General features: G+C 54.3%; 77 protein-coding genes, 3 tRNA genes and 1 pseudogene (2 of these 81 cut by a window edge). 26 read left to right on the forward strand and 55 right to left on the reverse strand.

Annotated elements, in window-relative coordinates:
* The 46 genes from ABR39_RS03990 to ABR39_RS04200 all read right to left on the reverse strand — a co-directional run.
* Positions 1–2,439: the 5' portion of a tail protein (tape measure) gene (locus ABR39_RS03990; protein ID WP_047345866.1), read on the reverse strand. It extends 495 nt beyond the left edge of the window; the window shows 2,439 of its 2,934 coding nt (coding positions 1–2,439); the start codon lies at positions 2,437–2,439; its stop codon lies off the left edge, out of view.
* A 12-nt stretch (positions 2,440–2,451) separates the two neighbouring features.
* Positions 2,452–3,123, reverse strand: a complete 672-nt coding sequence (locus ABR39_RS03995) for a DUF6246 family protein (RefSeq protein ID WP_047345867.1) — start codon at positions 3,121–3,123, stop codon at positions 2,452–2,454.
* Between the two features lie 57 nt (positions 3,124–3,180).
* A complete protein-coding gene (locus tag ABR39_RS04000; RefSeq protein WP_047345868.1) occupies positions 3,181–3,924 on the reverse strand; it encodes a phage tail tube protein in 744 nt (247 codons plus the stop codon).
* Positions 3,925–3,986: 62 nt separating this feature from the next.
* Complete coding sequence (locus ABR39_RS04005) at positions 3,987–4,370, reverse strand: phage tail termination protein (RefSeq protein ID WP_032608745.1); 384 nt, start codon at positions 4,368–4,370, stop codon at positions 3,987–3,989.
* Positions 4,367–4,807 carry a hypothetical protein gene (locus ABR39_RS04010; protein WP_047345869.1) on the reverse strand — a complete coding sequence of 147 codons (441 nt, stop codon included), beginning with the start codon at positions 4,805–4,807 and terminating at the stop codon, positions 4,367–4,369. The genes ABR39_RS04005 and ABR39_RS04010 overlap by 4 nt, the downstream gene beginning before the upstream one ends.
* A gap of 2 nt (positions 4,808–4,809) precedes the next feature.
* A complete protein-coding gene (locus ABR39_RS04015) occupies positions 4,810–5,160 on the reverse strand; it encodes a hypothetical protein (protein WP_046619673.1) in 351 nt (116 codons plus the stop codon).
* A gap of 10 nt (positions 5,161–5,170) precedes the next feature.
* Positions 5,171–5,548, reverse strand: a complete 378-nt coding sequence (locus tag ABR39_RS04020; RefSeq protein WP_240477053.1) for a DUF6527 family protein — start codon at positions 5,546–5,548, stop codon at positions 5,171–5,173.
* 151 nt (positions 5,549–5,699) lie between these two features.
* Complete coding sequence (locus ABR39_RS24645; RefSeq protein ID WP_047345871.1) at positions 5,700–6,191, reverse strand: HNH endonuclease; 492 nt, start codon at positions 6,189–6,191, stop codon at positions 5,700–5,702.
* Between the two features lie 109 nt (positions 6,192–6,300).
* Complete coding sequence (locus ABR39_RS04030) at positions 6,301–6,699, reverse strand: DUF7370 family protein (protein WP_047345872.1); 399 nt, start codon at positions 6,697–6,699, stop codon at positions 6,301–6,303.
* A gap of 62 nt (positions 6,700–6,761) precedes the next feature.
* Entirely contained in the window at positions 6,762–7,055 is a 294-nt protein-coding gene (locus ABR39_RS04035; RefSeq protein ID WP_045408437.1) for a hypothetical protein, read from the reverse strand.
* A gap of 9 nt (positions 7,056–7,064) precedes the next feature.
* On the reverse strand, positions 7,065–8,141 hold the full coding sequence (locus ABR39_RS04040; RefSeq protein ID WP_047345873.1) for a major capsid protein: 1,077 nt from the start codon (positions 8,139–8,141) through the stop codon (positions 7,065–7,067).
* A gap of 17 nt (positions 8,142–8,158) precedes the next feature.
* Entirely contained in the window at positions 8,159–8,608 is a 450-nt protein-coding gene (locus ABR39_RS04045) for a phage cement protein (protein ID WP_047345874.1), read from the reverse strand.
* Positions 8,609–8,620: 12 nt separating this feature from the next.
* Positions 8,621–9,886, reverse strand: coding sequence for a hypothetical protein (locus tag ABR39_RS04050; RefSeq protein ID WP_047345875.1), 1,266 nt, complete (start codon positions 9,884–9,886; stop codon positions 8,621–8,623).
* A gap of 2 nt (positions 9,887–9,888) precedes the next feature.
* On the reverse strand, positions 9,889–10,812 hold the full coding sequence (locus ABR39_RS04055) for a phage minor head protein (protein ID WP_047345876.1): 924 nt from the start codon (positions 10,810–10,812) through the stop codon (positions 9,889–9,891).
* Positions 10,775–12,121: an anti-CBASS protein Acb1 family protein gene (locus ABR39_RS04060; RefSeq protein ID WP_047345877.1), complete on the reverse strand. Its 1,347-nt coding sequence runs from the start codon at positions 12,119–12,121 to the stop codon at positions 10,775–10,777. The genes ABR39_RS04055 and ABR39_RS04060 overlap by 38 nt, the downstream gene beginning before the upstream one ends.
* 62 nt (positions 12,122–12,183) lie before the next feature.
* Positions 12,184–12,310: transfer RNA gene (locus ABR39_RS25980), tRNA-OTHER, on the reverse strand.
* Between the two features lie 8 nt (positions 12,311–12,318).
* Complete coding sequence (locus ABR39_RS04065; RefSeq protein ID WP_047345878.1) at positions 12,319–13,572, reverse strand: PBSX family phage terminase large subunit; 1,254 nt, start codon at positions 13,570–13,572, stop codon at positions 12,319–12,321.
* Positions 13,569–14,024 carry a DUF2280 domain-containing protein gene (locus ABR39_RS04070; RefSeq protein WP_045343422.1) on the reverse strand — a complete coding sequence of 152 codons (456 nt, stop codon included), beginning with the start codon at positions 14,022–14,024 and terminating at the stop codon, positions 13,569–13,571. The genes ABR39_RS04065 and ABR39_RS04070 overlap by 4 nt, the downstream gene beginning before the upstream one ends.
* 31 nt (positions 14,025–14,055) lie before the next feature.
* A complete protein-coding gene (locus ABR39_RS04075) occupies positions 14,056–14,694 on the reverse strand; it encodes a putative metallopeptidase (protein ID WP_047345879.1) in 639 nt (212 codons plus the stop codon).
* A gap of 3 nt (positions 14,695–14,697) precedes the next feature.
* Positions 14,698–14,904, reverse strand: a complete 207-nt coding sequence (locus ABR39_RS04080; protein ID WP_047345880.1) for a hypothetical protein — start codon at positions 14,902–14,904, stop codon at positions 14,698–14,700.
* Entirely contained in the window at positions 14,901–15,119 is a 219-nt protein-coding gene (locus ABR39_RS04085; RefSeq protein ID WP_047345881.1) for a hypothetical protein, read from the reverse strand. The genes ABR39_RS04080 and ABR39_RS04085 overlap by 4 nt, the downstream gene beginning before the upstream one ends.
* Positions 15,120–15,213: 94 nt before the next feature.
* Positions 15,214–15,414 (reverse strand): Rz1-like lysis system protein LysC, encoded by a 201-nt coding sequence (lysC, locus tag ABR39_RS26365; RefSeq protein WP_430748965.1) that lies wholly within the window; start codon positions 15,412–15,414, stop codon positions 15,214–15,216.
* Complete coding sequence (locus ABR39_RS04095; protein ID WP_047345883.1) at positions 15,383–15,760, reverse strand: DUF2570 domain-containing protein; 378 nt, start codon at positions 15,758–15,760, stop codon at positions 15,383–15,385. The genes lysC and ABR39_RS04095 overlap by 32 nt, the downstream gene beginning before the upstream one ends.
* Positions 15,757–16,059 carry a hypothetical protein gene (locus ABR39_RS04100; RefSeq protein ID WP_047345884.1) on the reverse strand — a complete coding sequence of 101 codons (303 nt, stop codon included), beginning with the start codon at positions 16,057–16,059 and terminating at the stop codon, positions 15,757–15,759. The genes ABR39_RS04095 and ABR39_RS04100 overlap by 4 nt, the downstream gene beginning before the upstream one ends.
* Positions 16,056–16,550 (reverse strand): lysozyme, encoded by a 495-nt coding sequence (locus ABR39_RS04105; RefSeq protein WP_047345885.1) that lies wholly within the window; start codon positions 16,548–16,550, stop codon positions 16,056–16,058. Before ABR39_RS04105 ends, ABR39_RS04100 begins: the two co-directional genes overlap by 4 nt.
* Positions 16,528–16,752, reverse strand: coding sequence for a class II holin family protein (locus tag ABR39_RS04110; protein WP_047345886.1), 225 nt, complete (start codon positions 16,750–16,752; stop codon positions 16,528–16,530). Before ABR39_RS04110 ends, ABR39_RS04105 begins: the two co-directional genes overlap by 23 nt.
* Before the next feature lie 182 nt (positions 16,753–16,934).
* Positions 16,935–17,009, reverse strand: a tRNA-Thr gene (locus tag ABR39_RS04115).
* A gap of 5 nt (positions 17,010–17,014) precedes the next feature.
* Positions 17,015–17,089, reverse strand: a tRNA-Asn gene (locus tag ABR39_RS04120).
* 118 nt (positions 17,090–17,207) lie between these two features.
* The gene (locus ABR39_RS04125; protein ID WP_047345887.1) at positions 17,208–17,897 is read right to left on the reverse strand and encodes a bacteriophage antitermination protein Q; all 690 of its coding nucleotides are present in this window, start codon (positions 17,895–17,897) and stop codon (positions 17,208–17,210) included.
* Positions 17,894–18,010 carry a hypothetical protein gene (locus tag ABR39_RS26165; protein ID WP_123156768.1) on the reverse strand — a complete coding sequence of 39 codons (117 nt, stop codon included), beginning with the start codon at positions 18,008–18,010 and terminating at the stop codon, positions 17,894–17,896. The genes ABR39_RS04125 and ABR39_RS26165 overlap by 4 nt, the downstream gene beginning before the upstream one ends.
* Entirely contained in the window at positions 18,007–18,639 is a 633-nt protein-coding gene (locus ABR39_RS04130) for a recombination protein NinG (protein WP_047345888.1), read from the reverse strand. The genes ABR39_RS26165 and ABR39_RS04130 overlap by 4 nt, the downstream gene beginning before the upstream one ends.
* Positions 18,632–18,802, reverse strand: coding sequence for a NinE family protein (locus ABR39_RS04135; protein WP_047345889.1), 171 nt, complete (start codon positions 18,800–18,802; stop codon positions 18,632–18,634). The genes ABR39_RS04130 and ABR39_RS04135 overlap by 8 nt, the downstream gene beginning before the upstream one ends.
* Complete coding sequence (locus ABR39_RS04140; protein ID WP_047345890.1) at positions 18,795–19,250, reverse strand: recombination protein NinB; 456 nt, start codon at positions 19,248–19,250, stop codon at positions 18,795–18,797. The genes ABR39_RS04135 and ABR39_RS04140 overlap by 8 nt, the downstream gene beginning before the upstream one ends.
* A gap of 175 nt (positions 19,251–19,425) precedes the next feature.
* Entirely contained in the window at positions 19,426–19,614 is a 189-nt protein-coding gene (locus ABR39_RS24655) for a flagellar FlbD family protein (protein WP_072059211.1), read from the reverse strand.
* Positions 19,615–19,712: 98 nt separating this feature from the next.
* Positions 19,713–19,952, reverse strand: coding sequence for a hypothetical protein (locus ABR39_RS04145; protein ID WP_131701700.1), 240 nt, complete (start codon positions 19,950–19,952; stop codon positions 19,713–19,715).
* On the reverse strand, positions 19,949–20,599 hold the full coding sequence (locus ABR39_RS25530; RefSeq protein WP_047345892.1) for a DUF551 domain-containing protein: 651 nt from the start codon (positions 20,597–20,599) through the stop codon (positions 19,949–19,951). Before ABR39_RS25530 ends, ABR39_RS04145 begins: the two co-directional genes overlap by 4 nt.
* Positions 20,596–20,868 carry a hypothetical protein gene (locus tag ABR39_RS04155; protein ID WP_047345893.1) on the reverse strand — a complete coding sequence of 91 codons (273 nt, stop codon included), beginning with the start codon at positions 20,866–20,868 and terminating at the stop codon, positions 20,596–20,598. The genes ABR39_RS25530 and ABR39_RS04155 overlap by 4 nt, the downstream gene beginning before the upstream one ends.
* 2 nt (positions 20,869–20,870) lie before the next feature.
* On the reverse strand, positions 20,871–21,347 hold the full coding sequence (locus ABR39_RS04160) for a hypothetical protein (protein WP_047345894.1): 477 nt from the start codon (positions 21,345–21,347) through the stop codon (positions 20,871–20,873).
* A complete protein-coding gene (locus ABR39_RS04165) occupies positions 21,344–21,547 on the reverse strand; it encodes a hypothetical protein (RefSeq protein ID WP_047345895.1) in 204 nt (67 codons plus the stop codon). The genes ABR39_RS04160 and ABR39_RS04165 overlap by 4 nt, the downstream gene beginning before the upstream one ends.
* Entirely contained in the window at positions 21,544–22,080 is a 537-nt protein-coding gene (locus ABR39_RS24315) for a hypothetical protein (protein ID WP_052952183.1), read from the reverse strand. The genes ABR39_RS04165 and ABR39_RS24315 overlap by 4 nt, the downstream gene beginning before the upstream one ends.
* Positions 22,077–22,376 carry a hypothetical protein gene (locus ABR39_RS04175; RefSeq protein ID WP_047345896.1) on the reverse strand — a complete coding sequence of 100 codons (300 nt, stop codon included), beginning with the start codon at positions 22,374–22,376 and terminating at the stop codon, positions 22,077–22,079. Before ABR39_RS04175 ends, ABR39_RS24315 begins: the two co-directional genes overlap by 4 nt.
* Position 22,377: 1 nt before the next feature.
* Complete coding sequence (locus tag ABR39_RS04180) at positions 22,378–23,067, reverse strand: replication protein P (protein WP_047345897.1); 690 nt, start codon at positions 23,065–23,067, stop codon at positions 22,378–22,380.
* Entirely contained in the window at positions 23,064–23,927 is an 864-nt protein-coding gene (locus ABR39_RS04185) for a hypothetical protein (protein ID WP_047345898.1), read from the reverse strand. The genes ABR39_RS04180 and ABR39_RS04185 overlap by 4 nt, the downstream gene beginning before the upstream one ends.
* The gene (locus tag ABR39_RS24320) at positions 23,927–24,619 is read right to left on the reverse strand and encodes a GIY-YIG nuclease family protein (protein ID WP_052952184.1); all 693 of its coding nucleotides are present in this window, start codon (positions 24,617–24,619) and stop codon (positions 23,927–23,929) included. Before ABR39_RS24320 ends, ABR39_RS04185 begins: the two co-directional genes overlap by 1 nt.
* An 85-nt stretch (positions 24,620–24,704) precedes the next feature.
* Positions 24,705–25,250: a toxin YdaT family protein gene (locus tag ABR39_RS04195; RefSeq protein WP_047345899.1), complete on the reverse strand. Its 546-nt coding sequence runs from the start codon at positions 25,248–25,250 to the stop codon at positions 24,705–24,707.
* A 30-nt stretch (positions 25,251–25,280) separates the two neighbouring features.
* On the reverse strand, positions 25,281–25,508 hold the full coding sequence (locus ABR39_RS04200) for a helix-turn-helix domain-containing protein (protein ID WP_025913385.1): 228 nt from the start codon (positions 25,506–25,508) through the stop codon (positions 25,281–25,283).
* Between the two features lie 111 nt (positions 25,509–25,619).
* On the opposite strand from ABR39_RS04200, the gene ABR39_RS04205 reads away from it, so the two are divergent.
* Together ABR39_RS04205 and ABR39_RS04210 are read left to right on the forward strand one after the other, a co-directional pair.
* Positions 25,620–26,324 (forward strand): XRE family transcriptional regulator, encoded by a 705-nt coding sequence (locus ABR39_RS04205; protein ID WP_047345900.1) that lies wholly within the window; start codon positions 25,620–25,622, stop codon positions 26,322–26,324.
* Between the two features lie 48 nt (positions 26,325–26,372).
* Entirely contained in the window at positions 26,373–26,753 is a 381-nt protein-coding gene (locus tag ABR39_RS04210; protein WP_047345901.1) for a lipoprotein, read from the forward strand.
* A gap of 40 nt (positions 26,754–26,793) precedes the next feature.
* Here ABR39_RS04210 and ABR39_RS04215 read toward each other — a convergent pair whose 3' ends face one another.
* Entirely contained in the window at positions 26,794–27,003 is a 210-nt protein-coding gene (locus ABR39_RS04215) for a hypothetical protein (RefSeq protein WP_045342035.1), read from the reverse strand.
* A 683-nt stretch (positions 27,004–27,686) separates the two neighbouring features.
* On the opposite strand from ABR39_RS04215, the gene ABR39_RS04225 reads away from it, so the two are divergent.
* The 18 genes and pseudogenes from ABR39_RS04225 to ABR39_RS04310 all read left to right on the forward strand — a co-directional run bounded on the left by ABR39_RS04225 (position 27,687) and on the right by ABR39_RS04310 (position 37,635).
* A complete protein-coding gene (locus tag ABR39_RS04225; protein ID WP_047345903.1) occupies positions 27,687–28,355 on the forward strand; it encodes an Nmad5 family putative nucleotide modification protein in 669 nt (222 codons plus the stop codon).
* Positions 28,356–28,823: 468 nt separating this feature from the next.
* Positions 28,824–29,030, forward strand: a complete 207-nt coding sequence (locus ABR39_RS04230) for a cell division protein FtsZ (protein WP_047345904.1) — start codon at positions 28,824–28,826, stop codon at positions 29,028–29,030.
* Between the two features lie 76 nt (positions 29,031–29,106).
* Positions 29,107–30,111, forward strand: a complete 1,005-nt coding sequence (locus tag ABR39_RS04235; RefSeq protein ID WP_047345905.1) for a hypothetical protein — start codon at positions 29,107–29,109, stop codon at positions 30,109–30,111.
* A gap of 7 nt (positions 30,112–30,118) precedes the next feature.
* Positions 30,119–30,403: a host nuclease inhibitor GamL gene (gene gamL, locus ABR39_RS04240; RefSeq protein WP_047345906.1), complete on the forward strand. Its 285-nt coding sequence runs from the start codon at positions 30,119–30,121 to the stop codon at positions 30,401–30,403.
* An 18-nt stretch (positions 30,404–30,421) separates the two neighbouring features.
* On the forward strand, positions 30,422–31,168 hold the full coding sequence (bet, locus tag ABR39_RS04245; protein ID WP_047345907.1) for a phage recombination protein Bet: 747 nt from the start codon (positions 30,422–30,424) through the stop codon (positions 31,166–31,168).
* A complete protein-coding gene (locus ABR39_RS04250; protein ID WP_047345908.1) occupies positions 31,165–31,788 on the forward strand; it encodes a lambda exonuclease family protein in 624 nt (207 codons plus the stop codon). Before bet ends, ABR39_RS04250 begins: the two co-directional genes overlap by 4 nt.
* Entirely contained in the window at positions 31,785–32,249 is a 465-nt protein-coding gene (locus ABR39_RS26170) for a hypothetical protein (RefSeq protein ID WP_065365743.1), read from the forward strand. Before ABR39_RS04250 ends, ABR39_RS26170 begins: the two co-directional genes overlap by 4 nt.
* Positions 32,246–33,376 carry a DNA-methyltransferase gene (locus tag ABR39_RS04260; protein WP_047345909.1) on the forward strand — a complete coding sequence of 377 codons (1,131 nt, stop codon included), beginning with the start codon at positions 32,246–32,248 and terminating at the stop codon, positions 33,374–33,376. Before ABR39_RS26170 ends, ABR39_RS04260 begins: the two co-directional genes overlap by 4 nt.
* Positions 33,373–33,591 carry a hypothetical protein gene (locus ABR39_RS04265; RefSeq protein WP_047345910.1) on the forward strand — a complete coding sequence of 73 codons (219 nt, stop codon included), beginning with the start codon at positions 33,373–33,375 and terminating at the stop codon, positions 33,589–33,591. Before ABR39_RS04260 ends, ABR39_RS04265 begins: the two co-directional genes overlap by 4 nt.
* Positions 33,588–34,199 (forward strand): hypothetical protein, encoded by a 612-nt coding sequence (locus ABR39_RS04270; protein WP_047345911.1) that lies wholly within the window; start codon positions 33,588–33,590, stop codon positions 34,197–34,199. Before ABR39_RS04265 ends, ABR39_RS04270 begins: the two co-directional genes overlap by 4 nt.
* Before the next feature lie 88 nt (positions 34,200–34,287).
* A complete protein-coding gene (locus ABR39_RS25985) occupies positions 34,288–34,434 on the forward strand; it encodes a hypothetical protein (RefSeq protein ID WP_006176202.1) in 147 nt (48 codons plus the stop codon).
* A gap of 3 nt (positions 34,435–34,437) precedes the next feature.
* The gene (locus ABR39_RS04275; protein ID WP_047345912.1) at positions 34,438–34,653 is read left to right on the forward strand and encodes a TraR/DksA family transcriptional regulator; all 216 of its coding nucleotides are present in this window, start codon (positions 34,438–34,440) and stop codon (positions 34,651–34,653) included.
* Complete coding sequence (locus ABR39_RS04280) at positions 34,653–35,165, forward strand: class I SAM-dependent methyltransferase (RefSeq protein ID WP_047345913.1); 513 nt, start codon at positions 34,653–34,655, stop codon at positions 35,163–35,165. Before ABR39_RS04275 ends, ABR39_RS04280 begins: the two co-directional genes overlap by 1 nt.
* Positions 35,128–35,358, forward strand: a pseudogene (locus tag ABR39_RS04285) (DUF4222 domain-containing protein); the annotation flags it as partial. The gene ABR39_RS04280 and the pseudogene ABR39_RS04285, both read left to right, overlap by 38 nt.
* 73 nt (positions 35,359–35,431) lie before the next feature.
* On the forward strand, positions 35,432–35,701 hold the full coding sequence (locus ABR39_RS04290; RefSeq protein ID WP_240477054.1) for a DUF7694 domain-containing protein: 270 nt from the start codon (positions 35,432–35,434) through the stop codon (positions 35,699–35,701).
* Between the two features lie 40 nt (positions 35,702–35,741).
* Entirely contained in the window at positions 35,742–36,014 is a 273-nt protein-coding gene (locus ABR39_RS04295; RefSeq protein ID WP_047345915.1) for a hypothetical protein, read from the forward strand.
* Between the two features lie 294 nt (positions 36,015–36,308).
* On the forward strand, positions 36,309–36,581 hold the full coding sequence (locus ABR39_RS04305; protein ID WP_023300430.1) for an excisionase: 273 nt from the start codon (positions 36,309–36,311) through the stop codon (positions 36,579–36,581).
* On the forward strand, positions 36,550–37,635 hold the full coding sequence (locus ABR39_RS04310; protein ID WP_047345917.1) for a tyrosine-type recombinase/integrase: 1,086 nt from the start codon (positions 36,550–36,552) through the stop codon (positions 37,633–37,635). The genes ABR39_RS04305 and ABR39_RS04310 overlap by 32 nt, the downstream gene beginning before the upstream one ends.
* 319 nt (positions 37,636–37,954) lie before the next feature.
* Here ABR39_RS04310 and ABR39_RS04315 read toward each other — a convergent pair whose 3' ends face one another.
* From ABR39_RS04315 to yobA, 3 genes are read right to left on the reverse strand one after another with little or no spacing between them, the layout of a single operon-like run.
* Positions 37,955–38,293 (reverse strand): YebY family protein, encoded by a 339-nt coding sequence (locus ABR39_RS04315; protein WP_047345918.1) that lies wholly within the window; start codon positions 38,291–38,293, stop codon positions 37,955–37,957.
* A 16-nt stretch (positions 38,294–38,309) separates the two neighbouring features.
* Positions 38,310–39,179 carry a copper homeostasis membrane protein CopD gene (gene copD / locus ABR39_RS04320; RefSeq protein WP_047345919.1) on the reverse strand — a complete coding sequence of 290 codons (870 nt, stop codon included), beginning with the start codon at positions 39,177–39,179 and terminating at the stop codon, positions 38,310–38,312.
* Between the two features lies 1 nt (position 39,180).
* A complete protein-coding gene (gene yobA / locus ABR39_RS04325) occupies positions 39,181–39,552 on the reverse strand; it encodes a CopC domain-containing protein YobA (protein WP_047345920.1) in 372 nt (123 codons plus the stop codon).
* A 137-nt stretch (positions 39,553–39,689) separates the two neighbouring features.
* On the opposite strand from yobA, the gene ABR39_RS04330 reads away from it, so the two are divergent.
* From ABR39_RS04330 to exoX, 3 genes are all read left to right on the forward strand, one after another.
* Positions 39,690–39,920, forward strand: coding sequence for a DNA polymerase III subunit theta (locus tag ABR39_RS04330; protein WP_013096102.1), 231 nt, complete (start codon positions 39,690–39,692; stop codon positions 39,918–39,920).
* Between the two features lie 110 nt (positions 39,921–40,030).
* A complete protein-coding gene (locus ABR39_RS04335) occupies positions 40,031–40,681 on the forward strand; it encodes a carbon-nitrogen hydrolase family protein (RefSeq protein WP_047345921.1) in 651 nt (216 codons plus the stop codon).
* A 24-nt stretch (positions 40,682–40,705) separates the two neighbouring features.
* Positions 40,706–41,368: an exodeoxyribonuclease X gene (gene exoX, locus ABR39_RS04340; protein ID WP_047345922.1), complete on the forward strand. Its 663-nt coding sequence runs from the start codon at positions 40,706–40,708 to the stop codon at positions 41,366–41,368.
* Here the strand turns inward: exoX and ptrB are convergent.
* Together ptrB and ABR39_RS04350 are read right to left on the reverse strand one after the other, a co-directional pair.
* Positions 41,365–43,425, reverse strand: coding sequence for an oligopeptidase B (gene ptrB, locus ABR39_RS04345; protein WP_047345923.1), 2,061 nt, complete (start codon positions 43,423–43,425; stop codon positions 41,365–41,367). The genes exoX and ptrB overlap by 4 nt on opposite strands.
* Positions 43,426–43,510: 85 nt before the next feature.
* Entirely contained in the window at positions 43,511–44,161 is a 651-nt protein-coding gene (locus ABR39_RS04350) for a tellurite resistance TerB family protein (protein ID WP_047345924.1), read from the reverse strand.
* A gap of 170 nt (positions 44,162–44,331) precedes the next feature.
* Here ABR39_RS04350 and purT point away from each other — a divergent pair, with 170 nt between their 5' ends.
* Entirely contained in the window at positions 44,332–45,510 is a 1,179-nt protein-coding gene (gene purT, locus ABR39_RS04355; RefSeq protein ID WP_047345925.1) for a formate-dependent phosphoribosylglycinamide formyltransferase, read from the forward strand.
* A gap of 42 nt (positions 45,511–45,552) precedes the next feature.
* Here the strand turns inward: purT and kdgA are convergent, their stop codons facing one another.
* The 3 genes from kdgA to zwf form a co-directional block, all read right to left on the reverse strand.
* Positions 45,553–46,194, reverse strand: a complete 642-nt coding sequence (gene kdgA, locus ABR39_RS04360) for a bifunctional 4-hydroxy-2-oxoglutarate aldolase/2-dehydro-3-deoxy-phosphogluconate aldolase (RefSeq protein ID WP_006176036.1) — start codon at positions 46,192–46,194, stop codon at positions 45,553–45,555.
* 39 nt (positions 46,195–46,233) lie between these two features.
* The gene (gene edd, locus ABR39_RS04365; protein ID WP_047345926.1) at positions 46,234–48,045 is read right to left on the reverse strand and encodes a phosphogluconate dehydratase; all 1,812 of its coding nucleotides are present in this window, start codon (positions 48,043–48,045) and stop codon (positions 46,234–46,236) included.
* A gap of 233 nt (positions 48,046–48,278) precedes the next feature.
* Positions 48,279–49,754 (reverse strand): glucose-6-phosphate dehydrogenase, encoded by a 1,476-nt coding sequence (zwf, locus tag ABR39_RS04370; protein ID WP_047345927.1) that lies wholly within the window; start codon positions 49,752–49,754, stop codon positions 48,279–48,281.
* Positions 49,755–50,110: 356 nt separating this feature from the next.
* Between zwf and ABR39_RS04375 the strand changes: the two genes are divergently transcribed.
* Both ABR39_RS04375 and pyk read left to right on the forward strand, forming a co-directional pair.
* Positions 50,111–50,980: a MurR/RpiR family transcriptional regulator gene (locus ABR39_RS04375; protein WP_023312229.1), complete on the forward strand. Its 870-nt coding sequence runs from the start codon at positions 50,111–50,113 to the stop codon at positions 50,978–50,980.
* Positions 50,981–51,120: 140 nt separating this feature from the next.
* A protein-coding gene (gene pyk / locus ABR39_RS04380) for a pyruvate kinase (protein ID WP_008500455.1) crosses the window boundary here: on the forward strand, positions 51,121–51,575 show its start. 988 nt of this gene lie beyond the right edge of the window; the window shows 455 of its 1,443 coding nt (coding positions 1–455); its start codon is at positions 51,121–51,123; its stop codon lies beyond the right edge, outside the window.

Genomic DNA, 51,575 nt, shown 5'->3' on the forward strand with positions numbered 1-51,575 from the left:
GCCCGCCGCCTGAGCAGTGGTCGATGCTGCAACAGCTGCAGATGTTGCCGTTTGCCCCATGATTGCCGACTTAACCCATTCAACGCCCATTTGAATGAAGGTGTTGATAAGGCTGTTAAGGACGGTATTGCCGATCGAGCGCAGAGCATCCTCTGCTGACATGCTCCCGGTGATGATGCCGGTTAAGGCATTAGACGCATTACCGGCCAGTGCATCGAATGACGCCGCCAGTGCTTCATTACCTGCGCTCTGATTACGGAAGATCTCCCACTGCGCCGCTATGCGCGCCTGCTCGTACTCTCTGTCAGCATTAGCGCGCAGCATAAGTGCGTTCTGGTGAGTGATAATCCCCTGCTGCTCGTATGCCTGAATAAGCGCGAGTTTACGGGCATTTTCATTCGCCAGTTGCTGCACTGGGTCCACGCCACCAGCAGCTTCCTGCTGTGGGCTTACAGCCTGATCGGCACGAATTTTCGCAAGGTTAGCCTGGTGTGTTGCTTCCAGCCGCTCAGATGTCTGATTGAACTGCTCCTGACTGATTTTCTTCGCAGCCAGAGCGGTATTCAGATCCTCAACATCCTGCTTATAGCTGGCGTTTTCGCGCGCTTCTGGCAGGAGCTTCTCGGCTGCCGCCTGCGCCTTAATGGCATTGGCCGTGTCCCATTTTTTGGCCGCATACTGACCGGCAAGTGCTATCTGCTCTTTGGTTGCACCTTTCCCGAGCGACTGCTGCGCATTCAGGATCGCCTGCTCGCGGCTCAGCTTATTAGTTGAGTCGGCGGCAAGTTCTGATTGCTGTTTCAGGTTCGCCAGCTTCTGAGCTATAGACTCAGCCTGGGAGGCCCCCTTCTTCTGCTCTGACTGGAGAGTCTTCTGTGCCTGCGTATTTTTGTACGTAGCAGCAGCATCATCTTCCATCTGCTTGGCGTGCGGATCATCCTTAGCAAATCCGGCATCTTCGGCAGCATATTGCGCCTGCAGGCGTGCGCGGGCCTCTCCCTGCAGCTTCGACAGCGCAAGGTTGCGCTGAGACTGCTTAATCAGATTCTTCTGACCTGCAGTTAAGTTATCTGTCGAACGTTTAAGGCTATCGACATTAAATGACGCGTTGGCAGCCTCCCTGGCAAGCTCAATGATAGGGCCTAACAATGCATTAATAGCTGCTTGCCCATCGCTTGATGCTGGCTGAAGGCTTTGTAATTTAAGCGCCAGAGCCTGTAGAGCCTGAGGAGATGGATTTTTGCTTAATTCCGATAATTGCTTGGATAACTCGAAGGCCTGCTGATCACTGATGCTAAATTTTGATGCTAATGCGCCAACAGTATTGGCGATGCTCATCCCTGTGGCATTCCATTCCATGCCAGCAGAGCTTATCTGCTTGAGTGCATCAGAGTAATTGGTCGTGGTGATATCAAGTGCCGCAAGGCGGTCATTGAAACCTTTAACTGATGCATAGCCGCCAGTGAAAGCAGATAAAGCCTTGTCTCCAAAAGAGATAAATGAGTCTGACGCATCGCTAATAGCCTTTGGTATTTTAGCTATAGCCTGGTTGTACTCCAGCAGCGCCTGATTACGCATCAGTGTAGCGACTTCAGCGTTAGTCTTCGCCAGGTACGCATATTTGTCTGACAGCGCGGCCACGCCATTGCTCGAGACGTTGATAACCTTATCCATCGCTTCAGCTGCGTCTTTCAGCGCATCCATGGCGTTCTTCCCGCCATTCAGTGAGGTGATCAGCACGCCAGCCAGTACAGAGCCAAGGGCGATTATGGCGCCAACCACGGCACCGCCAGGACCGAATGCGCCAGCAAGCTGTGACCCCTGTTGTGAAAACGCGACCAGGGCATTTTGCCCGCCCTGCACCTGCACGATGAAGTCCTGTACCTGGTACCCGGCCTGCTGCATGCTGGTTTTCCAGTTGCCAGTGCCTTTTGCGCCATTTTCAACACCAGTCTTCATGTCATACAGGCGACCAGTAAGCTCGCCTATCTTCTGCTTCTCTTCGTCGGTTGCTTTCGAACCGGCACGAAGTTGGGCAGCCAGGACTGCAGCACTACGCGCGCCATTCTCCTGCGCTTCGTCCAGCACCGCCAACTGGTTACCCAGTGCCTCGATGATGGATTCGGCACGACTGAATTCGCTGCTCGCGCCGCCGGTACCGCTGCGGGCCTCTTCCATAGCGCGGGCAATGCCGCTCACGTTGGTGTTAAGCTTGCGCAGCTGGTTGTCCATGGAGTTGGCGTAACCAGCAAGCTCAGTAAACGCAGATCCGGTTTGTGACGTACTCTGATCGAGGTTATCCATCCCCTTGCCGGACTGCTGGGCTGCTGCATCCAGTTTATCCAGAGCATCAATGGCCTGTTTACCGCCCTGCAGCAGCGGCTCAACGTCGGCGCTGATTTCATAAACGATGCTACCGGCGTTCTTCTCACCTGCCATGTCATTCTCCGGTTATTGCTTTGCTTTTGCCCTGCGTGCGGCCTGTTTAGCCAGGTACTCATCGGCGATGCTGTCGTACTCTTCTCGAGTGAAGCCTTTCTGGTCAGGGTATTTCGCCGCCAGCAGCAGCTGAAATTCGGTCATTGTTAACTGAGAGGCCTCCCCGCGATTCATGCCGAAGTGGCTGCGCGCTGCGCTGATGTAGTCGAAGGCTTTAAACTCAGTGGTTCGCTCACCAGTTTCATGTCGCTGCAGCTGGCGAACCTTGGCCTTACCGACTACACCGTGCTGCATGAGGTGCTGCGCCAGCACGATAATGTCGTTCTTCGGCATCTGGCCCGGTCGGTAGACGACGCAATGCCGCCACCCCTTCCACTCTCCGATCATCGGCGTCAGGTCCTCTTCACAACACGCCTGCAGCACAAGCATGCACGTTGATAACAGCTTCTCAGCTGCACGGTTGAATGATGGGGATAACCACGCCGGGAAGCGCCCCAGCGTGCCTGCGCACACCTCTATGAGCTGAGCGACATCATTACCGTGGATGGTGGCGTACGCCTGCACAATCTCTTCCGGAGTGCCGATCCTCGTCATAGCCTCGAATGAAGGTCGCAACAGATAATCTTTCCCGCCTTCGCGGCTGTCGCTGATAGAGAGTTCGCCAATATCGGTTAAAGCGGTCATAGGCCTTCCAGTAAACGGTCATTATCAAGGGCAGCACGCCGCCCTTTGGAATGTCCGTTAGGTAACGGTAACCGTATGCACGGCCACAAAGTTGCCGTCTTCGGTGTTGATGATGATCTGCGCGCTGCCGGTGGCGACACGCGTCACAGTCACGGTGTTGCCTGAGGCAGTGGCCGTTGCTTTGGTAGCGTCGGTAGTCGCCACAGTGAAGTCTTTGTTGGTTGCGCCAGTTGGTGCGATGTTCACCGTAAAGGTGCTGGTACCGCCTGCCGTGCCGGTGCTGGTTGTCGGGGTTACCGTCACGCCAGTCACCGCAACCGCAGTGATTTCGTTCACTTCGATGGTGCTCGCGTCACCGACTTTGAACTCAGTTGAGAATGTAACGATATCGTTAGTGCCACCGTCAGAACTCAACGCGTTAATGTTCATGTAGCCGATGAATTCAATCGGACCGTAGTCCATGCGCACCCAGATACCAGGCTGGCGCTTGGCCTTCAGTTCATCAGCGAAATACTTGATGAATTTGCCGACACCGTACTGATCCAACTTGTCCTTCTTGCGCACTTCACCTTCAAAGCTCAGGGTGAAATCACTGTTGGTGATGATGGTCTCGACATAGCCGCCGCCGTCATCCGCATCAGAGGTAACCGAGTTCGGGTTGAAGTCGAAGCCCTTAGACGTGCCAGCAGCCAGCGCCATCCACTCAGATTCAAGTGGTTTGACGTCCGGGCAGCCATCGGCGACTTCCAGCACGACCGCACCGCCGAACAGGCGCTCGTTCGAGTTCTGGCAATTAGCCATGTGAAACTCCTCTTTGACGTATAAAAGAAAACCCGCCGAAGCGGGTTATTTGGTTGGGATGGCTATTCGCCGTAAGTGCAGGCGAACTGGAGTCGGAAGACTATTCGCCCTTCTTCTGTGAGCACCGGCGCTGGGATTGCGCCCATGTTCTGGATGTAGCCGACACATTCGTCAGCCATGGGGTTAGCCTGGACATAATCGACAATGCGCTGCACGGCATTGAGTGCGTCTTTACGCTTATCTTTCGCGCCCACGACGTCTACCAGAACGTGATATTCAGAACCGAGGTCAGTACGGATATTCGAACCGCCGTTTGGCCTGAAAACCATGATCGCTTTCGACAGGTCGCCCGGGTCGTCGTACATCAGCTGTTGCACCGTGAAGCCGGTCGTTAGCCCGGCATCGCCGAACATGTTGCGCACCCGCTCGTGCATCATGGGTGTCATAGCGAAAGCTCCTTGCGCATCACCGCGTCGACATTGTCGCGCTCATCATTCGCGCCTTTGGTCAGGAATTGAGGCTCACCGTGAGGGTCCCAGTAGTTGCCAGTTCCTGTCCCACCGCCGAACTGCTGCCCGGCTCGGGTCGTACCAAAGTGCGCGCGCGGCTGGCCTTTCAGCTTGCCTGACGCCTCATGGACGTAGGCAGCATAGTTGGCTGAGTAACCGATGCGCCCGGTGATGAGCACCCCGCCAGCGTCGATTTCGCGGAACTGGCTATTAATCAGAGTTGAGGTGTCGATCGGGGTGTAATATGCCGCCCGGGTGCCGATAAGCATCATCGCCGACTGCAACGCGCGAATTACCTTACGGCCCTTAACGTCGTTGATGACATCGTTCAGGTGCTTCTTCGCCTGGCTGATGCCCTTCACTTTTATGCCCATGGCTACACTCCCGTCAGGATGGCGTAATCATCCGCCAGGCGCTCGAACGTGTCGGCGTAACGGATAACCTGGCGCACCTCGTCGGCACCGGCCACAACCGGGTCGGCTTCTGTCGAAACCCCAATCAGCAGGTAATCACCCGCGGCCGCCAGCGCGAACTCCGTCCAGACGGTGTTCTTCACGACAATTTCAGCGCCGAGGTTGGCTAACTTCTTGCTGAGCCCCCCCTCGTAATCACAGAGGATTTGCTCAGGTTCGGCATAACCCAGCGGGTCCCCGTATTCGTCATTACCTTCCAGCTTGCGCCAGATGGTCGCCGTGGCGGTGTATGACCAGTTGGCAACACTAGACATCGCTACCCCCTCAAAGCTCTGGTAGCGGCACCGTCATGCCTGCCATGCTGTGTGTGCAGTCATTCAGATATTGAATCTGCCCATCTGTCACAAATGAATGGCAAGTAAACGGCTTGTCTTTCGTGGCGTCGTCAAACTCATCCGGATCATCGCTGGGCGTGAAGCCAGTAACCAAAACGCTTGGAGTCAACGTCGGTTTATCAACGTTTCCATTCCATCCCCATCGCGGGCCATTGCCAATGCCAACCTGCACCACATGGCGACTACCGCACCCGGGGCACATGAACGATAAACGGTTATCGCTCGCCTTCTTCACTCGCTCTGTCATTCTTTCCACCTCAGCACCTTCGCGCCAGTCGCCCGGATACGCGGGCAGTTGATGAACCACTCGCCATCCGATTTCACGTAGCCAGTAGTCTCCCGCCCGGTGTCGGTCATAACCCATACTCTGGTGAACGAACGCGGTAACCCGTACTTAACTGATTTGTACGTCATCACTTACTCCAACAAAAAACCCGCCGTAGCGGGTTAAATTAGCCTTACACGTTCCTAGCAAATTCGCCGTGAAGGGATGATCTCGTATTTCTCAGCCACTCTTCGACTTCGTGACGCGATTTAGATGAAAAATGATTGCGTACACCTTTAACCTGAACACTGCCTCGCCATGCTGCGTCCGCCTTGTTCCAAGTCAGACCCTTAACGCCGGTGGTATTTTTAGCGCTGCGTTTTTGGTTTTGAAGATTTTCTGAGACGCTGGCAACTCGTAGATTGCTAATATCATTATTGACCCTAACCCCGTCAATGTGATCAATCTGCAAGCCATCGGGTATTTCTCCATTGTGGAGTTGCCAAACAATGCGATGAGCGGCTATTTCTTTGCCGTTAAGCTTCGTTCGGTAATAACCATAGGAACTTATGGACCCTACTGGATCGCCTGCTTTTATTCTTCGACCAACATTTATTTTCCATCTAAGAAATGACGGTGAGGTCGGGTCATATGAAAAATATTCAGATAGAATATGGCTAGCCATGCTCGTTACCTCCATAACGACGATGTGGTTAGAGCCGAATCCATGTTAGCGCATGATTCGGCTTGTTTATTTTACCACCAACTGTTTATTCAAACAGTATTAATCGTCGTTATTTTTGGCAAAAACAGCCGCCCTTCCCGATCCAGATACCAGCAAAAGCGGGTGTTGCTGTCGGGTCGGCAGGAATCAGTGAGGTAGCGCAGCCATACTTATCCAGACCGCGTAGAAGATTTAACGAGCCCTTCCAGCGGTCGGTGAACGACTGGTAGCGGAATGATTCTGACGCCCCACTCGGGGCGGTGTGGCTGGAGATGTACTTATCCCCCTGTCCGAGCCCCATAAGCGCCAGCAGATAGAGCTGAATCAACAGCGCGGTCGATGCCTGATAATGCGCATCGAGACACTCCTGAATGCTGTTGGCCTGGTCGACGAGAGCCTGAAGAACAAAATCGGGAATGGTAATTCCCTGGCTCTCCAGATACTCCTTCGCCTGTTCGAGAGTTACCATTATCGACTCCGTGAAATACCCCGCCGGAGCGGGGCATAAAAAAACCGCCTTAGCGGCGGCTGTTATTCAGCAGGGAAAAGCTTTTCGAGTTCGCCATCCGGCAACAGCTCACTGAGCTTTTCAGCGCCCAGGGTGCCTTTGAACTCAATGCCCAGCTCAGTAAGGCGGTCCTGAATAATCTCTTTGCGAGATTTTTCACCGGTACCGGCACCAGGTGTCGACGGGGTAAGCTCACCACCAGCCTCACCATTCATGAGACGGACGTTAGACTTCAGCGCCGGGTGCAGTTCTTTCAACTCCACCACCTGCCCTACCTTCACGCCGAACCACGCGCGCACAACTTCGTATTTAGCCATGCTGTTTCCTTACGCCAGGTTAGCGCCGTAGACAACGCCAGACAGGCCCTGATCGTCTGCGGTGATTTGCAGGCCTTCAGCAGACATGATCTGGAAGTTGTAGTTAACGTTAGGCAGTGGACGCGGCAGAGGAACAACGCCTACAGCCATACCCACCAGTGGAGAGATCACGTCACGGCGACGAACGTACGCGATGAACTCGTTACCGGTCAGCGCGAAGCTCATGCGGATTTCTTTCACCGGTGCGAACGGCAGCACCGCCTGCAGCACAGTTCCGCTTACAACGCCGTTGACCACGTACGGCTGCGCCAGGTTTGCCCAGATTTCCGGAGAAACCCACATCACATCGTATGCGGCGACTTTGTTAGTGCGTGCGGTGGTGCCGAATGCACCTTTACCGAAGAACGCAAAGATCGCGGTCATGTCAGCGGTGGTCAGGTCGATATTCGCACCACCAGCACCAGATCCGAGGTTAATCTTCTTGGTGTTGCGGTGGTTCTTGATACCCTGCGCCGGGTAGGACTGAACCTGAATTTTTGAATCACCATTCAGGTAGTAGTTAACGCGCTTCTGGTTGAACTTGCGCATCTTCGCCATCTGCGAGTCCAACACCAGATCAATGCCCACAGAGTTCAGGCCAGCAGCATGACGCCAGTTAACACCGTAACCTGCAGTGAACACCGGAATCGGGTCACCGTCGCTCGCATAGTCAGTGTGATCGAAGGAGAATGGTGCCTGACCATCGATGCTTACTGACACGTCATCGGCGATGTCGCCAACCACGTTATACAGCTTGGCGGTTTTACCGACCGGCAGCACGGTCTGAACGCCGATCAGGTCGTTTACGATTTCCATACCGACTTCCTGATCGCGCAACTGCAGCACCTGGTTGTCGATCTCAGCCCAGAAATCACGGGAGAAACCGCCAACGGCGTTACAGGCCATCATGTCAGGCGTCATGATTGCGCGGTTAGCTGCAATGATGGAATCGTTCTGCAGGTTCCACATATAGCGGTTTGCCCACAGTTCGCTCCAGTGCCCGCCGAGGCGGGAGTTAGTCGCCAGCGTCTCTTTAGAGAAGTACATATGTGTTTGTCCTTTTGTTACGCGCCAGCTGCGGCGACAGTGCCAACGCGCATGCGCACGCGAATGAAGTCGGTGGTGCTGGCTGCGATGGTATATTCATCCTGGCTGTAGCCGATCACTGAATCAGTGTCGGAGGTTGCAAGGGTGAACTGACCAGCAGTGCCCAGCTTGATCGGACTGTCTTTCTTATACGCGCCAGGCAGGCAACGTATTGCCAGTTCACGACCTTCTTCGACGTAATTGCCGACAGCCGAATCACCGGCAGGGATTTCTTCGGTGATCGTCAGGCCCTGGTGGTAACCAACATCGATGATGTACAGGCGGCCAGTTAGCGCAGTGGCCTGAGCAAATTTATCGGATGAGTTGATGGTTGCGGCAGTGCCCGGAAGCAGCGCTGCAGCCGTGGTGCGGGTTTCGGTCTTGTACAGAGACTGACCGTCGATATTAACGCGACGATAACGAGGCATTATTCCGGCTCCTTATTTGAAGTATTCGGCAGCAGAAGGCGCGCCGGTTTCTTTGTGCTGCTGTGCATTGTTGGTACCCAGCGGAGCAGCTTCGCCCAGTGACTTGAACATCGCGTCCAGAGGCTCTCCTGACAAAGCGTTAGCGACGATTTCGCCATGGACCTTAGCTACCGCCTCACGCTTGGCTTTCTCTTCAGCGCGCGAATTAGCGGTCAGGGTGTCTGCGAGTTGCTTCTGATTGGCCTGTAGCGCATCAACCTTTTCCGCGAGAGGCTTAATAGCCGCTTCAGTATTGGTCGCAACAGCCTGGCCGATCATGCTGCCGATTTGTTCCAGTTCTTCTTTGGTTAAAGGCATGTCGCCCTCCGTTTTGTGGTTTGGTGCAGGCTGTTCCTGCGGTGTGAATAGAGCTTTCAATTTGTTTGCTACGACGGCCACCCACGACTCCTGGCGCGCTACTACGGTGCCGGTATCGTCGATAGTGATCTTTCCGCCATCAGCGGAATAACCGTAAATCTGCGCATCTCCGCCATTTCGCACGATAACCACCTGCGAGTCTGTAAAGTCAGCGACCCAGGCGTATTCATCCGCGCCAGCCGCAAACTTCGCTTTCGCAGCCCGATCGAGACGCTGCTCGCGCTCCCGGTAGGATTCACCCACCAGCGCGCCGGAGTTCGCCTTAAGCGGCTGAGCCAGATCAGCGTTAACCATCAGGCCAACGCCCTGCTCAGGTGTTGCAGCTCCGACTTCGTGCAGAAGGATTGCGTCGTGGTCCATGCTGTAGATCTTGGCTACCCAGTCAGCGCCGGTGGCGCGTTGCTGCTCGTTTGGTTCAAGCTGGTCGAGGAAAGCGGCGACGCTGGTATGAATCGGCGGAACGTCTTCGCCGCGCTCAATGGCAGCGGCACGCTCAAGCAACTCCTTTCCGCCTTCCGACTCGCTGGCGCGGGCCACATCAACCCACTTTTCGAGGTAGATGCGATTGCCTGATTTCTTAACGTTTCGGTTCCACGCGCCAATATGGCCAGTATTGATACCCTCCGGGGAGAATGCAGACACGAACTGGCCGTTAACCTGAGGATGCCCAAGCGGCGCCAGCGTGCCCTCCAGCCCCTGATAGTGGGCGTCTATTTCTTCCGCTGTGTACAGGCCGCCATTCATGACGACGTTCGCCGGCAGCGTGTAACTCGGCAGCACCAGGTGCTCACGCCCGTTGTACATTTCTCGCCGGATTGACTGGCTGTTCACCTTCGTGGTGATGTTGACCTGCATAGGCATAGTTATTTCTCCGCCCAGGCGTAACCGCGCGCCTGCATCGATTTATATTCCTGTTTGAGTTTCGTGATGGTGTCCGGGTATTCCGGGTTCCCATCCGCATCCACCAGCACCGACTGCTGGCTGCATTTGCAGTTGATGGAGTTGCCATCTTTGCTGTACCAGTCACGAACCTCTTCATTGGTGTAAAGGTGCGCGTGACGCACAGCGTGCGTATGCCGGGTTGTCGGCGACAGCGCTGAGATGTGAACCAGAAGCGTTTTCAGGCCGAAGAGGTCATTCGCCTCCTGGTCTTCATCCCACTTTGCCCGGCGTAGCGCGGTAGTCACTTCAGTGCGTGCTATCCGGTTCGCCCGGCGCTTCTCGATGCCGGTCTGGTCTGTCAGGTTGCGGCCAATGTCCAGCGGATTGAGACCTCGGCCCACGCCATCAGTCAGCACACGCGCCATGTCGCGCTTAACGTCAGCCGTCAGCCCCTTCATTTCCTCAAATACACGCGCATGTACCAGCGCCATACGTTGCTGATATGGGTCGCTTGCGAGGATGGACGCTAACGACTCACGACCAGAGGCGTATACCGGAGACTGCTGGCTGAGGTTGTAGAACGACTGCCCGGTCCCTTTCTCCGAAGCCAGATCGATGTACTCGTAAAACCACAGGTCGTAATCGCCACCTTCAAGCAGCACCTGATCAACCAGGTAACTGGCATCGTTCAGGATGATGGAGAGAAGCGTTGGGTTTAGCTGGTATTCGTATCTGGCGTTTACTGCGAGGGAGGAAGGTATTTTGTCGAGTGCTGATTTGTACGCCTTGCCAATCTTATTCATCCGCCTGGCGAAATCTTTCATTGCCCGGCGTTCCAGCGCATCGGCTCCGGTCGGATCCTGATAGTTACGCGGCAGAATCGGTGGCTTCGTCTTCTTCGCCATCCTCTTCTCCTAACGGGAATTCATCAACGTTTTCATAACCGGCAGCTGTGCGAATTTCTTCGCGACTGAATGCCGGATTTTCTCCGCTGCCCTGGAACGTCTGGTTAATCTCAGCCATGGTTTTTGCATTGGCGAGCTTCTCAGTTCCAGTCTGCTCGTTGAGGTCATCCCAGATAACCGTCTTTTCGCTGACAGGATCAATGATTTTCAGGTCAATGAGCTTGTCACTGAAGTCTTCAATTTCGAATGACAGGTCACCGCGGCGTGACTGGCAGCGAGCATTCATATACTTCTGATCTTCAGTGCTCGCCCTTTCGCCAGTTTGCATCCCAACCAGAATTTTCACCGGCTCATCGACAGAAGCGGCAAAGGTTTGCAGGTTGACGTTATAGGTTGGGTCAGGATCTGAGACTGCCGACACCATCGACGTTACCTGGGCACCCTGAGTAATCAGAAGAACGTCATTACCGATGTTTAACTCTCTGGCAGCATCGTTATATCTCTCCTGAAGCTCATCAACAGATACTCCGTACAAAGAAGCAAGGTTGTTGAAGTCAACGTCTTTGTCGAAATTAATGCTCTGCTTATTAGCGGCGTTCTTCAGGAATGCTTCACCTGACCCACCTTCAACCTTCTCTAGGCTGACGCAGGCGTTATAGCCAGGCTCAAGGAAACCAATGGCATCATTCGAGTAGTCACCCAGGATGAAGACGCGATCGGGATGCACGAATCGCTGATTAGTCCCTCCGTTTGGCAGACTCTCAACGTATTTCCACTGCTTTGGCTGACCGTAGTCTGCCGAATTCTCGTCAGTTACCCATTGACTGACAGTTAACGAACCGGCCCATGCGATCGTAACCTTTTTTAGTGACTTCCCACGAACAACCGGCTGGTCCCACTTTCTGGAGTCATTGATGTGCAGCAGGATGCCAGCATAGCGACCGACTAAACGGCGGCGGTCTGCTTCAGCAAAAGCGCGCCAGAGTCGCTTAGTGAAAACCTTTTTGGCGCTCTTCTCCCAAGGGGTTTCATCCTTGCTCTCGTCGGCGTCGTCACCCTCAATGATTTCCGGGTTCGTCTGCCAGCACTTGCCCACCAGCTTCTCAACGGCACCGTGAGCGATACCGCCGCGGCGGTACAGGGCGTAAAGGTTTTCGTAAGTGACCTGCTCAGGGAAGCCATACTCGCACCATGCTGAATGGCGCTTATTGTCCAGCCCCATCGTAGGCGCCATAAGGCCCATACGGGCGCGAGCCATCCGCGCATCGTTCAACGCATGGTTGACGGCGAGAGTTAATTTGTCAGTCATGGATTGTCCGTTGGTTGAAATGAGGCAATAAAAAAGGCCGCCGGAGCGACCTTGTTATGGTGGTGAGGTGGCTGGACTCGAACCAGCACTCAGGTTCAGCATTAGCATCATGCCTGCCCTGCTGGCGTTAGCCAGTTGATGCATTACTCTACCCATCTAACCCGCAAGCGGGAATTGAGTTACACCTCATTTTCAGTTTAACGCCGCTGCAGGCGCTTAGGAATCATCATTCCGGCCATCTGACCTTTGCGCTTAATGTGTCCGTCGAGGCTGTAGCGAATCCCGTCCCAGCAGTGTTCGTAACCATCGGCGAGCTTCGGCAACACCTCTCCAGTGATTCGGTCCGTTTTGTACGACCACATGCGGGCCTCGCGCGCCACGTTCTTGCAGCGCGGATGGATGATGATTTCGTCGAAGCCGCGAAGATGTGCGATACCGTCCTCAACGCTCCCCTGCCATTTCTCGGCAGCTGAGATGTTGAAGCCCTGCCGCTTGAGATAGCTGATAGTCTCGGGTCGAGCGGAATCGGCCTTGATTGGCCAGTCACGCGCGCCTGGAATCGTGTCGTACAACTCCGGCATGTGATCGAGCTCAGTTTGCTGACCGTATGCCTCGTATTCGATGTACAGCCGGTTGTGCAAGATGAAGGAGCGCACCAGCGTGTTAGGGTCCTTGGCGAAACCGAAGTCAGCACCGAAGAACAGGCGATCGGCCTCTTTCCATAGTTGGTCCGAGAACTCGGCAATCCGGTATTTCCCGGCCAGCACCTGCTTATCAGAGTTTTCGAGGTAAGCACCTTCCCATACCCATGCGTATGTTGCCGGGTCGAGGCGTCGCTGATCGTTCTGTCGCTCACCTTCCAGCACGTCAGGGAACCATGGGTTATCCGTGTAATTCATCTCAACGGTGATGCAGTCGTCGCCGGCTTCTTTACGGAAACGCTTATCCGTGGCGCTTCCGTCGCGCTCCGGGTTCCACGTCACCCAAATCTCTGATCCCTCTTCACGAACGGTCGGGCTCAGCTTCTGCCAGGCTATTTCACTGACTGATTCAGCCTCGTCCACCCAGCACAGCAGAATGCGCGCTTTCGACTTGATGCTGTCGAGGTTATGCCGCAGACCGCAGAACACGTAGTTAACGCTCTTGTCGATGGTGCGGATGTACTTTTCGCCGATGTCAAAGTTGGAAGCCAGCCATGGGACAGACAGGATCGCCTGTTTCACCTCCTGCATGCTCGACTCTTCCAGCGAGTTCATAAATTCGCGCGCGCAGAGCACCACGCCGCTTTCACCGTTCATCATCGACTGATACGCCTTTACGGCTGTCATCAGCGCAAAAGTGCGCGTCTTGGCACTGCCACGCCCACCATGCGAGCACCGGTAGCGCTTATTCACGGCAGTGAACAGCGGGGCAAGCTTCGCGGGGATCGGCAGTTGAACGGCGTTACTCATGCTTTCGGCTCAACGGGTAGTAGCTGGATGATTGTAGGCTGCGGAGTCATGCTGCCATCAGGGCTTGTATGCTCGACTTTCTGGCGATTGGTGTAGGCATCGCCCATTTCTTTGGCGGCCTGCTCGATAAGTTGAGAGGTCATGCCGTAGTTCTTCATCTTTTCAGCATTGGTCGCCATTCGGTCGAGAACGCGCAAACGGTACGCTTTATTTGCGATCGGGATGTCGGCGATCTCATTCTGGAATCGTTTACGGGTAGCGTTAAACAGGTCAATCCACTTCTGGCTCAGCTTGGCCGCCATTGCGTTGCCGGGTGTATACTGCGACACCTGCTGCCGTGAAACCTCGATGCCGTATTCAGCCTTTACAAGCTCAATGACTTTTACCGGGGTCTCGTAGCAGGCGAGCGATTGAACGATGAAGGCTTTAACCTCTGTCGATAATGCTGCCATCGGTCACCTCCATGACAATCTGAATAAAGCGTTACGCCAGCTTCAACATGCACGTCCCGCATGACCTGGCTATATCGATGTGAGCCACTTCTGCTGGCGCATTGGCCGCATCAACGAGCTCCTGCACTTCTTTGCTGGCACCGTATCGACGTACGACACCAGTGAATTCTTCGACGTCGTGGCCGCGCAGTGTGAGCACTGGCTGCCCGGTCTCTTTGTTGAACTTAGGCGCGCCGAAATCATCGGTGGCCTGGGCAATGTGGTAAAGCTCATGCTCTACCAGTGCGCAGAACTCGAGGTCAGTGCATTGTGAGCAGTAATCGGCTGCCAGCGTAATGATGAACTTCGGTATGCGCCCGAACCATTCATACATCTGCTGTTCCATTCTGGCTTTCTGCCATCCACCGGCGCGGAGCATTACCTGTTCGGCCTGACCGAGAACCAAGCGCCCCCTCTTCGCGAACGAGTCCGACGCCCACATAAAGCAGAGGTCAGCCTCTAACAGGTGCTCATGGTCATGGTTATGGATGCTGCCGGTATCGCTGATGATTTGCCGGTTTATCCACTCATGCACTGCATTGGCGGGGATTACCATGGTGTATGGCTGCCAGTTGTCGGAGGCGATGAAGTTAACTGGCGGGTATGGCCTGCGCTCGTCATCGTTAGCCATGGGTTACTCCGTTGTTTGCTCTGCCTGACTCTTGGCCTTCAGGTAATCACGGGTCATGTCGACCAGCAGGATCCGAAGCGCCTCATCTTTAGAGATGCGCGGGCTAAGGCCATTGGTTCGGCGCAGTAGCTCGCTGGCTACGGCCTGAGCCTCTTCGCCCGCAGCTGAAAGATCCAGACTCAGGGTGGCAGGGATAAATGCACTCTTCATGATGCGGACTCCTCGGTACCTGCCGGTGTTTCCTCCGCAGGTACTGGCGTGAACTCAACGCGTTTTACATCGGCAGGAGCGAAATACAGCCATTGTCCCGTCTCCGTTGCCAGCGGCACAAAGCCGTTAACCAGCTCAGGCTGACGTCGTGACATCTTGCCCATGTACTCGCCGCCGTCGTTCGTCGTCAGTTTGATGTTGTAGATGTCGGACATGATTACCTCTTTTCCTTGTCGCAGCTGTTGCCCTGCTTCTCAGAAGTGCTTAGCCACTTACGGCTTACCCGTCAGCAAGATGATGATCACCGCCTTATTGGGGTTGAGCATTCTTTCCTTGTCGGGAGGATTCGATTTTGCGGATTGCCGCCTTATCCAGATTGCACTGCCCCAGCGCAGTATAGAGCTGAGCGTTTAACTCCAGACTTGCCTGCCAAGTGAACGGAACCACCATTCCGGGAATCGGCGTATCTGCTGTCAGGTCAGCGCTTATCGGCACTACCGGGGCTGGCACGTAAACTGTCTGCGTATTCCCGCAGGCTGTCAGCAGCGGCAGAAGGAACAGGCTGGTTAGCGCACGGATCGCCTTCAAGCGCCTGCCTGATGTAGACAATGCGCGTCTCGCCCTTTCGAGCCAGTTCGTTCTTTGCATTCTGTGTAGCCTGTGAAATGTCACGGATGAGGTTCATCGTGGTAATCACGTTGTTGGTGATCGCCTCTGATGTGTCTGCCCTGACCGTCGCCTTGTCGCGCTGGTCTTTATAAGCGATGGCGTTGTCGCGGTAGTGGTTAATCGCCCAAGCCATGGAAACGAGCAGGCAGATAACGACAGCGCAAATGATGGATGTTAATCTGCTCATCGCTCATCCCTTACGGATTGCTGAACTTTGCCTACCAGTTGCGTATGCGAACCTACTTCTGAAATTCCGATACCGCTTATGCCGATGTATTCCTTCCCGGTTTGCTGATCCTGAATGAGGTATACGCCATGCCAGTTATCGTAAGCCAGGGTATCCCTGAACTCTGACATTTTGGTCACCTTAATGCGGTCTGCGTCAGAGGACAGTTGAGAGGAAACAGCCATTGTTGATTTTGCTGGCTCAGGGCCACGATCACATGCCGTAAGCATGAATACTGCTACCAGTAATGCCACTCTCATTTTTGGCTCCATTCGCATACTTCACGCTCAATCTCGCGTCGGGTAATAAGCCCCTTCCACTGCTTGCCACCGGCATACGTCCAGCGCTGCAGTTCTTTGCATGCCCCCAGCACATCACCTGCATTCAACTTCTTCAGCAGCGTGGAACTGGCGAAGGCACCAGAGCCCACGTTATAGGTGAAGGAGTAAAGTGCGGCGCGGGTTGGCTCAGGAATGCGAACCTTGATCAGCGGGTCGATGGCGTTTGCCACCTTTCGCAGATCTGCCTTCAGCAGGGTGTCGCATTCTTTATCTGTGTAGCGGTGACCGCGGCGGATGTCGGCACCGGTGTGCCCATCGCAAACAGTCCAGACGCCGACCACATCCTGATAGGCGTAATAGCGCCGCCCCTCCAGTCCATCTGCATTGCCAAGCATTACTGCAGCAATGGTGATTGCTCCGGATCCGCCAACAATGGCACCCACCAGCTTATTCCTGAGTGTCGGGTTCATCTCGGCTCCTGCTGCGGCGCTTGTCTTCGCGGATTTTGAAATAGAGATTCGTCAGATATGTCAGTACAGCGATGATGATGCCCACCAGCACGCCGATAGCGTTCCACTGCTCGGGGCTGTAGGCATTCAGCATGCCGTTTAGGATGCTCCCGGCTGAAGCGCCATAGGCAGCACCAGTGGTTATTTTTTCCATGCGATACATGCTCTCACCTCGCGTAGTTAGCGGGTGCTGTTCGTGTAGTGGGAAAGGCCGTCAGACACGATAGCTACATGGCATCTGGAATTGATTGTCTGCGGCCTGAATAAAAAACCTGGCGACAAGCCAGGAAGATGAGGGTAAGGCAATGTCGGCTCTCTGGCCTAAGGGTCCCAGGTAGTGGGTTCTGGTGCCGGGCAAAGGAATCGAACCTCTGACGCGCAGCTTACAAGGCTGCGGTTCTGCCACTGAACTAGACCGGCGAATTTGGCGGGACAGGAAGGATTCGAACCTTCGACCATTCGGTTAACAGCCGAACGCACAACCGCTGTGCTTCTGACCCTGAAATGAAAAAGCCCCGGCGGGATGCCAGGGCTCATTTTACAAACTGGATAGTGACTATCATCATGCCGCCGATGTAATTTAGGCAGCATATCAAAGTAGACTCAAATATGGCTTATTTAATTGACTTTTGCAACACCCTGCTGCGAAAAAGTCGCCTTTTGTTGTGATCGTGTTCTCACAGTGCAGAGAAGAGAATCGTCATCAAGACGCTTAAAGATGGCGCACATGGCCCGCCAGTAGTCGGCGTAGTTATGGCACCAGTTATCAGGTTTAACGCCGCACAGAGCCGCCAGGTCCTGATGCTGATACACATCCTTGCCCGCCAGCTCTGCCTTGACGTCTTGCGCCGCCAGCCATATCAGTTTCTTCAGACGCTCCATCGTCTTGCCGGCCACCTTCTTCGCGCCGAGGAGCTCCCGGAACTCAGCCCATGCCCACTGGGTGATCGCCACCTGGTACTCAAAGCAGATATTCTCGCTGTAGTTCCAGAGCAGCCATGCTTTCTGGTGGTCTTCCAGCGACAACACAGCGCGGCGCCAGGATGCGGTCACGAACTCAACCGGGCCCACCAGCGCGATTGATGAGCCCTTGGCGCGTGACTGGCTGCCACTCATCGGCGGGCCATCTGGGTTGACCATGCGCTGCTTATCCTTGTCGAATACTTTCTTCCGGCCCCGGCTGCGCGCCGTCGCGGTGAATTGCGCGTTCTCGGCGAAAGCTACCAGCTGCCCTTTCGTCGCCCCGCTCAGATCTGCGGTCGCCACAATGAGCTGCTGACGTACGTATTCCAGTTGCTGACTGTTCATGCGGCTTCCTTATGTGGCTGTTTGGTTTTGGTCTGGCTGTGCTTTGCTACTGGCGGCAGGTTGGCGCGGTTGACGCTTTCAGCCTGGTATCGCAGGAAGTCGTTGTGATTCATGCGGCCTCCTGTCGGCGGGCCCGGCGTTTTTCCAGCGCTCGGGCTTTGCGTGTGAAAATGGATTTGATGCGCTGCAGGTATGGGATGTCGAACCGGCGGACAGAGTTATCGTTGTTTATCGCCTCAACTTTTTCGGCACCGATACGCTCAATGAGGCCCTGCTCGAAAGCCTTTTGCGCGCCGTCGCGATCCCGATTGCAATAAACGCACTGGGCAGCTGTATTGTGAAGGTTGAATGCAAGGTGCGCCGCGGCGCCGCGGGTGCGATAGTGGCCGCAGTCCATGGTTCCGCCAAACTTCTGCTCCGGCAGCCTGCCGCAGCTGATGCACGGCTTACCAGCATCCCTCAAACGGACGTAACGATTGAAAGCCGCCTGCGCCTCAGCTCTCCACTGCGGTTTCGTTTTTAGCGCCACCTTTCTCGCTTTCAGATCCCGGCGCTCAGCGCGTTCTTTTTCTTTGCGCTCCTTGATGCGCTTCGCCGCGGCTTTAACCCTCTCCTTTTCACGCTCTTCCATCGCGAGGATTGCGCCGTGCTCCGGGCTGCACCAGCGGATCCGGATGTCGTGGAATTTCGGCAGGAAGTATTCACCGCATACTTTGCACTTACGGCGGGATGGTTTACGCATGCTTCCTCCGTGCCGCGAGACGCAGCCATTTCTTATCCACCAGGCGGGCGGTGTAGTCCTTCAGGGTCGCGATGTCGGACGGCTTAACCGCTGGCTTACTTTTGCGGCGCGCCGGAACGCGGAAGATTTCGTTGGTTATGACGCGTGCGAGAGGACTACCCACGGGAAGCCCTCCACTCTTGTGCCCAGGCGATGCGCTTGCTGGATGCTTCGGAGAACTTCACGCCGCGGTCGGTACCGAACCAGTAAATCGCCTCGATGACGTCGACCATGTAGCGCTTGCTGGATTTCGATGTGCTGACACCGAAATAAACGCGTCCGCCATTAATGCCCGGCGCGGATTTCTGCTCGCGTTCCGGGTCCTGCATCTGGCTTACCAGAACAGTGATCAGGTCTTTCCATTCCTTCGGCTCAAGCTTTTCGCCATGCCAAACAACCTGGGCAGACAGGTCTTTCAGCAGCGGCCACATAAGACGGTTTTGCTTATCGGTGCGCGTCTCTTCCCGGGCCTCGACCACCATCGGCGCGCGAGGGTTTACCGGAATGGTGCGGATGAATGCTATGAGGTTGTCTTTAACGGTGTCGTTAACGATGCAGTAGTGCTGCTTCATACGCCACCTCCGAGAGGTAACGCGGAATGCAGGAAATCGCAGGTGCCGATAGGCATCTGTGACAAGGTGAGGAGTTCAGATTGTGGTCGCATTTAAGTCCCCTTAAATGCGCAGAAGTCACCGCCGGGTGTTCAGACCTGCGGTGACTTAATTATGGCGGGTTGATTATGGAAAATCAAAGTCTCTTTTGTTGTTGTGAGGCGTTGATTGTGTCAACAACATGGAAAACATCTTCTTTGACATTCCAATAATCCCCACCAGTAACCTTTATGCAGGTATTTCCACCAAGGGCAGTTATCAGGATAATGTGGTCAGAATTTATGAACACTGGGTTATTATTTAAATCAGTAAGTTGAATAATCATATTTCCCTCTCAAATGTGAACCTATTTTATACCATCATCCTGAGATTAATGGCCACAATGGCTGGTAAGCATGTCAAAATGCATTCAATTCGAATGGGTTAGGCGTTTTTGTATGCCTCAGGGAGGCGATATTGCTTAGCCATCCAGTCATCACATTTCATTTCGGTGATGTATCCCGGAAGCTCGCCATGTTCGCAGTTTAAAAGCCACCACTGGTCCCCCATGCTTTGAGGAATAGCGCGTTCATACGTGATGCCAAGTTCGCGCATTACTTCTTGCGGGTGCCTGCTTTCACCAGCATAAGCAGCGCCCATACAGTCATAGCGTAAGTGTTTCACGACTTCACCTCCTGCTGCGGTGCTGCTGGCAGTGGCATCCAGTGCGTAACACCTTCACGACCATGATAATCCCAAAATGGCCCGTTCTCTGGATCGCCGACTTCAATTAGGCGGTCTGGGAGAATTTGCTCTGCTATGTATGCCAATGGTGAGTAAACATGAACCCATGTATAAATTTCCGGCATCCGCTCACTGCAAGCCACCCAACCATCCGGCAACTTGTAAGCCGTCGTTACAGGTTCGGCACCCTGAAGCATGGCGGCGCGGCTACCATTGACCATCTTCACGCCCAAGCGGATATCGTCAAACTGAAGGTCGCCTTTAATTTCCGCATGCCGGAAAGCGATCGACAGGAACTCTAAGCACTGCTCGTTTGTCCATTCAGGGACAGATACCGGCGCTGGCGGGGCGACGTATAGCGCAATGCATCCTTCGCCCTGCTCGGCATACACAGAGCATGATTCGATATGCCCTGACCTTAGGAGCTCAGCGTATTCAGCGTCGACGTAGCCAACAGGCTCCGCTTCGAGCGATGCCAGCGCGATACGCGCCAGCTCACGAATTTCTTCACCATCAATCTCGTCGATGTCATCGCGGCCAGAAATGTTAGCAAGCCATTCCAGGCGTTCTTTGGTAATAGTGCTCATGGGCGAATCTCCGTTCTGCCGCCAAGTAAACGGATTGCCACTCTTTCCCGCAAACTAAGCGGTCGATGATGCCCGCGAGCATTAACGATTTCAGGCTTTCCGTTCGTCGGATAATTAACCCTGACCGATTGACCATCCAGAGCGTGAGAGGCTTCAAGCAGTGCGGACTTTAAGTGCGCAGGGCACTTTTTCTGCACCTTATCGCCGTCAGAAATGACATCTGCAATGCCCTGAAGCATGCTCGCTAAATTGCTGAGATAATTTTTCACGTTTACTCTCCTTTACCGGCTGCGGCTGCAAGTTTCTCTTCGGTCTCTTTGAGCCTCTCAAGGCGAATAACCATGCCATGAATAACAACTGGCACCTGGTTATCAACGAGGTCGCAAGGAACCTTCAATTCACGTTTCCACTCGCGCATTAGGGCGTTACGCTGTTCTGCGACAGAAACAATGGCTTCGAGGCGATTGATTCTGTTGTCTTTGGCTTCCAGCTCATCCAGCAGCGCCTCGATACGCTTCTGCTGATAGTTCCATGCATTCACAACTTCAGAGCCAACCAGGCCCAGATCGAAAATTTCGCAATCTTCTGCATTGCAGTGCGGGCAGTAACAATCCGCTTCACCATCGGGTGAATGCAATACGCGGAGCTTGCTGGATGGCATGACCTGCCCACAATAGCCGCACTCAGCCAGATAAAATGAACCTTCAACGCTCTGACCGCGGAAAGTCTGTTTGTCGATGTTGCTCATTGTGCGGCCTCACGCTTCTGCTTGTTGTATACGGCCCAGCTCAGAGCATCGAGCTTGTCACGGCCTGCTTTGTCGTACATGTGGATGCCATCGCTGCAGGCGTGCTCTTGCTTCACCTGCTCTTCGAGGGTGCTTATCTCTTCGTAAGACAGAGTCGCCAGCTTGAGGCGATTCCAGCCGAAGTTACGGATGCGTGTCATGACTGCACTCCTTTGCGAAGCTGGTACGCAACCATCGCGCAGATATTTGGAGCATCTGAGAAATCATCGCCATCGGATATAACCAGCTGGCGCACGCACTCGTCGGCACCCTGCGCACGCACTTCAGCCATGAAAGCATCGGTGGCTGGGGTTTCAATGCCTTTATCAACAGCAAGCAGAACGGATTTGATAACCTCTTCCTGGTTCCCAACCCATGACCATGCGACTGAATGCCCCTGATTGTCTCCTGTAGCGTCATGCTCAATTACTGCGGTGTCGCCAAATGCATCCGTCCACTCACTCGGGATATCTGATGGGCGTAACGCAGCCTTCAGCCCCGCATTCTCCGCAGCCAGCTTATCAACCTGCATCTGCAGATTCTCGATAGTCGCATCAGCAGCACGGAACTCGCGCTGAGACTCTGCAAGCTTCAGTTCGTTCTCAATCGCAACCTGGTAAAGCTCTTCAAGTTGAGGCATTGAGGCCAGAAGGCCGTTGCGCTTAATCATTTCGACCAATTTTTTAATGCTCATATCCCTACCCTCCCCCAAACCATCAATACTCGCTTCATCGCCACGCTGTTGCGGCACTCCTGAAATATTCCGTTGGTGCAGCTGCGCGCGGTGCCGTCCTGCTCTTCCGGCGTTGCCAGGCGATAAGTCACCGTTCGCCAGACCTTGCTCACCCGGACAATCTTGCGGGCCCGCTCCAGATCGATGGCGTTCTTCGTGATGCAGTTGATGGTCATGCCACACTCTGTGGCTACATCCTTCGCAGTGAAGGTCCGGTGCGTTTCGAGATAACGCAGAATTGCCTGTTTGCCTTTCATGTCACACCATCCCGTTTGCTTTGTTGCGTTGATATTGGGCTTTCAACATCTCTGCCGGAGTTGGTCCGCGCGGTGCTGCAGGTGCGGCGATCGCCCGGCGCACTGGTGGCACTGGTTTTCCGTCCAGAACGCGCCGCTCCCACATAGCCAGCAGTTCGTTAGCTTCACGAATCAGCTCAGACTGGGTTAACTGGCGCTCAGTGCTGCGGTGGCGCAGTTCAACGCAGATGTGATACATGACCGGCTGCGACCATGGGAAAAGCTCGCTTGACGAAAACTCAAACGCGCGGTTTCGCCAGTCCCAGTACTCAACAATGACCTCGTCTACGGTAATCCCCAGCGCGCCGCCGCTCTGTTTGCACCAGGCTACGAACTGGCCCGGCGACGGCAGGAATGGACGCTCCTGGCGACGGGCTACACGCATACCTGCGGCGACCTGGTCCAGTGAGTGAATACCGTTTTCCTGGAAAGCCAGCAGCCACTGACGGCGGAATTCGTTCAGCTCGGCCTGCGTTCGGAAGTTAGCCATGCTGGCCGGGAAAGCCGCCCGAAGCTGGTTAAACAGCTCGTTGAAAATCTGCGCCGTTTGTTCGACCTGCGGTCGCTCCTGGTACTGCTCTGGCAGGTTGTGGGCCATGCGGCTCATCTGCTCGCGGTCGTGGTTACGCATCTGCTCTGCAAGAGATTTCATCGAATCACCCCATAAGCCCAGTCAGTGTTGTTGAAGTCCAGATCCGGCCTAACAGCCGGTTTGCCGCGTGCCGCCGCTTGCTTGTTCTGATAACTCAGCTTCTGGCTGGCAGTGATAAACCAATTTTTTGGCTTCTCATGCGTGAACTCGATATCCAGCTTCTGAAGTTCGTAATTCAGGTCTATCAGCGGGTACAGTTTTAACCATGCCTGGTAGTCCTTGTGGTTCAGCCGAACGATCTGGCCCTCGAATGCGTACCGACTCGATATTTCATGAATATCCGCATTGGCCTCTTCGCAAGACGCGTCAGCGGCTTGGGTGTTAACCAAGGAATCAGGATCAGGGATAGGGGAATCAGGAATCAGGTTAAGGGAATCAGCAGGATTTAAACTATTCTGAACCTGTTCTTGCACCTTACTAGCACAGTGCTTTTCTTGTGCTCCATTATTTTCAATGACTTGAGGCTTTCCCTCTTCTTCCTTTTCCTCTTTTGCATCTGAATTGCACTGTTCTTGTTCGGTGCAATTTTGGTTCTGAGAAGGTTCTGGTATCTCACTTGCCGCTTCTTTGCAGTGCGGGTTCTGGTGCTTTTTCCAGTTAGAAACTTGAATGTAGGAATCGCCATTCACCTGGTAGCGATTGATGAATTTATGCTGATGCAGCTGCTGCAATAAAGCGTCACAGTCGACATCATCAAAAGGCAGCACCATGGCTTTAATTTTCTTAGGGCGGTCATCCAGGCGACCCTCTTTATCGGCGATAGTCCACAGACCAGCGAAGAGAATGCGCGCCAGCGGCTGACATTCTGCAAGCTCGTCGTTCGTGAAAAAGCCTGGCTTGATGTTTCGTGAGCGAGCCATCAAAATCCTCCTGGTTTCTGCGGACCATACACACCCGCAGCTTCTTGGGATGCAATGTATGCTTCGCGATGTTGAATGTACTCACGGACGACAGGTATTCCCCTCCCATCCATAAACGCTAACGAGCAACCACCCCTATTGACGAGGTGCAGGTATTCCCTTCCAATTTCTACCAATCTTTTTGTTGCCGCGTACTGGCAGCCGAAAACTGATATATCGAGATCCTCAAACAGTTCTTGCAAAGAGAAGGGTTCGCTCTGCTCAATACAAATAACGTCATAAGAATCAGCAAGTTCCTCTATCGTGGCGCTACGGCTGATTAAACCGATGGCATCAGCTGCTTCAGCGATTTCTTCTTCAGTGCATCTGAAAAACTCACGACCAGGATTGATTCGGCAGTTGGACAGGTATTGATGAAACTCCTGTTCATGGCCTCTCGGGTTATCGGAAAAGTAGGCGCTATGGACTTCAAATGGCGCCGGTATGCCAGTGCCCTGTGAAATCTGAGCAGCACGCATTTCAGGCTCATTTACTGTCATTCCTATTTTGAAGATTCCCGGCATGTATGGATTTTTGAGCGCGTAAATCCACCCTTGAGATCTGAGGCCGCTAGGAAGATCAAGATGCTTAACCTTCTCTTTCTCCAGGTTGAGCGGCAAAAACATCGTGTTATGCATCAATTTCTCTGCCATAATTACTCCCGTTACTTGGCGTAACACAGTGTTTGGAAGGCCTTTGAAGTTACCGCTTCAAGGGCTTTTTCTTTTCTGGTGCCTCTCACATGACCCCCAGCATCGATGTGACCATCGTCATCAGCGGACCTACCTGCTCCGGCATAAGGCGGAACAGCGACGCTATACCCTCGCTTACCTCTTTCAGCTTCTGATGCTCTGGAGCGTCCAGCAGCACAGCCTGTTTAGCTTCGGCACACTCTTTCATCGCAGAGGCGATCAGCGACATCGTGTCGTTCTGCGGAGCCAGGCGGTTGCGGTACTCCAGCGGCAGAACGGCCATGATTGCCGGGGCCAGTTGGCGAATGTTGTTGGCCGCATATTCGGTGTCACCATCAATCCAGCGGAATACCTTCTGCATCTGGCGGTGCGAGTCAGTCGGGATATCCAGGCCGGTGCCGCCGGTAGCCCGCCACTCTTCCACAATCAGCGCTGCGACAAATTCACGACTGCGGCAATCAGCTGCCCAGGCGCGTACTGCCGCGCGGATCCCATCGATGTTTAACGCCTTGGAATCAGGTTCCCGGCGATTCTGGTAAATCATCGCCGTTGGCGAAAATTTGTTACCTTGTTGAAACGCAAGTGAATGCATTGCTTTCCCTTTCGTGGTTAGGGCCGCCGGTCAGGCGGCTGTGTTATTCGCCCCAAGCAGCTGGGCGAGATCTGGACGGATATCTGCTGGTTTAAGCTTGCCGTTGGTTGCAGACACAATTTTCATTACGTAGCGGGCATCAATGCCGCCACCGTGCAACCACCGCCATACCGTCGGCTGCGCTACGCCGCACAGGTCGGCTAATTTCTTCTGGCTACCAGCGATATCAATGGCGCGCTGGATGGTTTTGTTCGTCATTTTCCAATTCCTATGAGTATTGGTGTGAATTGATAATAGCAATGCGTATTGATTTAGGCAATAGCTAAACGTGTTTTGACCATCAATACGCAAGCGTATAAATTTAAACTCATGAAAAAAGAAACTCTTGCAGAACGCCTGAATCAGGCAATGGAACTATCTGGCATGTCTCAGGGCGCTCTGGCTAAGGCGTCTGGCGTCGCTCAGCCCACTATCTGGCGGCTGACCAGCGGCAATGCCCGCGGCTCAACTAAAATCGTTGAGATTGCCAATGCGCTTGGCGTTCGCTCTGAGTGGCTTTCAACCGGAGTTGGACCGATGCGTGACGATGGTCAAATGCCCGCAATTTCGCAGCCAAAAACAGAGCTGGCGCCTACTGACACATTCCGCATTGAAGCGCTAGACTTTTACGTAAGCGCTGGGCCAGGAGCCATCAACAGCGAATTTGTAGAGGTGCTTAGATCCGTGGAATATTCAGTCGAAGACGCTCGCCGGATGTTCAATGGCAGGAAGGCTGAGCAGATCAGAATCATCAATGTTCGCGGCGACAGCATGTCCGGAACCATTGAGCCAGGCGACTTACTGTTCGTTGACATCAGCGTTCAGCACTTTGATGGTGATGGGATCTACGCCTTCATCTACGACGATACATCTCACGTGAAGCGCCTTCAGAAGATGAAGGATAAGCTCCTTGTCATTTCAGACAACCAGACTTACCGTCCATGGGATCCTATTGAAAAAGAAGAAATGAACAGGATACTGGTGTTCGGAAAAGTGATAGGCAGCATGCCGCAGACCTACAGAAAACACGGATAAAATATATTTGGCTTCATCTTTGGAAGCTTACACAGCAAAGGAAATAAAATGAAAAAGTACCTTGTTGCAACTGCTATTGCGGTTGCTTTGACAGGCTGCGCATCCTCTGGTAACCAGCAGTTGAAAAACGAAACTGAGACTAGTGTCCAGAGTAAAATTCAGGAAGGAAAGACGACGAAAGCAGAGGTGAAGAGTCTCTTCGGTTCGCCAGATGCGGTCTCATACACCGATGGCGGAAATGAGATCTGGAAGTATGCGTTCGCGAAAGTGAAAGTTAATGGCACCACATTCATCCCGTTCTATGGACTTTTCCATAACGGAACAAATGGCACCAAGAAAGAACTTACCATCCTTTTCAAAGACGATAAGGTTCAGAAATACACCATGGCCGAATCAGCGATCAACACGAAATCTGGCTGGGCTGATTAAAATTTCCTTTTTCCGGGCCCGGTTTCTTGACCGGGCTTCTTCACTTTATCGCTTTTCTACCCTTCCTAACAATCTCAGCAGCATCTCTGTTAATCCCTTTACCAATTACGTTTCCGGTTTCCTTACGGTACTGCTCCAACTTGTCGATGATTGCTTGCTGAGTCACAGGGATATCTGCAAGGCATAACTCCATTACCGCGCGGCCAGCTGCGTGGGCCATCATATTCACTCTCTCTTCATCTAATTCCATAAAGCCATTCCTCTCGACGTTTTTATGAGCATATCACGCCATTTTTAAAAAAATAAATTCCTTTAGCTATCAAAGAATTAATAGCAATTGCTATTAATTAATATCAATACGTATTGCTATAAACAATACTCATCGCTATTATCAATCCATCAAAACGAAACATCGACAGCTGAGCGAAGTTAGCCAGCGGCGGACAGCAAGTCGCCTGCTTTTTAACAACATGCAAAGTCGGAACAGCACTCAGTAATCCTGTTTAGACCCCAACGTACAAATTCGGCGTAGCACCGGGCGCGATCCGGTCGGTGTGAGGCTACCCCCTCGCGAGAGCGATAAAGGCGTGGGAACGGGCAACACTGGCGGGATGAGAGGTGCGAAGCGCAAACAGATTTATTCCAGTCCATTCGAAGCTGAGTGGGCTGGGCTGAATCAACCCACGCAACAAAGGAGCTTCTATGCGACGGCAAAGCTATATCGCTCACAAATAATCGGTACCACAAATGCTTTCGGAAACCCCGGCGACGTCGGGGTTTTTGGTGAGTGCTTTGGGCTGGCAGACGGTTATCAGCTAGTTGGTGAGGTAATGGCTCACCAAGGCGACGACGGCCTTCCCTGCTGCTTGAAAGTGGGGAGCCAGCACCAAAGCATTTCTCCCGCATCAGCGGGTAACGACAGAGGGTAAGTCAATGATTCGTCTTAACAACGAAATTAAAAATCAGCTATGCCATAACCTGCTTCTCGCATCCCCATTGTTTGAGAAAGCGAAAGCTGCGGTTAATGAGAGGGCGAAAATTGTTGAAGAAATTCGACAGGCATTGCTCAAGCAGGAAAACACTAGCGATGAGCAAATAACTAAGGCTCGGGAAGATTTCAAAGATAACTCCTTCATCAAGATGCAGGTCGGCGCTAAAACTGCAATTTTAAAGGTCATTATCAATGGTGAGTATCACGAATTAGCCAGGAACGGTTTGGATCATCGCTATCGCCACCGTGGAAAACATATTGGTAAGCACGATCTTGAAAGCGACCTTTTCTTCGGAGCTTCCTTCGCGCCTGTAGTTGATTCGGGTTTCGTTCCTGAAAGTTACAGCACGCTGAAGAAAGTTGGAAAATTACACGACCGACTCACTGAATCGACGGTAACCATCAACGTTCTTTACGATGAAGTTGATGCCTTCCAATTGCAGGTTAAAGGTGCTCTAACCAAAGTCTCAACTGTTAAAAAACTGGCTGAGATGTGGCCTGAGGCAGTGCCATATTTGCCTGAGGTGGAACGCCGTGAAGCGACCAGCACCGCACTTGCCATTCCCGTTGAAACGCTAAACGCCCTTTGCGGCATACCAAAGAATGAATGACCCGCTCCGGCGGGTTTTTTATCGGCCATACATAGGCAGATTTTCGAGTCTGCCCATTTATGACAACCGGCGGCCATCCACCGCCCATTAGCGCAGAAGTCTTGTTTAACGTTCGGCGGCGCGGCCTTAAGCGCGGAGATGATTATGTCCAAACACTGTGAAAATTGCGGATGCGCAATCCGATCCGGATATTGCACAAACTGCCAGGAAGAAGCGTTTATCGCGTTCGTTCAGGCCCCTGAGATGGAATTTAGTGAAGAGTTCTTGCATGAAGCATTCCGTCAGGACTCCGAGGCAAATCGCCGGGAGGGATCATGACAGTCACCCACAACGGCAAGCAGTACACCGCCAAAAAGCTCAACGAAACGAGTGGCAACTGACGTCGGTGTCGGTACCGCGGGAAAAACTGGTGCTGAACCGCTGGCAGATGCATATCGCTGGCCTCCTGGAACAGGTTGAGGTGAAGGTATGATTGGAATGCACTACGGCACCGCATCAATGCCACGCAGCGAGGTTTTACCGGGCACAATGCTGCAACACCACGGCAAAACTTATCGCGCCTCTGCGAACGTTGAGAAAGGCCTGTACGCCTTCAACATCTTCGAAAAGACCATCATCAAAAGTGATTCCGTCGTTGTGCTGCTGAATGAGCGCGGCGAGCCGATGGTTCACTGATACCTACCCCCCTATTCAACCGATCGGCCTGGCTTTCTGCGGGCGGGATCTGCACATCCAAATTTCAGGAGAAACCATGAGTGAAGTAACGGACTTAACTGTCATCGAAATCAAGCCGGAACAGGCGCCAGCGCTGTACGTAGCTGGCGGCCTTGATGCTTACCTTGAGCAAATCCGACAGGCAGTAAACGAAGTGCCGGACCTGTCCACGAAGAAAGGCCGTGACCGTGTCGCCTCTCTGGCAGCGCAGGTGTCTCGCAGCAAGACGGCAATCGAAAAGCCGGGACGTGAGTACCTGAAACGCCTTAAAGAGGCTGTGCGCCCGGCTGAGGCCGAAATTAAGCGATTCGTTGATGCCTGTGACGAGCTACGTGATGCCACCCGCAGACCCCTAACCGAATGGGAAGCCGAGCAGGAACGAATTAAGGCTGAAGAAGCCATGAACGCGATGCACGCCGAAGCGCTTGAAATGAACATCAAGTTCGATCAGGAGCTGGCGGCCAAGTTTGAAGCTGACCACGAAATGGCTCTGCTGATGAATGACGCTTTCGACCGCGACGAAAAAGAAAAAGCAGAAGAAGCAGAACGCCAGCGCATTGCTCGTGAAGAAGAGTTGAAACGTCAGGCAGCAGAACAGGCTAAACGTGAATCAGAAGAGAAAGCCGAACGCGAACGTGCTGAGGCTGCACGCCGGGAAGCGGAGTTGAAGCTTAGGGCTGAGCAAGCCGAGCGTGACCGTATAGCAGCAGTGCAGAAGGCAGAACGCGATAAGAAAGAAGCCGCTGAACGTGCTGAGCGCGAAAAACAGGAAGCCATCGCCGCCGAGCAGCGTAAAGCACAAGAAGAAGCCGAACGCATCAAGCGCGAGACTGAGCAGAAGGAAGCAGCTCGCCTGGCCGAAGAGAAGCGCATCGCCGACGAACTGGCAAAGCGCGAAGCTGACGTGAAGCACCGCAAGACGGTCGGAACCAACATCGTTAACGCGCTCACAAGCAGTACCAGCTTAACCCGCGAACAGGCTATCGAAGTGCTTACCGCCCTGAAAGATGACCTGATCCCCTGCGCGAAAATTCATTACTGAGGCAACCATGAACGCATACCTCACTTACGACCGCATCGAAGATCGTCGCTGGGTGGAGCAGCAACTCACCGACGAGAAAGAGAAGTGGATCGACGACCGGGCGCAGCAAATTATCGACATGATGCCAAAAGAGCCGTCCGGCCTCTTCCACTTCTCGGTCCCGATTCACAGCACGCCTTTCTCCGGACTTCGCAGCGATAAAGCTGGCGAGGCCTACAACGATTTCATTTCGGCAGTTGCTTACGCCCAGGCGGAATACGACTGGGAACACCGTACCGGCTGCCCGTTTTAATTTTTGAGGGATTTAACAATGAGTACTGCACTTTCCACCATGGCCGGGAAACTGGCCGCACGCCTCGGCATGGATGCCGGTACAGACCTGATGAATACGCTGAAGAATACAGCGTTCAAAGGTGGCAACGTCACGGACGAGCAGTTTACAGCCCTGTTGATCGTCGCCAACCAGTACGGCCTGAACCCATGGACAAAAGAGATTTATGCCTTCCCAGATAAAGGCGGGATTGTCCCGGTTGTCGGCGTTGATGGATGGGCTCGCATTATCAACGAACATTCTCAGTTTGACGGCATGGAGTTCTCTTACGACAAGGAGGAAGGCGCGTGCACCTGCAAGATTTACCGCAAAGACCGTAAGCACCCGACCATCGTCACCGAGTACATGGGCGAGTGCAAACGCAACACTCAGCCATGGCAGTCCCACCCTACCCGCATGCTTCGCCACAAGACGCTGATCCAGTGCGCGCGTCTGGCCTTTGGTTTCGCTGGCATCTTCGACCAGGACGAGGCCGAACGAGTCATTGAAGGAACAACGGCAGAGGTTCATGCAGGCCATGAATCAGATAGTCGTCGCCCGGAACTGATCGCAAAAGGTGAGTCTGCCGCGCGCCTTGGAACTGTTAAGTATCAGGAGTTCTGGGTGGCGTTAAGCGCCGAAGAAAAACAGGTGATCGGCGTAGTTGAGAAGCGACGCATGTATGACATGAGCCTTGCTGTCGACAACGCCGAACCTATCAATGTCGAAGATGCTGAGGCTGAATGATGGAGCAACGCACCCCTGAATGGTTTGCCGCGCGCTGCGGCAAGGTTACAGCCAGCCGCCTGGCTGACGTTATGGCCCGGACTAAGTCGGGCTACTCCACAAGCCGCCAGAACTACATGGCCGAGTTGATTTGCCAACGGCTGACAGGGAAGCTGGAAGAGGGATTTTCTAATGCCGCGATGATGCGCGGCACTGAACTTGAGCCAGTGGCGCGTGAGATGTATGCGCTGAATGAGTTCGATGCGGAAATTACTGAAGTTGGACTCATCGATCACCCAACCATACCCGGATTCGCAGCCAGCCCGGACGGACTTGTTAACGACGACGGGCTTATCGAAATCAAATGCCCCAACACCTGGACCCATCTTGAAACGCTGAAAACTGGCGAGCCAAAGCGCCAGTACATGCTGCAAATGCATGCACAGATGATGTGCACCGGGCGGAAATGGTGTGATTTCGTTAGTTTCGATGATCGCCTGCCGCCTGACCTCGCCTATTTCAAGAAGCGCATTCATTTCGATGAAGAGCTGTCGCGCAAAATTGAATCTGAGGTTAAGAGCTTCCTGGCAGATCTGGAATCTGAGATCCAGAAAATAAAATGTCATGGTAAAGCGGCATGAGCGGCATCGCATGGCAACCATGGGAAAAACAGTTCCTGCATGAAGTTGCAGGACAGATGCCCGTCCCAATGATTGCCGAAAAACTGGAGAGAACTGAGCGCGCCGTTTACACACAGGCCGCTCGCCTCGATGTGAGATTCCCGGGCAGTACCAACTGCAGGAAGTGGACCAAAGCAGAGCTGTTTATGTTTGGCCGGTTCACTCCCGAGGAAATCGCCGCGGCAACCGGCCGCTCTATCCACTCCGTGCGCAGCAAGCGCAACTCACTTGCCCGATCGGCAGGAGGAAAAGTCATGCCTGAATGGACTACCGAAGAGCTGGCGCTGCTGTGGCGGCACTCAAACGCTGAAGTCGCAGAGATTACCGGCCGCAGTATTGATGAGGTCGGAGATAAGCGGCTGCAAACAAATATTGAGCGTAATGGCTGGGATGTTAAGGATCCGGAGCGGGAGGAAGAATGACCTATCAACTCCACGTCGGGCGCTGTGAAGACGTCCTGAAAACGCTGCCGAATAACTCAGTTGACTCCATCGTGACGGATCCACCGTATGGGCTCAGCTTCATGAACCACAAATGGGATTACGACGTCCCGACGGTTGAGCAGTGGCAAGAATGCCTGCGCGTTCTCAAGCCTGGCGGCCATCTTCTGGCGTTCGGCGGTTCGCGAACCTATCACCGCCTTGTGGTTAACGTTGAGGACGCCGGTTTCGAAATCAGGGACCAAATCCTCTGGATTTACGGCAGCGGCTTCCCAAAGTCGCATAACCTCGACGGTGATTTTGATGGCTGGGGAACTGCTCTAAAGCCTGCTCACGAACCGATCGTCATGGCTCGCAAGCCATTCAAAAACACGGTGTCAGCGAACATGGCTGAGCACGGTGCCGGGGCTATCAATATCAACGCCTGCCGCATCTCTACCGATGAGGCGCTAAATGGTGGTGCTGGCGGTCTGCTTTCACACCAGCGCGATGGTACCGAACCTGTTGCCGATTACGAGCAGGCATCAGAGGGTCGCTGGCCAGCAAACATAATTCACGACGGAAGCGATGTTGTAGTGTCAGCGTTTCCGGATGCGAAAGGCCAGCAAGGAGCGCTTACCGGCAATGAGCCAAGCTCTAAAATGGGTGCGGCGAATTGCTACGGGCAAATGGACCGGCGGCACGAATCAACTCCACGCATCGATAGCAGCAAGAGCGCCGCCCGCTTCTTCTACTGTGCGAAGGTAAAATCGAAAGAGCGCGATGAAGGCCTCGAGAGATTTATTGCGACGTCAGCCAGCGACATGACCGGCGGCCGCAAAGAAGGAAGCGTCGGCATTAACGATCCGCGCGCCGGTGCCGGGCGTACCAGTGGCGCGAAGAACAATCACCCCACCGTTAAGCCGATCGCCCTGATGAGCTATCTCTGCAGGCTGATTACTCAGCCTGGCGGTACCGTGCTTGATCCGTGGATGGGGAGCGGGAGCACTGGCCGGGCAGCTATCGAGGAAGGATTTAACTTCATCGGCATCGACCTGAACCCGGATTACGTAACCATCGCTTCTGCTCGAATAGCTCACTCCTTCAAAAAGACGACGGAGGCCGCATGACGCCAGAAACAGACAACGCCGTCCGCGCCGCCTGCCGCCGCTGTACCGAAGAAATCCAGCAGGCCATGCGCAAGAAGCCAAAGCCTAACTGGAACGAAACGGTGCCTCCCATCATCAACAAGCATCACAAGAGAATTGAAGCACTGGGAGTTAGCCTCCTGGAATTCGTCGTCAAAACTGGCCGCCTTAACGGGCGGTTTGGAGCCGAACAATGAATATGAAAACTGAAAAAATAGTGATGATGGACAGCGACGAAGCGGCCAGCATCCAGACTGTAACTGGTTGGGTAGACCGCCAAGGTCGTTTCTGGGGCGGTGACGAGCACCAGGCGCGTTGGTGCGGCGCCACTCATCGTAAGTGCAAAAACAAACCTGAAGAGCACCCCATTCATAGCACTAATGGCTATTGCGAAGTATGCCACCGCGAAAGCCGCCAGGCTAAGTTCGCCACCTTTGAGCGCGTGGTATGGGCGGGAGAGCCGCTCGTTATCTTTGATGATGACCAGTACTTTTTCGACGCTGAATCGCTGGCTGATTATTGCTGTGAGCACTCCCTGCTGCCTAGCGAGTTGCAGTTGATGATTTGCGAACCTAATTACCCTCCGGAGTTCGACCTGGAACAGCACTGCGAAGAGATAATGCCTGATGGTGATGACTATTACTGCTTGCCGCAAGCTGTGCGTGATGCCGCCGAGGCGCTGAATAAGGCGCTGAAAGAAAGCGTTCCAGTATCGTGGAGCGCCAGCAACAGAGTGGCGATCGTCTCAGACGACATGCTCAACGACGAGCAAAAGGCCGAAATTATGGCGGAGCGCGCCGCATGAAGGCACTAATCACAAGGTCGCTATCGCGGCCTTTTTTATTGCTTGCGTTCACCTTCAACCGAATTAATCGACTCTTCGAGGAATAACTATGGACGAAATGACACAGGAATTTAAAGACTGGTACGAAAAAGAAACTGGATGGTGTGTAGAAGATGCCCCCTCAGACGATGTAACAGCGCTTATCTGGCTGGCATGGAAAGCCGGGAAAAAGGCTGGTGAAGACTTTAAGGAGTGAATCATGGACATCATCGACACAGCAGCAGAGATTGAAGAGCTTCAGCGTAACGCTGCCCTTTCCGCTCGCCGCATCGATCGCAACGCCGTATCAGCTGAGCATTGTGAAGAATGCGGGGAAGACATCCCAGCGCCGCGGCGCGCTGCCGTTCCCGGCTGTCAGACGTGCGCGGAGTGCCAGGGCGTGATCGAACTGAAGAATAAACAGAGGGGGATGTGATGCAGCAGGCAATTTTAGACATGTGCTGTGGATCACGCATGTTCTGGTTCGACAAGCAGGACGAACGCGCGGTGTTCAGTGATATCCGCGCCGAACAGCATGAGCTTTGCGACGGTCGCCAGTTGGTTATTAGTCCGGACCTTATTGCCGATTTCCGCGCCCTCCCTTTTGCCGATAACACTTTCCCTGTCGTCGTGTTCGATCCGCCGCACCTCGAGCGTGTCGGCGATAACGCGTGGATGGGTAAAAAGTACGGGCGTCTCAACAAAGAAACATGGCGTGATGATTTGCGCGCCGGCTTCTCAGAGGCATTCAGGGTGTTGTGGCCACACGGCGTACTCATCTTCAAATGGAACGAAACTCAGATCCCGGTTAGCAATATCCTGGCGCTGACCGACGAAAAGCCGGTCATCTGGCAGCGCACCGGCAAGTCAGACAAAACCCACTGGGTGATTTTCGTCAAAGGTGGTGCACATGTTCCAGCTAATTCAACGGGGTCAGATTTACGCTGACCATTCAGGTTGGCCCGTCATCGTCCACAGCTGCACATCACAGATAGTCCGCTACTGGCGACAGGGCCGGATTAACACCGCTTCAATCGACAGATTCAACAATGACTTTGAGCACCTCGACCACCGTGAGGCGGCGCAGATACGCGCAGAACTCGAGGCGAGTGAGCACATTAAAAAATTAAGGAGCATGAGACGTGATCGGAATACTCAAGCCGGTACCGGCATCGGAATGGCCGGTACGATGCCACGACCCCAAGCGGAGCAACGTGTGGGCTAACTCTTATTTTCTGGTTCAGGAGTTTCAGGAAGACGACGGCATCATCCGCTTGACGGTGAACACCACCAGCATTGGCAATTCAGGCCGGTGGAAGGATGGCATCAGCTGGGATGCGTTGCAGGAGATAAAGTCAGCTGTTGGCTATGGGGATCGTGATGCAGTGGAGATTTACCCGCGGGATTCTGATGTGGTGAACGTGGCGAACATGCGCCACCTGTGGATTACGCCTGAGCCGATTAGCTTCGCCTGGCGGAAGTAGTTTAACGCTGCGTGCACAGCGCGCGGCATGAGGAGAGGCTATGCGCATTGAAGAGTTACCGAAATTACCGAAGCTGTTCCGCGTTATCGAGGTTGACCTGGATGTGCTACGCAACGGGATTGGTTCTGGCTGGGGGGTGATTTTCGACCAGGATGCCGTCGTTAAGCGAAAGGTCCGCCGAGTGAAGCATGACGGCGGCTGGAAGTGGCAACTGGTTCGTGAATGGCACGATCAGGAGTTGTGGGATTATTGCCTCGAACAGGACCGGGAATGTCTTGAAAACCTAAACTACGACCTTGGCCTTTTGCATTGACGCAACTGATAGCCAGTTATGATCTGGCTATTGGGTGCGAAAGCACTGCCTCGTAATCCCTTTTGCCCGGCCCCGCGCCGGGCTTCTTTTTGGGAGTTCACCATGCAATCAAACCCCATGACCTGGCTCATCTTCGCAATTATGGCGCTGGGCGCTCTCATCTCATTTCTTCACGAACCGGAAGGTGTGCAATGGCTGCTTTTAATGTGGGCGCATTGATTTACCATCCTGATTTCGATTAATCAACACGTCAACGAGGCCTCGCATATAATGCCTGGCGGCTAAGGAGTTATCATGGCTAAGCTTCTCAACTTGCAGGAATGGGCTGCTGAGGTCTACACGACTCCACCCTCCCTTTCTACTCTGCGTCGATGGACGCGGGAGGGGCGAATTTATCCCGCGCCGGAGCTGCACGGAAAGGAATATAAGGTTCAGCCTGACGCTATCTACGTGGATCCGCGTAAGAAGAATCTGCGCGCTAAACCGAAACACACCAAATTGCCGTCCGGCGGCACCTTACTGGAGAGACTGACTCATGGCGAAAAGGCCAGTACGTTACGACGCTAACCTGCCCCGTAACCTGACCTATCGTAAAAGAGACAGACTTTACAGCTGGCGCAATCCGGTGACCGGGCAGGAGATTTCTCTTGGCCGAATTGATCGCAAGGACGCTGTTGCCCAGGCCATTGAGGCCAACAACTACATCGACCAGAATTACCTCCCCTCTTCTCTCCTGGATCGCATAAAAGACGTGCCCACTTTCACAGTGGCCGCATGGCTGGAGCGTTACGAGGTGATTCTCGAGCGGCGCGAGCTGAAACCAAACACGATGAAGGTCAGGCGAAACCAGATCGCCACCATAAAGGAAGAGTTCGGCAAAATTCCCCTCACTTCCGTCACGACAAAGGATATCGCCTCATTTCTTGAATCGTACATTCTCTGCGATAAAAAGAGCATGGCTTCCGGGCTGCGGTCTGTTCTGATGGACATCTTCAGGGAGGCGATCGTAGAAGGACATGTCGACAGGAACCCGGCAGAGCCGACGCGAACGCCGACGCCGAAAGTTAAGCGAGAGCGCCTGTTGCTCGAACAATTCACCATCATCCGCCAGGCCGCGTTAACCCATTCTGACTGGGCACCAAATGCATGCGATCTGGCACTGGTCACCGGCCAGCGAAGGGAAGATATCTCTCTTTTCAGGTTTAGTGACGTCAAAGATGGCAGGCTGTTCGTTACTCAGGAGAAAACAGGTCACAAACTGGCGCTCCCCCTTGATTTGAGGCTGGACGTCGCAGGACTTGTATTGCAGGATGTCATTGAACGATGCCGGGTAAATAACCCTTCCGACTTCATGCTTTACTCGCCGGTTCGCCGTGGCGGGAGAAAGCCGGGGCCGCTAACGCCTGACGGACTCACCCAGGCCTTTGCAGAGATAAGGGATTCGACCGGGTTAAAATTCGGACCTAACCCACCTCCTTTCCATGAGATCAGAAGTCTGGCGAGCAGGCTCTATGAAAAGGAGCGCGGGGAGGAATTTGCTCAGCGCTTACTCGGCCACAAAAATTTAACAATGACAAAAAAATACCTGGACGCACGCGGTGCAGAGTATGTTATGGTTTAGACAGGATATGGAATATTCGAGTAATTTTCGGGGGATTTCGTGTTGAGCCCGAAAAAACCCTTGAGAAACAAATAGATAAAAAGAGACCGAATACGATTCCTGTATTCGGTCCAGGGAAATGGCTCTTGGGAGAGAGCCGTGCGCTAAAAGTTGGCATTAATGCAGGCTAAGTCGCCTTGCCTTTTAAGAATAGATGACGACGCCAGGTTTTCCAGTCCACAGTTAAAGCGGTCGGAAAAAAAGCGCCAGAGCATCATTAAATGTAAAAAACCGCAGTGCTTTCGCGAGCATCTGCGGTTTTTTATTGGAAACCTGAACGTTAGCAGAGCTTGTCGGCACGCTCGATAAACGGTGCCAGACTCATTTTCTGTCCCGGATGAGCCGGGTCATCGATCTGAATCACGCTAATCGGCTGGCCGCTGCTCTTGCCGCTAGCCACCTGCTGCTCAGCAATATCATTTAACGGGTATTGCACCAGCGTGCTCGGGTTGATCGCGTACAGCGCATGGCCCGGACGGCAGGTCAGCATCACCTCTTCGCGATTGAACGCCCATTTGTCCTTACCCACTTCAAAACGGCTGACGGTGATAACCTGCGGTGCGGCAAAAGCGCTCCCCGTGCAGGCCAGCAATACGAGAGAAAGTACTGTCTTTTTCATATGATATTTAACCTTGTCAGAAGGGTTCCCAGGTGGCGAACAGGCTGACCGCTGCCAGCACCAGTGCCCCCAGAACCACTTCTGCCTGTGTCATCCTGATAAAAATCTGTTGTGCTCGCCCGGTCTGCGGACTAAACCGTGGCACCAGAAAATACCGATTTGCCAGCGCAATTACCACCATCAACGCCACCAGCGCACATTTGAACAACAAAAACTGCACGTAGCCAGCCTGCCAGGGAATATGAACGCCCAGTATCAATAGCGAATTAACAACGCCGGTGAGCAGCACGCCTGCGACGGCGTAATGGCCCATGCGCGAAAAGCGCATCATGGTATAGATGGCAGCATTCTGCCAGTCACCTTTCGCCAGCCGCATGCAGAACAGCAGCGGCAGTAAGCCACCAAGCCAGGTTGCGGCACATATCAGATGAATAGCGTGATTAACACGCTGCAAAGCCCCCAACGGGCCTTCGTTCATCGCCGCGTGCCCTACTCCAGCGAGCAGGATAAGCTGGCCCATTGCGAGCAGCAGCAGCCGTGAACCTTTCAGCGGTGCGAGCCATGCTGCGCTGACCGTAATCGCCGCAAGTATAATTTGCCACAGCCAGACGCCACCAAACTGTGTGCCCATCACGCTGCGCCAGACCGCCGGGGCAAACACATCGCCCCATCCGCTCCCCATCAATCCGCCCTGCAGCATAAACATCAGGAGTGCAGACGCCAGGCAGAGTAAGGACGCCACTTTCTGCTGCCGCTGGAAACGCCGGGACATCAAACGCTGGAGAGAGGAAGGCGCAAACCAGACGCTGTAAAGCGCATTGCCAAAAACCAGCATCAGCGCCGCGAAATGTATAAAGCGCAACCCGATATAAAACAGCGCCAGCATGCTATTTCACGCTAAAGTGATAGCTGCCTGTGGTTTTATGGCCGTCTACGGAGACCACATGCCAGTCGACCTGGTAGGTCCCGGACGTCAGCGTTTGCTCCAGCGGTACGGTGAGCTGAGCCTTATTCTTTTCATCTCGCGTAGCGGTGCCCGTTCTGATGACCTGCTTTTGCGCATCCGTTACCACCACGCCGCTGAACCCAGGTTCGATACCTTCCGAAAAATTCAGCGTTAGCGCCTGCGGTGCGGCTACCAGACTGTCAGCTGCCGGGATCTGCTGCTTAAGGTGCGCATGTGCCAGCACGGAGGGCGTAACGAGGGTAGAGGACAGAAAAACCAGTGCGCATACCGCGCGGGAAGCGGAGAAACCCATCGCAATCATTCCTTTTTGTTATGTCTGTATGCTAAAGAATAACGCTGTATAATAAACGAGTCGAGGATCATCCCACCTCCGCTTGTCATCGTCGTGCAATCGCGGTAACGTTGCCGCCGCATAATAAGGAGAAGGTAATGAAGATCAATCTGGCCGCCCTTCCTCAGGACGAGATGGATAAAGTGAATGTCGATCTCGCTGCCGCTGGCGTCGCTTTTAAAGAGCGTTACAACATGCCCATCGTGGCTGAAGTTGTAGAACGTGAACAACCCGCCCATCTGCGCGACTGGTTTCGCGAAAGGTTAATCGCCCACCGTCTCGCCTCGGTCAACCTCTCTCGTTTGCCGTACGAGCCTAAAGTTAAATAAGCTTAACGAGTCGTTACACTTCCTTACGCGGAATCTGCCAGGATAAGAAAGCCCTGATAAAATTAGGTGTATTCTTAAATCTCTGCGACTCAGTGTATAAGGAAGTCACGATGTCACATTGGAATATAGCGGCAGCCCAGTATGGCGGGCAGCACCACAGTGTAGATGACCACGTTACGCACCACCTCCGCTTCATTGCTGAAGCAGCACGGCAGCGGTGCGATTTGCTGGTCTTCCCTGAACTCTCGTTAACGGGGTCAGGTACGCTGACGTTACCTCCCCCACCCGGCGACGCGCAGCTGGAACCTCTGCTTGACGCGGCCCATTTTTACCGAATTACGGTTATTGCCGGGCTTCCTCTTGAGCGGAATGGCCAGCGCCAGAAAGGCCTCGCGCTGTTTTCACCCTCTCGCCAGAGCATTTTGCGCTACCCGCAGGGTAGCGGTGCAAGCCTGATGCCGGGAGATAAACAGCTTACCATTATTGATGCCCATGCCGATTCACCCCTTCTCGACCCCAGGGCCACGCTTGTTACCAGCTGTCAGTCTGTGGGGGATCACCGCTGGCGGCAGTCCATCAGTTCCCTGCAGCGCTTCGCACATAAATATGCCATCGCGGTGTTAATGGCGAATGCCTGCGGCGGCAGCGCGCTGTGGGATGAAAGAGGCCAGCTGATCGTCCGGGCGGATAAAGGCGAGCTGCTGTTGACCGGTACGCTCAGCAGACGGGGTTGGCAAGGCGGTATCATTCCTTTAGGCTAAGCGTTTTAAGCTCAGGAGTCTTCAATGCTGCGCGTCATCGATACCGAAACTTGCGATCTTCAGGGCGGAATTGTGGAAGTGGCCTCTGTCGATGTGGTTGACGGTAAAATCGTCAACCCAATGAGCCATCTGGTGCGTCCCGATCGCCCCATCAGCCCGCAGGCTATGGCTATCCATCGCATTACCGAATCGATGGTGGCGGATAAGCCGTGGATAGAAGAGATCATTCCCCACTATTACGGTAGCCCGTGGTACGTCGCGCACAACGCCAGCTTTGACCGCCGGGTGTTGCCTGAAATGCCTGGCGAATGGATTTGTACCATGAAGCTGGCGCGCCGCCTCTGGCCGGGGATCAAATACAGTAACATGGCGCTGTACAAGTCCCGCAAGCTCAGCGTTCGTACCCCTGAGGGGCTTCACCATCACCGCGCGCTGTATGACTGCTATATCACCGCCGCGTTGCTCATTGATATTATGAATATCTCTGGCTGGACGCCGGATGATATGGCGACGATTACCGGTCGTCCTGCGCTGCTGACCACGTTCACCTTTGGTAAATACCGGGGCAAAGCGGTGTCGGATATTGCGGATAAAGACCCGGGCTATTTGCGCTGGCTGTATAACAACCTCGACAAAATGAGCCCGGAGCTGCGCTTAACGCTGAAACATTATCTGGGCGAGGCTTAACGCTCCGCACGGCCTGGCAGCGTATCCTGCGCCAGGCCTATCAAAAAGGCATACTCCAGGGCCACCCCTTCGTACGATTTAAATCGTCCCGATTTCCCGCCGTGTCCGGAGTCCATGTCCGTACACAGCAGCAGCAGATTGTCATCGGTTTTCAGCTCGCGCAGTTTCGCCACCCATTTTGCCGGCTCCCAGTACTGCACCTGAGAATCATGCAAACCGGTGGTTACCAGCATGTGGGGATAGGCTTTCGCCTCTACGTTATCGTACGGGCTGTACTCTTTCATATACCGGTAGTAAATCTCATCCTGCGGATTCCCCCACTCTTCAAACTCCCCGGTTGTAAGTGGGATCGATTCATCGAGCATGGTCGTAACCACATCAACAAACGGAACCTGTGCGACAATCCCCTTAAAGCGGTCGGGACGCTGGTTGATAACCGCCCCCATCAGCATGCCGCCCGCGCTGCCTCCCATGCCAAAGCAGAGCTGCGGATCGCCATAGCCCTGCTCAATCAGCGCATCGCAGACGTCGAGATAGTCGTTGAACGTGTTTTTCTTTTTCAGGAATTTCCCGTCTTCATACCAGTGCTGCCCCAGCTCACCGCCGCCGCGAATATGGGCGATGGCAAATACAAAGCCGCGATCGAGCAGGCTTAATCTGCTGCTGCTGAAATCGGCATCCATGCTGGAGCCATAAGAGCCGTAGCCGTAGACGAGGATCGGATTTTTGCCTTTCTGGAAATGTGCTTTGTGATAGACGAGCGAGACGGGCACCTCCACCCCATCGCGGGCGGTGACCCACACGTGCTCGCTTCGGTAGTTTTCGGACTCAAATCCGTTTACCTCGGTCTGTTTAATCACCTGACGCTGCCCGGTTGCCATATCCAGCTCAAACAGGGTATCCGGCGTGGTCATGGACGAGTAGCCGTAGCGCAACCGCGACGATTCGGGCTCGGGGTTGAAGCCAATCCACGTCACATACGCCGGGTCGTCGAACGCAATCCCCACCACTTCCCGGGTTTTGCGGTTGATTTGCCGGATACTGGTCAGCCCCCGCTGGCGCTCTTCCACCACCAGCCAGTCGGTAAACAGGGTGAACCCTTCCAGCATCACCTGATCCCGCGCGGGAATAAGCACCTCCCACTTGCGCTCATCGCGCACTTTGGTTTTATAAAGACCAAAATTTTTGCCCTCGCGATTCGAGCGCAAATAAAAGCTGTGCTGGAAGTGATCCAGGCTGTACTCGTGATCTTTACGACGCGGCAGGAAGCAAAGCGGCTGGGCGTCAGGCAGTTCGGCGTCCAGCAGCAGGACTTCAGACGTCGTCGCGCTGGCAAGGAAGATAATCACATAGTGGCGTGAGGAGGTTTTATGCAGGCTGACATAGAACGTTTCGTCTTTCTCTTCATAGACCAGCTCGTCGTCTGCGGAGTCCGTTCCCACGGTGTGTCGCCATACCTGGTAAGGCAGCAGCGTTGAGGCGTGCTTTTTAACGTAGTAAACCGTCTCGGAATCATTCGCCCAGACAAAATCCGGGGAGACGTTTTCCAGCATTTCAGGATACCAGTTGCCCGTTTCGAGATTGCGAAAACGCAGGCCGTACTGGCGACGGGAGAGGTAATCCTCCGCCAGCGCCATCACCGCGTTATCCGGGGAAATGGACATGCCGCCCAGGGTATAAAACTCGCTGTGGGCGGCGCGCTGGTTGGCATCCAGCAGAATATCCCACTCGTCCCATTCGGCGCTTAACACCGACTGACGCTGGTAGATGGGATACTCATTGCCGGGCTCGTAAATATGGCGATAGCGATAGCCGTTTTTGGTCCAGGGCGCGGAGATATCGCGCTGGGGAATGCGCTGCACCATTTCATTCAGCAACTGGTCCTGAAGCGTCTGCTGGCTGGACATGACCTTGCGGCCATAGTCGTTTTCCGCGTGCAGGTAGTCGAGCACCTCTGGCCGGGATCGCGAATCATCCCGCAGCCAGTAATAGTTGTCTATGCGCGTATCGCCATGCGTGACGATCGCATAAGGAGTACGACGGGCTTTCGGTGGCATAGCATCATTCTTTTAAGTTTTACACCCTATAAGGTTGGCAAAACCCGCGCATGATGCAAGCGAAACATGGTCGGGACGGCGACGGTTATCCCTGTAACGCCTGTTTTTGCTCCTTGATATCCTGCTCAATCCCCTCGCGCACATCCTGCGGGATCTTCAGCGCGTCGCCGAGCGCGTTAAGATAGCTCCGCTCCATAAAGTGATCGATATCGATGGCGGCGCAGCTGAGGAAATAGAGTTCAAGCGCCTCTTCCTCATTTTTCACGCTTTGCGCAAGACGCTGCGGATCGAGCGGCTGTTCAATCGCCTGCGCCACCAGCGCTCTTCCCTTCTCTTCTACACCGGCTTCGCGCAGCTGCTGCTCAATCGCCGATCGCTCCTTATCGTCGATATGCCCGTCACTTTTCGCGGCAAAGACCAGAGCAAGGATCAGCCGTTCGGTCCGCAGATCCAGCGGCGAGGTGTGCTCGCCGTAATGCGGCTCATCGCCGTGCGCGGTCCGTACTCTGTCCTTGTATTTATTCCACAGTACGGTGCCCGCGATGGCGCCGCCGCCGGCCAGCAGCGCGCCTGTGCCGTATTTTGCCAGCAATTTTCGCGAGGATTTATTCGCGACCAGCAGGCCTGCCAGCCCGCCGAGCGCCCCGGGGACCAGCAGTTTACTGAGCCCCTGTTCGCCAGAGGTGGATGTTTTCTGCCCTAACAGGGATTGCAATTGATTTAACCAGCCAGACATGGTTTCCCTCACTTAACGGTGAACATGCTCCACAGCGTAAGCGAGCAGGCGTCAGGAAATGTCTGGACGGGCTAAAGAAGCGCAAATTTCTGCCCGCGCCTTTAGCCCTGCACAAGACAGACGCAAACGTTTTCGTTTATACTGCGCGCAACTTTTTTAGGGGGATTGTTATGATTCGTTTAGGAACCGCGCTGCGACCTGCGGCGACGCGAGTGATGCTGTTAGGATCGGGCGAGCTGGGGAAAGAGGTCGCCATTGAGTGTCAGCGCTTAGGCGTGGAAGTCATTGCCGTAGACCGTTACGCCGACGCACCCGCCATGCACGTCGCCCATCGTTCTTATGTGATTAACATGCTGGATGGCGATGCCCTTCGCGAGCTGATTACGCGCGAGAAACCGGATTTCGTTGTGCCGGAAATTGAAGCCATCGCTACCGATACGCTGATTGCCCTTGAACAGGAAGGCCAGCGCGTGGTGCCCTGTGCGAAAGCCGCAAAGCTGACCATGAACCGCGAAGGCATCCGTCGCCTGGCGGCGGAAGAGCTGGGATTGCCCACGTCGAGCTATCGCTTTGCTGGCGATAAGGCCGCGTTCCTCCAGGCCGTCGGGGAGATTGGCTACCCGTGCATCATTAAGCCGGTGATGAGCTCCTCCGGTAAAGGTCAGAGCTTCATTCGCGACAGCAGCACGCTGGACAAGGCGTGGGATTATGCGCAGCAGGGTGGCCGCGCCGGAGCCGGACGCGTGATCGTCGAAGGCGTGGTGAAGTTTGATTTCGAGATCACCCTGCTGACCGTCAGCGCCGTTGACGGTGTCCATTTCTGCGACCCGATTGGCCACCGCCAGGAAGATGGCGATTACCGAGAATCCTGGCAGCCGCAGCAGATGAGCGCCCTTGCGCTGGAACGTGCGCAGGAGATTGCCCGCAAGACCGTCCTGGCGCTGGGCGGATACGGCCTGTTCGGCGTGGAGCTGTTTGTTTGCGGTGATGACGTGATTTTCAGCGAAGTTTCTCCTCGCCCGCATGACACCGGCATGGTCACGCTCATTTCGCAGGATCTCTCTGAATTCGCCCTGCACGTGCGCGCGTTCCTCGGCCTGCCCGTCGGCGGGATCCGTCAGTACGGTCCGGCCGCCTCGGCGGTGATCCTGCCGCAGTTAACCAGCCAGAACGTCACGTTTAATAACGTCGACGCGGCGGTGGGCGCAGGTCTGCAGGTGCGTTTGTTCGGCAAGCCGGAAATCGATGGCTCCCGTCGTCTTGGCGTGGCATTAGCCACCGGAGATAACGTGGACGACGCCGTGGCGAGAGCGAAAGCGGCCGCAGCGAACGTTAAGGTAGCAGGATAAAAAAAACGGGCCGGAAGGCCCGTTTCTCATGCGACGAATGACTTACTGCTTCGCGCCTTCAACCGCTTCACGAGCCAGTTTGGTGATACGATCCCAGTCGCCTGCTTCCAGCGCATCCGCCGGAACCAGCCATGAGCCACCGATGCACAGCACGCTCTTCAGCGCCAGATAGTCACGGTAGTTAGCAGGAGAGATACCGCCGGTCGGGCAGAAACGCACCTGAGAGAATGGACCCGCAATCGCCTGCAGTGCTTTGGTGCCGCCGTTCGCTTCCGCCGGGAAGAATTTGAATTCTTTCAGACCGTAGTCCATCCCCAGCATCAGTTCAGACACTGTGCTGATACCCGGGATCAGCGGAATAGTGCCTTCGGTGGCGGCTTTCAGCAGCGGCTCGGTCAGGCCCGGGCTGATGGCAAACTGTGCGCCCGCTTCGGTCACGTCGGCCAGCTGCTGTGCATTAAGAACGGTACCCGCACCGATGATGGCGTCCGGTACTTCTTTAGCGATAGCGCGGATAGCGTCCATCGCGCAGGCGGTACGCAGGGTCACTTCCAGAACGCGAACGCCGCCCGCAACCAGCGCTTTCGCCATCGGTACAGCATGCTCCAGCTTGTTTACCACGATAACCGGCACGACAGGGCCAGTGGTCAGGATTGCTTCTGCACTTGTTTTCCAGTTTTTCATCAGAGTCTTCTCTCGCCAGATCGTTAAAATCAAGTCGTCTTAAAACGTAATACAGGTTGCGCCCTGCTCAGCACCGGAGAGTTTCTCACGCAGCGCACCAAACATTTCGCGTCCAGTCCCCACGCGCGAAGCGCTCAGGTCAGGAATATGGGGTTTACGAGCCGCCAGCTCTGCGTCATCAACAAGCAGGGTTAACTCGCCCGTCTGGCCGTTAACGCGAATCATGTCGCCGTCGCGCACTTTCGCCAGCAGGCCGCCGTCGTAAGCTTCCGGCGTCACGTGGATGGCTGAAGGCACTTTACCGGATGCACCAGAGAGGCGTCCATCGGTCACCAGTGCAATTTTGAAACGGCGGTCCAATAATACACCAAGTGGTGGCATAAGTTTATGTAATTCTGGCATCCCGTTGGCTTTTGGCCCCTGATGACGCACCACCACCACGCAGTCTTTGTCGAGAAGACCGGCGTCAAAGGCGGGTAGTACGTCGTGCTGGCTTTCAAACACGACCGCCGGCGCTTCGATAATCTGGTTCTCTTCCGGTACGGCTGAGGTTTTCATCACCGCACGACCGAGGTTACCGCTCAGGACTTTGGTGCCACCGTGAGGAGAGAAAGGTTTATCGATGGTGGCAATCACCTGCGCATCAAGAGAGGCGCTCGCCCCATCACGCCAGTCCAGCTCGCCGTTGTTCAGCCACGGCTCCTGGGTGTAGCGCTGCAGGCCAAAGCCCGCCACGGTGTTTACATCTTCATGCAGCAGACCGCCCTTCAGCAGCTCGCGCATCAGCAGCGGTACGCCCCCTGCGGCCTGGAAGTGGTTAATATCCGCCGGGCCGTTCGGATAAAGGCGTGCCATCAGAGGCACCACGGATGAGATCTCGGAGAAATCATCCCAGTTAATCAGGATGCCCGCCGCACGCGCCATGGCCACTAGGTGCATGGTGTGGTTAGTTGATCCGCCGGTTGCCAGCAGCGCCACGATACCGTTGACGATGACTTTTTCGTCGACCATTTTGCCCATCGGCATCCATTCGTTGCCGTTGCCGGTCAGTCGCGTGACCTGACGGGCCGCGGCCTCGGTCAGCGCCTTGCGCAGCGGTGCATCCGGCTGGATAAAGGACGAGCCCGGAAGCTGCATCCCCATAAATTCCACGACCATCTGGTTAGTGTTGGCCGTGCCGTAGAATGTACAGGTCCCCGGCGCATGGTAAGACGCGGCTTCCGCCTCCAGCAGCGCCTGGCGGTCTGCTTTCCCTTCCGCATACAGCTGACGAATACGGACTTTTTCTTTGTTCGGCAGGCCGCTTGCCATCGGGCCGGACGGCACAAAGATCGCAGGCAGATGGCCAAACGACAGCGCAGCCATTACCAGGCCCGGGACAATCTTGTCGCACACGCCGAGATACAGCGCGCCATCAAACATGTTGTGTGACAGCCCCACCGCCGCGGACATGGCAATCACTTCGCGGCTCAGCAGAGACAGTTCCATACCGTCCTGACCCTGCGTCACGCCGTCGCACATAGCGGGTACACCGCCCGCCACCTGGCCCACGGCATTCACGCTGTGCAGCGCTTTACGGATGATATCGGGATAAACCTCATAAGGCTGGTGCGCGGAAAGCATATCGTTGTAGGAGGTAATGATGGCGATATTGTTACGCAACATGCTCTTTAATGAGGCTTTATCATCAGGCTGGCAGGCGGCGAAACCGTGCGCCAGGTTACCGCAGGCCAGCTGCGAGCGATGTACGGTGTTGCTCTTTGCCTGCTCAATCCGGGCGAGGTAGGCCGAACGGGTCTCTTTCGAGCGCTCGATAATGCGCTGTGTTACGCGTAACAATGTCGGATTCATAAAAGCTCCTCTCATTTATCTGTCCGGGCTCGGGAGTTTACAAAGTCGCTGGCAGTTGTTAACAACGCTGAAACGCTTGCTGTCCGGAGCTCAGGGGCAAAATCACTTCCGGCAGTGTAATAAAAAAAGCTCCGCGGGTGAATCCACGCGGAGCTTAAAAGTTGAAAATTGTGCCACTAGCTGTGTTAGATCATGTTACCGGTAAAATAACACTTTCGAGCTAGAGGATTATCTTACTCAAACTCGTTCCAGGAGCGGCCATCGCGGGTGATCATCGCCACCGACGCCACAGGTCCCCAGGTGCCCGCCTGATACGGTTTTGGTGCATCCTGATCGGCCGCCCAGGCTTCGGTAATGGAGTCGACCCATTTCCACGCCTCTTCCACTTCATCGCGACGTACGAACAGCGCCTGAATGCCGCGCATAGTTTCCAGCAGCAGACGCTCGTAAGCATCGGCCAGGTGCGTCTGGTTGAAGGTTTCGGAATAGCTCAGATCCAGCTTGGTGGTTTGCAGGTTGTGTTTATGATCCAGGCCCGGCACTTTGTTCAGGATCTGGATATCCACCCCTTCGTCCGGCTGCAGACGAATGGTCAGTTTGTTCTGCGGCAGCTCCTGCCAGGACTCTTTGAACAGGTTCAGCTCCGGGTTTTTGAAGTAAACCACCACTTCAGAGCACTTGGCCGGCAGACGTTTACCGGTGCGCAGGTAGAACGGTACCCCTGCCCAGCGCCAGTCGTCGATATCCACGCGGATCGCCACAAACGTCTCGGTGTTGCTGGCCTTGTTCGCGCCCTCTTCTTCCAGGTAGCCTGGCACTTTTTTGCCCTGCGCAAACCCGGCGGTGTACTGACCGCGAACGGTCTTCTCACGCACGTTAGAGCGGTCGATGCGGCGCAGCGATTTCAGCACTTTCACTTTTGCATCGCGGATGCTGTCAGCCGTCAGGTCAGACGGAGGGGACATGGCGATCATGCACAGAATTTGCAGCAGGTGGTTCTGGATCATGTCGCGCATCTGGCCGGCCTGGTCAAAGTAACCCCAGCGGCCTTCAATGCCCACCTCTTCCGCCACGGTGATTTCCACGTGGTCGATGGTGCGGTTGTCCCAGTTATTCACAAACAGGGAGTTGGCAAAGCGCAGCGCCAGCAGGTTAAGTACCGTCTCTTTACCGAGGTAATGGTCAATACGGTAAACCTGGCACTCTTCAAAGAACTCGCCCACCTGGTCGTTGATTTCACGCGAGGTGGCCAGTGAGGTACCCAGCGGCTTTTCCATCACGACGCGAGCCGGTTTGGCGTTCAGTTTGGCTTCGCCCAGGCCTTTGCAGATGGCGCCGAAGGTGCTTGGCGGCATGGCGAAATAGTTAATGGTGACACGGTTTTTCTGATCCAGCATCGCGCCTAAACGGGTAAACGCGCTGACGTCATTCACGTCCAGATTGCAGAAATCGAGGCGTCCACTCAGGGTATCCCACAAACTTTCATCAATTTTTTCTTTCATGAAAGTTTCGAGCGCCTCGCGGACGACTTTGGTATAAGCATCCTTGTCCCAGTCGGCGCGCCCGACACCCAGGATACGGGTATCCGGGTGAATTTGGCCCGCTTTCTCCAGTTGATACAGGGAAGGCAGCAATTTTCGGCGTGCAAGATCGCCTTTCGCGCCGAAAATGACCAGGTCACATGCCTGGGCTGTTTGCGTTACCGCCATGTCATTCTCCTCAGTTGGATCACCTGGTACTTCTGCCAGGTATCGTTGTAATTTTATTACAATGCACTGTACTGCTTTTACGTCATTCCCGAAACCATTAGCGCTTAACGTCGCGTGCGATACCGCGATTTTTCACCCGTCAGCGGGTTACGGTGGCGTAATGACGCAACAAGCGTCGATTCTTTGCGCAACAGGGTCACAGCAAAACCCGACACCGATCAAGTAATGAAAAAAAACAACAACATTATCTTGTCGATTGTTACCCTTTATGGAAGCCGCAAGGGTAATATCGGCTAAATCGAATCACGATTTCATCAATTTATGAAATCGTTTACACCCATGAGCGTCCTGTTAACATGAACATGCTGGAAAAAATCCAGTTTCAACTGGAACACCTTAGCAAATCCGAGCGAAAAGTGGCCGAGGTCATTCTGGCCTCTCCCGCTCAGGCGATCCATTCAAGCATCGCCGCTCTGGCACAGGAAGCGGGTGTTAGCGAACCGACGGTCAATCGCTTTTGCCGCAGCCTGGAAACGCGTGGCTTTCCTGATTTTAAACTGCATCTGGCACAAAGTCTGGCTAACGGCACCCCTTATGTTAATCGCAATGTGGACGAAGACGACAGCGTTGATGCCTATACCGCGAAAATATTTGAATCGGCCATGGCCTCGCTTGACCATGTTCGCCAGTCTCTGGATATGAGCTCCGTGAATCGCGCGGTGGATTTACTCACCCAGGCCAAGCGGATTGCGTTCTTTGGTCTCGGGTCGTCGGCGGCCGTGGCGCATGACGCCATGAACAAATTTTTCCGCTTTAACGTCCCGGTGATTTACTCCGATGACATTGTGCTGCAACGCATGAGCTGTATGAATTGCAGTGAAGATGACGTCGTGGTGCTGATTTCGCATACCGGCCGCACCAAGAGTCAGGTCGAGCTGGCGCAGCTGGCCCGTGAAAACGATGCCATGGTGATCGCTCTTACCACGGCGGGCACGCCGCTGGCGCGTGAAGCGACGCTGGCGATTACTCTCGACGTGCCGGAAGACACCGACATTTATATGCCGATGGTCTCCCGTCTGGCGCAGCTTACGGTGATTGACGTGCTGGCGACCGGTTTTACCTTACGTCGGGGCGCAAAATTCCGGGATAACTTGAAGCGGGTCAAGGAAGCGCTGAAGGAATCGCGTTTTGATAAAGAATTGCTTATAAAGAGCGATGTTCCCTGATAGTTGATAACGACGACGTCACGAATAATGACGATGTAACGATTTACGGCATTCGGTCCACTCGCTGCTGCCTTGCGGCAGATGAAGGTCGATTCAATGTTCACGCAACACCAAAGTTGTTTCAGTCAACGGAGTATTACATGTCCAGAAGGCTTCGCAGAACCAAGATCGTAACCACCTTAGGCCCGGCCACCGATCGCGATAATAATCTTGAAAAAATTATCGCCGCTGGCGCCAACGTGGTGCGTATGAACTTCTCTCACGGTACGCCAGAAGACCATAAATTACGTGCCGATAAAGTGCGTGAAATCGCAGCAAAACTGGGCCGCCACGTTGCTATCCTTGGCGATTTACAGGGCCCTAAAATCCGTGTCTCGACCTTTAAAGAGGGTAAAGTTTTCCTCAATATCGGCGACAAATTCCTGCTTGATGCCAACCTGGGCAAAGGCGAAGGCGATAAAGAGAAAGTCGGTATCGACTATAAAGGCCTGCCGGCTGACGTGGTGCCAGGCGATATCCTGCTGCTTGACGACGGTCGCGTACAGCTGAAGGTACTGGAAGTTCAGGGCATGAAAGTGTTCACCGAAGTTACCGT

The organism is Enterobacter genomosp. O (assembly GCF_001022965.1).
In the GTDB taxonomy this organism is placed as follows: domain Bacteria; phylum Pseudomonadota; class Gammaproteobacteria; order Enterobacterales; family Enterobacteriaceae; genus Enterobacter; species Enterobacter cloacae_L.

Coding starts and splice junctions, on each gene's coding strand:
- ABR39_RS03995 (WP_047345867.1), bottom strand. CDS start 3,123: ATGACCGCTTTAACCGATATTGGCGAACTCTCTATCAGCGACAGCCGC.
- ABR39_RS04000 (WP_047345868.1), bottom strand. CDS start 3,924: ATGGCTAATTGCCAGAACTCGAACGAGCGCCTGTTCGGCGGTGCGGTC.
- ABR39_RS04005 (WP_032608745.1), bottom strand. CDS start 4,370: ATGACACCCATGATGCACGAGCGGGTGCGCAACATGTTCGGCGATGCC.
- ABR39_RS04010 (WP_047345869.1), bottom strand. CDS start 4,807: ATGGGCATAAAAGTGAAGGGCATCAGCCAGGCGAAGAAGCACCTGAAC.
- ABR39_RS04015 (WP_046619673.1), bottom strand. CDS start 5,160: ATGTCTAGTGTTGCCAACTGGTCATACACCGCCACGGCGACCATCTGG.
- ABR39_RS24645 (WP_047345871.1), bottom strand. CDS start 6,191: ATGGCTAGCCATATTCTATCTGAATATTTTTCATATGACCCGACCTCA.
- ABR39_RS04030 (WP_047345872.1), bottom strand. CDS start 6,699: ATGGTAACTCTCGAACAGGCGAAGGAGTATCTGGAGAGCCAGGGAATT.
- ABR39_RS04035 (WP_045408437.1), bottom strand. CDS start 7,055: ATGGCTAAATACGAAGTTGTGCGCGCGTGGTTCGGCGTGAAGGTAGGG.
- ABR39_RS04040 (WP_047345873.1), bottom strand. CDS start 8,141: ATGTACTTCTCTAAAGAGACGCTGGCGACTAACTCCCGCCTCGGCGGG.
- ABR39_RS04045 (WP_047345874.1), bottom strand. CDS start 8,608: ATGCCTCGTTATCGTCGCGTTAATATCGACGGTCAGTCTCTGTACAAG.
- ABR39_RS04050 (WP_047345875.1), bottom strand. CDS start 9,886: ATGCCTATGCAGGTCAACATCACCACGAAGGTGAACAGCCAGTCAATC.
- ABR39_RS04055 (WP_047345876.1), bottom strand. CDS start 10,812: ATGGCGAAGAAGACGAAGCCACCGATTCTGCCGCGTAACTATCAGGAT.
- ABR39_RS04060 (WP_047345877.1), bottom strand. CDS start 12,121: ATGACTGACAAATTAACTCTCGCCGTCAACCATGCGTTGAACGATGCG.
- ABR39_RS04065 (WP_047345878.1), bottom strand. CDS start 13,572: ATGAGTAACGCCGTTCAACTGCCGATCCCCGCGAAGCTTGCCCCGCTG.
- ABR39_RS04070 (WP_045343422.1), bottom strand. CDS start 14,024: ATGGCAGCATTATCGACAGAGGTTAAAGCCTTCATCGTTCAATCGCTC.
- ABR39_RS04075 (WP_047345879.1), bottom strand. CDS start 14,694: ATGGCTAACGATGACGAGCGCAGGCCATACCCGCCAGTTAACTTCATC.
- ABR39_RS04080 (WP_047345880.1), bottom strand. CDS start 14,904: ATGAAGAGTGCATTTATCCCTGCCACCCTGAGTCTGGATCTTTCAGCT.
- ABR39_RS04085 (WP_047345881.1), bottom strand. CDS start 15,119: ATGTCCGACATCTACAACATCAAACTGACGACGAACGACGGCGGCGAG.
- ABR39_RS04095 (WP_047345883.1), bottom strand. CDS start 15,760: ATGAGCAGATTAACATCCATCATTTGCGCTGTCGTTATCTGCCTGCTC.
- ABR39_RS04100 (WP_047345884.1), bottom strand. CDS start 16,059: ATGAGAGTGGCATTACTGGTAGCAGTATTCATGCTTACGGCATGTGAT.
- ABR39_RS04105 (WP_047345885.1), bottom strand. CDS start 16,550: ATGAACCCGACACTCAGGAATAAGCTGGTGGGTGCCATTGTTGGCGGA.
- ABR39_RS04110 (WP_047345886.1), bottom strand. CDS start 16,752: ATGTATCGCATGGAAAAAATAACCACTGGTGCTGCCTATGGCGCTTCA.
- ABR39_RS04125 (WP_047345887.1), bottom strand. CDS start 17,897: ATGAACAGTCAGCAACTGGAATACGTACGTCAGCAGCTCATTGTGGCG.
- ABR39_RS26165 (WP_123156768.1), bottom strand. CDS start 18,010: ATGAATCACAACGACTTCCTGCGATACCAGGCTGAAAGCGTCAACCGC.
- ABR39_RS04130 (WP_047345888.1), bottom strand. CDS start 18,639: ATGCGTAAACCATCCCGCCGTAAGTGCAAAGTATGCGGTGAATACTTC.
- ABR39_RS04140 (WP_047345890.1), bottom strand. CDS start 19,250: ATGAAGCAGCACTACTGCATCGTTAACGACACCGTTAAAGACAACCTC.
- ABR39_RS24655 (WP_072059211.1), bottom strand. CDS start 19,614: ATGATTATTCAACTTACTGATTTAAATAATAACCCAGTGTTCATAAAT.
- ABR39_RS25530 (WP_047345892.1), bottom strand. CDS start 20,599: ATGAGCACTATTACCAAAGAACGCCTGGAATGGCTTGCTAACATTTCT.
- ABR39_RS04160 (WP_047345894.1), bottom strand. CDS start 21,347: ATGAGCAACATCGACAAACAGACTTTCCGCGGTCAGAGCGTTGAAGGT.
- ABR39_RS04165 (WP_047345895.1), bottom strand. CDS start 21,547: ATGACACGCATCCGTAACTTCGGCTGGAATCGCCTCAAGCTGGCGACT.
- ABR39_RS24315 (WP_052952183.1), bottom strand. CDS start 22,080: ATGAGCATTAAAAAATTGGTCGAAATGATTAAGCGCAACGGCCTTCTG.
- ABR39_RS04175 (WP_047345896.1), bottom strand. CDS start 22,376: ATGAAAGGCAAACAGGCAATTCTGCGTTATCTCGAAACGCACCGGACC.
- ABR39_RS04180 (WP_047345897.1), bottom strand. CDS start 23,067: ATGAAATCTCTTGCAGAGCAGATGCGTAACCACGACCGCGAGCAGATG.
- ABR39_RS04185 (WP_047345898.1), bottom strand. CDS start 23,927: ATGGCTCGCTCACGAAACATCAAGCCAGGCTTTTTCACGAACGACGAG.
- ABR39_RS24320 (WP_052952184.1), bottom strand. CDS start 24,619: ATGGCAGAGAAATTGATGCATAACACGATGTTTTTGCCGCTCAACCTG.
- ABR39_RS04195 (WP_047345899.1), bottom strand. CDS start 25,250: ATGCATTCACTTGCGTTTCAACAAGGTAACAAATTTTCGCCAACGGCG.
- ABR39_RS04200 (WP_025913385.1), bottom strand. CDS start 25,508: ATGACGAACAAAACCATCCAGCGCGCCATTGATATCGCTGGTAGCCAG.
- ABR39_RS04205 (WP_047345900.1), top strand. CDS start 25,620: ATGAAAAAAGAAACTCTTGCAGAACGCCTGAATCAGGCAATGGAACTA.
- ABR39_RS04210 (WP_047345901.1), top strand. CDS start 26,373: ATGAAAAAGTACCTTGTTGCAACTGCTATTGCGGTTGCTTTGACAGGC.
- ABR39_RS04215 (WP_045342035.1), bottom strand. CDS start 27,003: ATGGAATTAGATGAAGAGAGAGTGAATATGATGGCCCACGCAGCTGGC.
- ABR39_RS04225 (WP_047345903.1), top strand. CDS start 27,687: ATGATTCGTCTTAACAACGAAATTAAAAATCAGCTATGCCATAACCTG.
- ABR39_RS04230 (WP_047345904.1), top strand. CDS start 28,824: ATGATTGGAATGCACTACGGCACCGCATCAATGCCACGCAGCGAGGTT.
- ABR39_RS04235 (WP_047345905.1), top strand. CDS start 29,107: ATGAGTGAAGTAACGGACTTAACTGTCATCGAAATCAAGCCGGAACAG.
- gamL (WP_047345906.1), top strand. CDS start 30,119: ATGAACGCATACCTCACTTACGACCGCATCGAAGATCGTCGCTGGGTG.
- bet (WP_047345907.1), top strand. CDS start 30,422: ATGAGTACTGCACTTTCCACCATGGCCGGGAAACTGGCCGCACGCCTC.
- ABR39_RS04250 (WP_047345908.1), top strand. CDS start 31,165: ATGATGGAGCAACGCACCCCTGAATGGTTTGCCGCGCGCTGCGGCAAG.
- ABR39_RS26170 (WP_065365743.1), top strand. CDS start 31,785: ATGAGCGGCATCGCATGGCAACCATGGGAAAAACAGTTCCTGCATGAA.
- ABR39_RS04260 (WP_047345909.1), top strand. CDS start 32,246: ATGACCTATCAACTCCACGTCGGGCGCTGTGAAGACGTCCTGAAAACG.
- ABR39_RS04265 (WP_047345910.1), top strand. CDS start 33,373: ATGACGCCAGAAACAGACAACGCCGTCCGCGCCGCCTGCCGCCGCTGT.
- ABR39_RS04270 (WP_047345911.1), top strand. CDS start 33,588: ATGAATATGAAAACTGAAAAAATAGTGATGATGGACAGCGACGAAGCG.
- ABR39_RS25985 (WP_006176202.1), top strand. CDS start 34,288: ATGGACGAAATGACACAGGAATTTAAAGACTGGTACGAAAAAGAAACT.
- ABR39_RS04275 (WP_047345912.1), top strand. CDS start 34,438: ATGGACATCATCGACACAGCAGCAGAGATTGAAGAGCTTCAGCGTAAC.
- ABR39_RS04280 (WP_047345913.1), top strand. CDS start 34,653: ATGCAGCAGGCAATTTTAGACATGTGCTGTGGATCACGCATGTTCTGG.
- ABR39_RS04295 (WP_047345915.1), top strand. CDS start 35,742: ATGCGCATTGAAGAGTTACCGAAATTACCGAAGCTGTTCCGCGTTATC.
- ABR39_RS04305 (WP_023300430.1), top strand. CDS start 36,309: ATGGCTAAGCTTCTCAACTTGCAGGAATGGGCTGCTGAGGTCTACACG.
- ABR39_RS04310 (WP_047345917.1), top strand. CDS start 36,550: ATGGCGAAAAGGCCAGTACGTTACGACGCTAACCTGCCCCGTAACCTG.
- ABR39_RS04315 (WP_047345918.1), bottom strand. CDS start 38,293: ATGAAAAAGACAGTACTTTCTCTCGTATTGCTGGCCTGCACGGGGAGC.
- copD (WP_047345919.1), bottom strand. CDS start 39,179: ATGCTGGCGCTGTTTTATATCGGGTTGCGCTTTATACATTTCGCGGCG.
- yobA (WP_047345920.1), bottom strand. CDS start 39,552: ATGGGTTTCTCCGCTTCCCGCGCGGTATGCGCACTGGTTTTTCTGTCC.
- ABR39_RS04330 (WP_013096102.1), top strand. CDS start 39,690: ATGAAGATCAATCTGGCCGCCCTTCCTCAGGACGAGATGGATAAAGTG.
- ABR39_RS04335 (WP_047345921.1), top strand. CDS start 40,031: ATGTCACATTGGAATATAGCGGCAGCCCAGTATGGCGGGCAGCACCAC.
- exoX (WP_047345922.1), top strand. CDS start 40,706: ATGCTGCGCGTCATCGATACCGAAACTTGCGATCTTCAGGGCGGAATT.
- ptrB (WP_047345923.1), bottom strand. CDS start 43,425: ATGCCACCGAAAGCCCGTCGTACTCCTTATGCGATCGTCACGCATGGC.
- ABR39_RS04350 (WP_047345924.1), bottom strand. CDS start 44,161: ATGTCTGGCTGGTTAAATCAATTGCAATCCCTGTTAGGGCAGAAAACA.
- purT (WP_047345925.1), top strand. CDS start 44,332: ATGATTCGTTTAGGAACCGCGCTGCGACCTGCGGCGACGCGAGTGATG.
- kdgA (WP_006176036.1), bottom strand. CDS start 46,194: ATGAAAAACTGGAAAACAAGTGCAGAAGCAATCCTGACCACTGGCCCT.
- edd (WP_047345926.1), bottom strand. CDS start 48,045: ATGAATCCGACATTGTTACGCGTAACACAGCGCATTATCGAGCGCTCG.
- zwf (WP_047345927.1), bottom strand. CDS start 49,754: ATGGCGGTAACGCAAACAGCCCAGGCATGTGACCTGGTCATTTTCGGC.
- ABR39_RS04375 (WP_023312229.1), top strand. CDS start 50,111: ATGAACATGCTGGAAAAAATCCAGTTTCAACTGGAACACCTTAGCAAA.